The 57,671-nt window shown below is 62.3% G+C and carries 47 protein-coding genes and 1 riboswitch (2 of these 48 running past the window's edge); of the genes, 15 read left to right on the plus strand and 32 right to left on the minus strand.

Annotated features, from left to right (window positions below):
* A protein-coding gene (locus G6N78_RS19815; protein WP_206531678.1) for an efflux RND transporter permease subunit crosses the window boundary here: on the plus strand, positions 1–1,713 show its 3' portion. 1,359 nt of this gene lie to the left of the window's left edge; only the last 1,713 of its 3,072 coding nucleotides appear in the window; the start codon falls outside the window, past its left edge; it ends in the stop codon at positions 1,711–1,713.
* A gap of 112 nt (positions 1,714–1,825) precedes the next feature.
* Here the strand turns inward: G6N78_RS19815 and G6N78_RS19820 are convergent, their stop codons facing one another.
* Both G6N78_RS19820 and G6N78_RS19825 read right to left on the minus strand, forming a co-directional pair.
* On the minus strand, positions 1,826–3,082 hold the full coding sequence (locus G6N78_RS19820) for a glycerate kinase type-2 family protein (protein WP_165222910.1): 1,257 nt from the start codon (positions 3,080–3,082) through the stop codon (positions 1,826–1,828).
* A gap of 122 nt (positions 3,083–3,204) precedes the next feature.
* On the minus strand, positions 3,205–4,281 hold the full coding sequence (locus tag G6N78_RS19825; protein WP_165222912.1) for a tartrate dehydrogenase: 1,077 nt from the start codon (positions 4,279–4,281) through the stop codon (positions 3,205–3,207).
* A gap of 127 nt (positions 4,282–4,408) precedes the next feature.
* On the opposite strand from G6N78_RS19825, the gene G6N78_RS19830 reads away from it, so the two are divergent.
* Positions 4,409–5,152 (plus strand): GntR family transcriptional regulator, encoded by a 744-nt coding sequence (locus G6N78_RS19830; protein ID WP_165222915.1) that lies wholly within the window; start codon positions 4,409–4,411, stop codon positions 5,150–5,152.
* Here the strand turns inward: G6N78_RS19830 and G6N78_RS19835 are convergent.
* The 6 genes from G6N78_RS19835 to G6N78_RS19860 form a co-directional block, all read right to left on the minus strand.
* Complete coding sequence (locus G6N78_RS19835) at positions 5,133–6,374, minus strand: ROK family transcriptional regulator (RefSeq protein WP_165222918.1); 1,242 nt, start codon at positions 6,372–6,374, stop codon at positions 5,133–5,135. The two genes, G6N78_RS19830 and G6N78_RS19835, sit on opposite strands and share 20 nt — an antisense overlap.
* Positions 6,375–6,426: 52 nt before the next feature.
* Complete coding sequence (locus G6N78_RS19840; protein WP_165222921.1) at positions 6,427–7,416, minus strand: ROK family protein; 990 nt, start codon at positions 7,414–7,416, stop codon at positions 6,427–6,429.
* A gap of 399 nt (positions 7,417–7,815) precedes the next feature.
* Positions 7,816–8,982, minus strand: a complete 1,167-nt coding sequence (locus G6N78_RS19845; protein WP_165222924.1) for a GNAT family N-acetyltransferase — start codon at positions 8,980–8,982, stop codon at positions 7,816–7,818.
* A 31-nt stretch (positions 8,983–9,013) separates the two neighbouring features.
* Positions 9,014–10,510 (minus strand): glucosamine inositolphosphorylceramide transferase family protein, encoded by a 1,497-nt coding sequence (locus tag G6N78_RS19850; protein ID WP_165222927.1) that lies wholly within the window; start codon positions 10,508–10,510, stop codon positions 9,014–9,016.
* A gap of 54 nt (positions 10,511–10,564) precedes the next feature.
* The gene (locus tag G6N78_RS19855) at positions 10,565–11,824 is read right to left on the minus strand and encodes a polysaccharide biosynthesis protein (RefSeq protein ID WP_165222930.1); all 1,260 of its coding nucleotides are present in this window, start codon (positions 11,822–11,824) and stop codon (positions 10,565–10,567) included.
* A complete protein-coding gene (locus G6N78_RS19860; protein ID WP_165222933.1) occupies positions 11,821–12,987 on the minus strand; it encodes a glycosyltransferase family 4 protein in 1,167 nt (388 codons plus the stop codon). The genes G6N78_RS19855 and G6N78_RS19860 overlap by 4 nt, the downstream gene beginning before the upstream one ends.
* Positions 12,988–13,131: 144 nt before the next feature.
* On the opposite strand from G6N78_RS19860, the gene G6N78_RS19865 reads away from it, so the two are divergent.
* A complete protein-coding gene (locus tag G6N78_RS19865) occupies positions 13,132–14,298 on the plus strand; it encodes a DUF1972 domain-containing protein (RefSeq protein WP_165222936.1) in 1,167 nt (388 codons plus the stop codon).
* A gap of 3 nt (positions 14,299–14,301) precedes the next feature.
* Complete coding sequence (locus G6N78_RS19870) at positions 14,302–15,543, plus strand: glycoside hydrolase family 5 protein (protein WP_165222938.1); 1,242 nt, start codon at positions 14,302–14,304, stop codon at positions 15,541–15,543.
* 3 nt (positions 15,544–15,546) lie between these two features.
* Here G6N78_RS19870 and G6N78_RS19875 read toward each other — a convergent pair whose 3' ends face one another.
* Positions 15,547–16,836, minus strand: coding sequence for a VpsF family polysaccharide biosynthesis protein (locus G6N78_RS19875; protein WP_165222941.1), 1,290 nt, complete (start codon positions 16,834–16,836; stop codon positions 15,547–15,549).
* 8 nt (positions 16,837–16,844) lie between these two features.
* Positions 16,845–18,983 (minus strand): GumC family protein, encoded by a 2,139-nt coding sequence (locus tag G6N78_RS19880; RefSeq protein ID WP_165222944.1) that lies wholly within the window; start codon positions 18,981–18,983, stop codon positions 16,845–16,847.
* A 238-nt stretch (positions 18,984–19,221) separates the two neighbouring features.
* Here G6N78_RS19880 and G6N78_RS19885 point away from each other — a divergent pair, with 238 nt between their 5' ends.
* The gene (locus G6N78_RS19885; protein WP_165222947.1) at positions 19,222–19,977 is read left to right on the plus strand and encodes an SDR family oxidoreductase; all 756 of its coding nucleotides are present in this window, start codon (positions 19,222–19,224) and stop codon (positions 19,975–19,977) included.
* A gap of 46 nt (positions 19,978–20,023) precedes the next feature.
* Here G6N78_RS19885 and G6N78_RS19890 read toward each other — a convergent pair whose 3' ends face one another.
* The 8 genes from G6N78_RS19890 to G6N78_RS19925 all read right to left on the minus strand — a co-directional run bounded on the left by G6N78_RS19890 (position 20,024) and on the right by G6N78_RS19925 (position 31,970).
* Positions 20,024–21,667: a Na/Pi cotransporter family protein gene (locus tag G6N78_RS19890; RefSeq protein WP_165222950.1), complete on the minus strand. Its 1,644-nt coding sequence runs from the start codon at positions 21,665–21,667 to the stop codon at positions 20,024–20,026.
* A 306-nt stretch (positions 21,668–21,973) separates the two neighbouring features.
* Complete coding sequence (gene recQ, locus G6N78_RS19895; protein WP_165222953.1) at positions 21,974–23,833, minus strand: DNA helicase RecQ; 1,860 nt, start codon at positions 23,831–23,833, stop codon at positions 21,974–21,976.
* Positions 23,834–24,108: 275 nt separating this feature from the next.
* Positions 24,109–25,497 (minus strand): acyltransferase family protein, encoded by a 1,389-nt coding sequence (locus G6N78_RS19900; RefSeq protein ID WP_165222956.1) that lies wholly within the window; start codon positions 25,495–25,497, stop codon positions 24,109–24,111.
* A 115-nt stretch (positions 25,498–25,612) separates the two neighbouring features.
* A complete protein-coding gene (locus G6N78_RS19905) occupies positions 25,613–26,416 on the minus strand; it encodes an inositol monophosphatase family protein (protein ID WP_165222959.1) in 804 nt (267 codons plus the stop codon).
* Between the two features lie 31 nt (positions 26,417–26,447).
* Positions 26,448–27,506, minus strand: a complete 1,059-nt coding sequence (locus G6N78_RS19910; RefSeq protein WP_165222962.1) for an ABC transporter ATP-binding protein — start codon at positions 27,504–27,506, stop codon at positions 26,448–26,450.
* Positions 27,503–29,734, minus strand: a complete 2,232-nt coding sequence (locus tag G6N78_RS19915) for an ABC transporter permease (RefSeq protein ID WP_165222965.1) — start codon at positions 29,732–29,734, stop codon at positions 27,503–27,505. The genes G6N78_RS19910 and G6N78_RS19915 overlap by 4 nt, the downstream gene beginning before the upstream one ends.
* A 78-nt stretch (positions 29,735–29,812) precedes the next feature.
* Complete coding sequence (locus G6N78_RS19920; protein ID WP_165222967.1) at positions 29,813–30,838, minus strand: ABC transporter substrate-binding protein; 1,026 nt, start codon at positions 30,836–30,838, stop codon at positions 29,813–29,815.
* Positions 30,839–30,947: 109 nt separating this feature from the next.
* Positions 30,948–31,970, minus strand: a complete 1,023-nt coding sequence (locus G6N78_RS19925; RefSeq protein WP_370691540.1) for an ABC transporter substrate-binding protein — start codon at positions 31,968–31,970, stop codon at positions 30,948–30,950.
* Positions 31,971–32,186: 216 nt separating this feature from the next.
* On the opposite strand from G6N78_RS19925, the gene G6N78_RS19930 reads away from it, so the two are divergent.
* From G6N78_RS19930 to G6N78_RS19945, 4 genes are all read left to right on the plus strand, one after another.
* Positions 32,187–32,927 (plus strand): response regulator transcription factor, encoded by a 741-nt coding sequence (locus G6N78_RS19930; RefSeq protein ID WP_165222970.1) that lies wholly within the window; start codon positions 32,187–32,189, stop codon positions 32,925–32,927.
* Positions 32,924–35,029: a sensor histidine kinase gene (locus G6N78_RS19935; RefSeq protein WP_165222973.1), complete on the plus strand. Its 2,106-nt coding sequence runs from the start codon at positions 32,924–32,926 to the stop codon at positions 35,027–35,029. Before G6N78_RS19930 ends, G6N78_RS19935 begins: the two co-directional genes overlap by 4 nt.
* A gap of 194 nt (positions 35,030–35,223) precedes the next feature.
* Complete coding sequence (locus G6N78_RS19940; protein ID WP_165222976.1) at positions 35,224–36,291, plus strand: LLM class flavin-dependent oxidoreductase; 1,068 nt, start codon at positions 35,224–35,226, stop codon at positions 36,289–36,291.
* Between the two features lie 98 nt (positions 36,292–36,389).
* A complete protein-coding gene (locus G6N78_RS19945) occupies positions 36,390–36,953 on the plus strand; it encodes a gluconokinase (RefSeq protein ID WP_234906054.1) in 564 nt (187 codons plus the stop codon).
* Here the strand turns inward: G6N78_RS19945 and G6N78_RS19950 are convergent.
* A complete protein-coding gene (locus G6N78_RS19950) occupies positions 36,937–37,917 on the minus strand; it encodes a DctP family TRAP transporter solute-binding subunit (protein ID WP_165225269.1) in 981 nt (326 codons plus the stop codon). The genes G6N78_RS19945 and G6N78_RS19950 overlap by 17 nt on opposite strands.
* Before the next feature lie 103 nt (positions 37,918–38,020).
* Positions 38,021–39,472, minus strand: a complete 1,452-nt coding sequence (locus G6N78_RS19955) for an aminotransferase class V-fold PLP-dependent enzyme (protein WP_165222978.1) — start codon at positions 39,470–39,472, stop codon at positions 38,021–38,023.
* A 101-nt stretch (positions 39,473–39,573) separates the two neighbouring features.
* Here G6N78_RS19955 and G6N78_RS19960 point away from each other — a divergent pair, with 101 nt between their 5' ends.
* Both G6N78_RS19960 and G6N78_RS19965 read left to right on the plus strand, forming a co-directional pair.
* Positions 39,574–40,053 carry an Lrp/AsnC family transcriptional regulator gene (locus G6N78_RS19960; RefSeq protein WP_165222980.1) on the plus strand — a complete coding sequence of 160 codons (480 nt, stop codon included), beginning with the start codon at positions 39,574–39,576 and terminating at the stop codon, positions 40,051–40,053.
* A 97-nt stretch (positions 40,054–40,150) separates the two neighbouring features.
* Positions 40,151–40,537 carry an acyl-CoA thioesterase gene (locus G6N78_RS19965; RefSeq protein ID WP_165222982.1) on the plus strand — a complete coding sequence of 129 codons (387 nt, stop codon included), beginning with the start codon at positions 40,151–40,153 and terminating at the stop codon, positions 40,535–40,537.
* Between the two features lie 27 nt (positions 40,538–40,564).
* On the opposite strand, the gene atzF is transcribed toward G6N78_RS19965, so the two are convergent.
* From atzF to G6N78_RS20000, 7 genes are read right to left on the minus strand one after another with little or no spacing between them, the layout of a single operon-like run.
* Entirely contained in the window at positions 40,565–42,364 is a 1,800-nt protein-coding gene (gene atzF / locus G6N78_RS19970; RefSeq protein WP_165222984.1) for an allophanate hydrolase, read from the minus strand.
* Positions 42,365–46,123: a 5-oxoprolinase/urea amidolyase family protein gene (locus G6N78_RS19975; RefSeq protein ID WP_165222986.1), complete on the minus strand. Its 3,759-nt coding sequence runs from the start codon at positions 46,121–46,123 to the stop codon at positions 42,365–42,367. It lies immediately after the preceding gene.
* Positions 46,123–46,776: an urea amidolyase associated protein UAAP2 gene (locus G6N78_RS19980; RefSeq protein ID WP_165222988.1), complete on the minus strand. Its 654-nt coding sequence runs from the start codon at positions 46,774–46,776 to the stop codon at positions 46,123–46,125. The genes G6N78_RS19975 and G6N78_RS19980 overlap by 1 nt, the downstream gene beginning before the upstream one ends.
* A 14-nt stretch (positions 46,777–46,790) precedes the next feature.
* On the minus strand, positions 46,791–47,621 hold the full coding sequence (locus tag G6N78_RS19985) for an urea amidolyase associated protein UAAP1 (protein WP_165225270.1): 831 nt from the start codon (positions 47,619–47,621) through the stop codon (positions 46,791–46,793).
* Positions 47,622–47,656: 35 nt separating this feature from the next.
* Positions 47,657–48,445: an ABC transporter ATP-binding protein gene (locus G6N78_RS19990; RefSeq protein ID WP_165222990.1), complete on the minus strand. Its 789-nt coding sequence runs from the start codon at positions 48,443–48,445 to the stop codon at positions 47,657–47,659.
* Entirely contained in the window at positions 48,442–49,260 is an 819-nt protein-coding gene (locus G6N78_RS19995; RefSeq protein WP_165222992.1) for an ABC transporter permease, read from the minus strand. The genes G6N78_RS19990 and G6N78_RS19995 overlap by 4 nt, the downstream gene beginning before the upstream one ends.
* 60 nt (positions 49,261–49,320) lie before the next feature.
* On the minus strand, positions 49,321–50,391 hold the full coding sequence (locus G6N78_RS20000) for a putative urea ABC transporter substrate-binding protein (RefSeq protein ID WP_165222994.1): 1,071 nt from the start codon (positions 50,389–50,391) through the stop codon (positions 49,321–49,323).
* A 77-nt stretch (positions 50,392–50,468) separates the two neighbouring features.
* Positions 50,469–50,575: riboswitch (guanidine-I (ykkC/yxkD leader) on the minus strand.
* Positions 50,576–50,856: 281 nt separating this feature from the next.
* On the opposite strand from G6N78_RS20000, the gene G6N78_RS20005 reads away from it, so the two are divergent.
* Positions 50,857–51,630 (plus strand): DUF1194 domain-containing protein, encoded by a 774-nt coding sequence (locus tag G6N78_RS20005; RefSeq protein ID WP_165222996.1) that lies wholly within the window; start codon positions 50,857–50,859, stop codon positions 51,628–51,630.
* A gap of 5 nt (positions 51,631–51,635) precedes the next feature.
* Here G6N78_RS20005 and G6N78_RS20010 read toward each other — a convergent pair whose 3' ends face one another.
* The 5 genes from G6N78_RS20010 to G6N78_RS20030 all read right to left on the minus strand — a co-directional run bounded on the left by G6N78_RS20010 (position 51,636) and on the right by G6N78_RS20030 (position 54,066).
* On the minus strand, positions 51,636–52,415 hold the full coding sequence (locus G6N78_RS20010) for an SDR family oxidoreductase (RefSeq protein ID WP_165222998.1): 780 nt from the start codon (positions 52,413–52,415) through the stop codon (positions 51,636–51,638).
* Between the two features lie 262 nt (positions 52,416–52,677).
* Entirely contained in the window at positions 52,678–53,178 is a 501-nt protein-coding gene (locus tag G6N78_RS20015) for an RES family NAD+ phosphorylase (RefSeq protein ID WP_165223000.1), read from the minus strand.
* Positions 53,171–53,542, minus strand: coding sequence for an antitoxin Xre/MbcA/ParS toxin-binding domain-containing protein (locus tag G6N78_RS20020; RefSeq protein ID WP_165223002.1), 372 nt, complete (start codon positions 53,540–53,542; stop codon positions 53,171–53,173). Before G6N78_RS20020 ends, G6N78_RS20015 begins: the two co-directional genes overlap by 8 nt.
* Before the next feature lie 115 nt (positions 53,543–53,657).
* Positions 53,658–53,870 (minus strand): hypothetical protein, encoded by a 213-nt coding sequence (locus tag G6N78_RS20025; protein ID WP_165223004.1) that lies wholly within the window; start codon positions 53,868–53,870, stop codon positions 53,658–53,660.
* A gap of 10 nt (positions 53,871–53,880) precedes the next feature.
* Positions 53,881–54,066: a hypothetical protein gene (locus G6N78_RS20030; RefSeq protein ID WP_165223006.1), complete on the minus strand. Its 186-nt coding sequence runs from the start codon at positions 54,064–54,066 to the stop codon at positions 53,881–53,883.
* Positions 54,067–54,179: 113 nt separating this feature from the next.
* On the opposite strand from G6N78_RS20030, the gene G6N78_RS20035 reads away from it, so the two are divergent.
* The 3 genes from G6N78_RS20035 to G6N78_RS20045 form a co-directional block, all read left to right on the plus strand.
* Positions 54,180–55,853: an alpha-glucosidase gene (locus G6N78_RS20035; RefSeq protein ID WP_272955644.1), complete on the plus strand. Its 1,674-nt coding sequence runs from the start codon at positions 54,180–54,182 to the stop codon at positions 55,851–55,853.
* A gap of 236 nt (positions 55,854–56,089) precedes the next feature.
* Positions 56,090–57,196: a BMP family ABC transporter substrate-binding protein gene (locus G6N78_RS20040; RefSeq protein WP_165223007.1), complete on the plus strand. Its 1,107-nt coding sequence runs from the start codon at positions 56,090–56,092 to the stop codon at positions 57,194–57,196.
* Between the two features lie 112 nt (positions 57,197–57,308).
* On the plus strand, positions 57,309–57,671 hold the beginning of the coding sequence (locus tag G6N78_RS20045; RefSeq protein ID WP_165223009.1) for an ABC transporter permease. Its footprint extends 753 nt past the window's final position; 363 of the gene's 1,116 nt are visible here — the first part of the coding sequence; it begins with the start codon at positions 57,309–57,311; the stop codon falls past the right edge of the window.

Genomic DNA, 57,671 nt, shown 5'->3' on the forward strand with positions numbered 1-57,671 from the left:
CTGAACAACAGTGCAGCCGGTGAATTCACCTTCACCCTCTTCGTGGTCATCGCGATCTCGTTGATCACCTCCTGGATCGTCGCCGTGCTGTTTGCGCCGCTGCTCGGAGTGCTCATCCTTCCCAAGAGCATGAAGAAGCATCACGAAGACAAGAGCCTGCTGGCCCGTGTCTTCGGCAGCATTCTCTCGGTGTGCATGCACTGGCCGAAGATGACGATCCTCGCGACGCTCGCATTGTTTGCCACATCCCTCTACGGCATGGGCTTCGTGCAACAGCAGTTCTTCCCCGCTTCGGACCGTCCGGAACTGATCGTCGATTGGACGGCGCGACAGAACTATACGATCGCCCAGACCAAGGCGGACATGGACACGTTCGAGGCTAAGCATGTGGCCAACAATCCGGATGTCGATCACTGGACATCCTATGTCGGCCAGGGCGCCAAACGCTTCGTTCTCTCCTTCGACGTCCCGGCCTCGACCAACAACTTTGGCCAGATGATTATCGTTGCCAAGGACGTCGAGGCGCGCGACCGGCTGATGAAGCAGCTTTCCAAGGCCGCCGAGGACGAGTTTCCGGGTACGGACGTCTTCGTCAAGCAGATGGAACTCGGCCCACCGGTCGGGCGGCCGATACAGTACCGCGTCAAGGGTCCGGACCCGCAGAAGGTGCGCACCTACGCCCAGGATGTGGCCGGCATCATGGGCCAGGATATCCGGCTTGGCCGCGTGGTCTACGACTGGAACGAACCAGCACGTGTCGTGAAGGTCGATATCATGCAGGACAAGGCACGCCAGCTCGGCGTCAGTTCCTCGGACGTTGCAACGGCGCTCAACGGGATCACGGGCGGATCGACGATCACCCAGATCCGCGACAGCATCTACCTGATCAACGTCGTGGGGCGTGCCACCAAAAGCGAACGGGAATCGATCGAGACGCTGCGTGACCTGCAATTGCCGAGCAGCAATGGACAGTCGGTCCCGTTGGCCTCCATCGCGACCTTCCGTTACGAACTGGAACAGCCAATCATCTGGCGCCGAGATCGCAGCCCGACCATCACCGTTGAGGCCGCCATTCGCGATGCGACCCAGCCCGCCACCATCGATGCGGCCCTGCAACCCGCCATCGCAGCCTTCAACGACAAGCTTCCCGCCGGCTATTCCGTCGAAGCAGGCGGTACCGCCGAAAGCAGCGCCAAGAGCCAGGCACCGATTGCGGCCGTCGTTCCGCTGATGTTGCTCGTCATGACGACCATCCTGATGTTCCAGCTGCAAAGCTTCCAGCGCCTGTTCATGGTGGTCATCGTCGCGCCGCTCGGTCTCATCGGCGTGGTTGCGGCCCTGCTCCCCAGCGGCGCGCCGCTCGGCTTCGTCGCCATCCTCGGGGTGCTGGCTCTCATCGGCATCCTGATCCGCAACTCGGTCATTCTCGTCGTCGAGATCGACACGTTGCGCAACGCCGGCAAGGAAGCCTGGGATGCGGTCAAGGAAGCGGCTGAGCACCGCATGCGGCCGATCATGCTGACGGCCGCCGCGGCCAGTCTCGCGCTGATCCCGATTGCCCGCGAGATCTTCTGGGGTCCGATGGCCTATGCGATGATGGGCGGCATCATTGTCGGCACGGTGCTGACGCTGCTGTTCCTGCCGGCCCTCTACATTGTCTGGTTCCGTGTGAAGAAACCCGCCCCTGGCACGGCGCGTGAAGCAACCGCGTAGGCGGTACTACGAAAAAGTGTCTGGCCACCGGGCCAGGCACCTTTTGCTCTATTTCGACATGGCGGATCCGGCAGAACGCAAAGCAACGTGGTCCCGACGGATCAGTTCAACCTTATCGCACCAGCACAGCGCGGAAATCGTTGACATTGGTTCCGGTCGGCCCCGGCTTGAACAGATCGCCGACGGCCTCGAAGGCGGCATAGCTGTTGTTTGCGGCGAGGAAACTTCTCCCGTCCATCCCCAGCGCCCGAAGACGGCGTGCCGTCGTGCCATCGGCAAAGGCGCCGGCATGATCGCCGAGCCCGTCGATCCCGTCCGTATCGGCAGCAATAGCCGTGACCGGAAGCCCGTCAATGGCAAGCCCGAGCGCCAGCCCGAACTCGCTGTTTCGCCCTCCCTTGCCACCTGACCGGCGAATGGTCACCGTCGTTTCCCCTCCCGACAGCAGAACACACGGGCGGGCGAACGGGCGCCCACGCTCGGCGATCTCCCGGGCCAGCGCCGCATGGACCAGCGCCACCTCCCGCGCCTCTCCCTCGATCGCATCCGATAGAATATGCGCCGAGACGCCGTGACGGCGGGCGACCTCCGCGGCCGCTTCCAGCGACACGCCGGCAGAGGCGATCACATGATGGCTGTTGCGCGCAAATGCCGGATCGTCAGGGCGCGGTGCATCCGCAGCCGGTGAGTTGAGGTGCGCGAGCATGGCCGCAGGAAGCGCCAAGCCATATTGCTCGACAACGGACAGCGCATCAAAGCGCGTGGTGGCATCCGGTACGGTCGGGCCCGAAGCGACGAAGGCCGGATTGTCACCCGGGATATCGGAGACGATGAGGCTCACCACCCGCGCTTTCGTGGCAGCCGCCAACCGTCCGCCCTTGATGGTGGACAGATGCTTGCGCACCACATTCATCGCAGAGATCGGCGCCCCGGACGCCAAAAGGATCTCGTTCAGCCTGATTTCGTCTTCGAGGGACAACCCGACCGGCGGCGCGGGCAGCAGGGCGGAGCCGCCGCCACAGATCAGTGCGATCACAAGGTCCCCGGCTTCCAGACCGGAAACGAGATCGACCAGCCTGCGCGCCGCATGGAGGCCTGCCTCGTCGGGAACCGGATGGGCCGCCTCGACGACGCTGATGGAGCGGGTTTCACATCCATATCCGTATCGCGTGACGATGAGGCCCTCCAAGGGTTCGGGCCAGAGCGTTTCCAGGGCTGCGGCCATCTGGGCGGCGCCCTTGCCAGCACCGATGACGACGGTCCGGCCCTTCGACGGCGGTGATGGCAGATGGTTTCGGATGCCAATCAGCGGGTCTGCCGCGGCGACCGCAGCATCAAACATGGCGCGAAGAAGATCTCGGTCCTGCATGCTTCTACTCAAACTCCTCAACAAGTCGGCAGGTTAGCACTGCCGGCCTTCAAAAGGCCAGATCTGCCGCGGGCGAAGGGACTAGTCTTCTAACGTCGCGCGCCAAGCGGCCAGAGTCCTCGTCACAGGATGTTGGCTCCCTTGATCGCTTGGCACACGGCGGCCGTCACGTCTTCCGTCGTTGCCGTTCCGCCGACATCAGGCGTCAGAATACCGGCACCCGACACGCGTTCGACGGCCTGCATCAGATGCTTGGCGGCCTCGGGCTCGCCGAGATGCTCCAGCATCTGCGCTGCCGTCCAGAAGGTGGCAACCGGATTGGCAATCCCCTTGCCCGCAATGTCGAAAGCCGAACCATGGATCGGCTCGAACATTGACGGATACCGCCGCTCCGGATCGATGTTGGCGGTGGGGGCGACACCGAGACTGCCAGCCAGCGCCCCGGCAAGATCCGACAGAATGTCGGCGTGCAGGTTGGTGGCAACGATCGTGTCGAGGCTTTTGGGGTGGAGCGTCATGCGCACCGTCATGGCATCCACCAGCATCTTATCCCAAGTGACATCGGCGAATTCCCTGGCCACTTCGGCTGCGATTTCGTCCCACATCACCATGCCGTGGCGCTGTGCATTGGATTTGGTGACGACGGTGAGCAGCTTGCGCGGACGCGACTGCGCCAGCCTGAAGGCATACCGCATGATGCGGGTCACGCCGACGCGGGTAAAGATCGCCACTTCCGTTCCCACCTCTTCCGGCAGGCCCCTATGAGCGCGTCCCCCATGGCCGGAATATTCGCCTTCGGAATTTTCCCGCACGATCACCCAGTCGAGATCGCCCGGGCCGCAATTGCGCAAGGGCGGCGTGATGCCCGGCAGGATCTTCGTCGGGCGCACATTGGCGTACTGGTCAAAGCCCTGACAGATCGGCAACCTCAATCCCCAGAGCGTGATGTGGTCGGGCACGTCGGGTGCACCGACGGCACCGAAAAATATCGCATCGAAGCTTTTCAGTTGCTCCAGCCCATCAGACGGCATCATCTCGCCGTGCTTCTTGTAGTAGTCGGACCCCCAGTCGAACATCGTCGCCGAGATCGCGAAGTTGCCGCAGCGTTCGGCAAGCACCTCCAGAACCTGCAAGCCGGCGGCGATGACTTCCGGTCCGATCCCATCGGCCGGGATTGCCGCAATTCTGTATTCACGCATGAACCACTCCTGATCGAATTCTGCTGCATCTCCCCACGCCTTGCATGCAAGGATAAATTCATTAGATCGGGTCCGTTTGTCAATCGCCGCGCGGACCCATATAAGGGATCGAAGGAAGCAGGTGCCGATGATCACACCGAAGGCCAATCTCGCGATGATGGAGCGCCCAGGCACGCCGGAGCACACGGACTCTGTTGCCGTTTCAGGCACGGTTGGACGGGTCGGCGCCGCCTATCAGGCCATCAAGGAGGCCATCCGCAACAATGTCTTTCCGCCTGGATACCAGGCGGCGGAAGTGGAGATCGCACGGCAACTGGGCATGAGCCGGACGCCGGTGCATGAGGCCATGGCGCGGCTACAGGAAGACGGCCTTGTGCGTATTCTGCCGAAGAAGGGGATCCTCATCTGCGCATTGTCGCCCATCGACATCGAGGAGATCTACGAAGTGATCATCGCGATGGAGGGAGCGGCAGCAGCACGCATTGCCCGCCTGCCGGCCGATCAGCGCCGTTCCATCGCCGATGACCTACAAACGGCAACGGACGCCATGCACGACGCCCTTAGCAACGACAATCTTGCCGCTTGGGCTGTGGCGGACGAGCGGTTTCACGAGACACTCGTCGCTCGATGCGGCAATCGCCGTCTGATGCGAATGGCCGGCACGGTGGCCGATCAGCTTCATCGGGCGCGCATGTTCACGCTGAATCTGCGCCCTCTCCCCACCGCATCCGCCCTGGATCATCAAACGATCATCGACCAGATCGCCAAGGGGCACGCGGAGGCCGCGAGCCACGCGGCACGCGTCCACCGTCAACAGGCGCGCGATCTGATGCTGCCGTTGATCGCCAAGCTCAACCTGCGCAATCTTTGACAGTTTTTTTCGCAGCAGGTTCCGCGCGGCTCGCTCCCGGGAGCCGGATCTCGCCTGGCCAGTCCTGCGGCGAAAACAGCGTATTGTGCATCTGGTTCAGCGCAATCGCGATCGCTCCGACGAGAGTGGCGCGGGAGCCGAGTTGACTTGGCTGCAGGTCAATCCTGTGGCGGGTGATGCGCAGAAGTTCCTGCCGCACAAGGTCGAGTACAAGAGGGTGGCGTCCGACATTGCCGCCGAGCACGATCGTCTGCGGATCGATCATCGCATTGACGGAGAGGATGAGGAAAGCGGCGAAACGCGCAGTCTCCCGGATGACGGCGCGCGCGGGTTCTTGACCCGCCTCTGCCTCCTGCAGAAGGCCCGGCATGGTGGACTGATGTCCGCCCCCGGCCCGGTAGCGGGCGAGAATGGTGGGCACACCGATGGCGCTTTCCAGCGCTCCACGCTCCAGGCTCTCCTCGCTGTAGGGATCGCCGCCAAACGGTAGATAGGCGATTTCACCGGCCGCGCCGCGTGCACCCCTCATCAGCCTGCCGTTGACGAGCATGCCAAGCCCGACGCCGGTTCCGAGCGAGATGAAGGCGGAGGCTTCCAGGCCGGCGCTGCATCCCTTCCAGGATTCGCCCAGCGCTGCCGCGTTCACATCGTTTTCGATCACCACTGGGCAACCCAAGGCTTCGCTGAGGCGACGCACCACATCGAGACGACCGGTTTCCGCCATATCGGGTGCGAGCGCCAGATGGCCCGATTGAGGATCGACAACACCGGGTGTGGCAACAGCGCCGAGCAAAACCTTATCGAAGGGAATTCCGGCATGGTGCAGCAATTTTTCCGCCAGATCCTGCACATAGGCAATCAGCGCCTCGCCTGCCCTGCCCTCCGTGGGGTGCTCGATTTCATGCACGATGCGACCGGAGATCGAGACCACCGCGATTCGGATCGTCGTGACGCCGAGATCGACACCGATGCCATAGGCGCTCTCCTCCGCCACCGCATAGGTCACGGCGCTGCGCCCCACTTTGCCGCTGACAATGCCATTGACCTGCACCCAACCGGCGTCTTCCAAAGCCCGGATCACTTCCGACATGGTCTGCTTCGAAAGGCCTGTTCTTTTGGCGAGCGTCGCCCGCGACGTGGGCCCTTCCTGCAGCAGGACATCCATGACAGCCCGCACGGACAACTGGCGCAGGACGGGCGGCTGGTTCTGGCGGAGGTTCATAAGGCACTCGGGCGGGCTGAGGGTTCAAGGATGCAGACCAGAGCGCTCCGTGTCAGGGAGCGTTCGGGACGCCGGCGGTCTCTCGCCTTATCCCTGCGAGCCGGGCCGCGAACGCGAGCGCACCGACGAGACCGGCTCGGGCGCCAAAACGGCTCGGCTCTACGGGGCAGGCAAAGGGAAGCAGCGGCGCCAGATGGTGGGTCAAACGCTCGAGAAACAGGGGCTGCGACCCGATCCCTCCGCCGATGACGATCCGCGATGGATCGATCAACGCCTGAACCGCGGCGATCCCGATGGACGCTTCGCGCGCCACGTCGTCGATTGCGGCCAAGGATGGACCATCACCGGCCTTGGCGCGGGCAAACAAATCGACGACGGTGCCAGCGCCGAGGTCGAAGCGCTTGCGGATGGCGCGGGTCCCCACCATGTCCTCGAACAGGCCGTTCTCGGAGGACGGTGCCAGACCGTGCGGACGCCCCCCGATCGGCAGATAGGCGATTTCGCCGGCACGCCCAAACGCGCCGCGGACGATCTCCCCGTTGATCACCAGCCCCATGCCGACACCGGTTCCGAACGAGACGAGGACAAGCGAACGCGGACCGGCCGCATCATCAGCAATGGCTTCGCCATAGGCAGCCAGGTTGACATCATTTTCAACGGCAACCGGACAGGCAAGCAGACGCCCCACGAGCGTGGAGAGCGGCTGATCGGCAGGCAGAGAGAGGTTCGGTGACAGGGATGCCAGCCCCGTCTGCGGGGAAACCGCACTCGGCACGCCGATCACCAATTGCGCCACATCCGCCAGCTCGAAGCCGCTGTCCTTCGTCAACCGGAGCGCCAGCTCGGCGATCTGGGCAAGCACGGGCGCGCCCTCCCCGTGCCGCGTTGGCTCTTCGTGGACAGCCAGCAGTTTGCCGTCGGGCATTGCCAATCCGGCCAGGGTCTTCGTTCCGCCGAGATCGACGCCGATCAGGGGCCTCGAGCGCTTATCACCATGCGATGCTGTGGAGGTGGTCACGTCACGAGGGACGGAGCCAGACACGCGTTCTTCGGACACCGGACCACCTTATTTTGATTGTTCGGAAAGCTGACGAATTAATACAAATCCGCAGTGCCGAGTGTCAAGCGACAGTGTTATCGGTTTTGCTGCAAGAACGACCGTTCGAGAGGCTAAGTCCCGATAGCCCAGGGGCATGCGCACTCCGCGGCAATGGAGCGATCAATAACCGAAGAGTTCGGACGGATCCCAGACCGCCAACACGCCGACGAAACTGAAGATCACAGAAACGACCACCAGCACCATCAGGCCACCAAACACCATCTTCCTCAGCATCGTTCGCCTTCCTGCCTTCTGTTCGTCTTTCCCGTAAGCACGGGTTCGGTGACGGATTTAGACCGGAGACGGTTCAAAAGCCAGCAGTCTGGACCATATGCCGCGGGATCAGCGTCGTCGGCCTGCGAGACGGCGGAATTGCTGGACGGCGCGCCGTGTTGCGTCGAAGAGGTGCGGATGCGTCTTGATCCAGGCCTTTGACCGACCAAGCAGGGACAGCCCCGCAAGAACAACCCGACCCTTCAGCGTCAGCGCGGACTGAAAATCGAACATCATCTGCGGCTTTCCGCCAAAGCCCGTCTTGTGATAGCCCTCGCCGACCGAGTAATCGATGAGGCTGATGCCATTCTCCCGGCACCAGACAAGCAGGCGCGAGACCAGCACCAGGGCCGGCGAACATTTTTCCCAAGGGCCGCCCTGCATTGTCAGAACGAGGCAATGCAATGTCTTTGCATGCACGAGGCCAAGGCAGGTGGCAACCGGCTCCCCATCCACCAGCAGCGCCCAAAGCCGGGCCGTCCCGGTGCCGTCGAGATATTGGCGGGCGACAAGCCGATAGAAGTCCCGCACCTCCGTCTGGGCGAGAAAGTCAAAGCGCCCAAGTTCCTGGAATCGCTCCTGCCTCTGGCGGAACATCGCCGCAAGCAGCATCTCCAGATCCTGCTCGGTCTCCGCTGCCATAAACTGGATATCGCCTTGCTCGGCTAACCGGCGTTCGGACCTTTTCAGGTTCTGACGCATCTTGGTGCTTGCCATCGCATCGATCACCTGAGCGGCATCTGCGACAACGGGAGCCTCGTAGCGCAACTGCGCGCCAGTCACGATGCCGGGAAGCAGTGCCAACGGGTTTCTGCGACCTCGATAGTGAGGCGGTATTTGCGGGATGTTCACCAGATCCGCGCGCGGCAGGACGTCAAGAACCGCCTGCCAGAGGGCCCGTGCATCAGCCGCGTCTGCCACGGCATCATCACTTGCCATCACCGGCATCGCCAGATCACACACGCCCAGCGAGACAAATTCAATGGTTGCAAAACCGTGTTGGGACCAGAGACAGAAGGGCAGCAACATCAGCGTTTTTCGCGATGAGCGCTCGCGCAGTTCAACGACGAAGAAGCGTGCGCCCCTCTTCGTGCCCAGCGTCGCCTTCACGGCTTCGATCCACGAACGCATCTGAAAGGCCGTTGCGAAGCCTTCGGCCTCGAAACCGCCCCAGAGAGAGGAAATGGCATCCAGATCATCGTGACGTATGGCGTCGAAAGGTTCGTTTGACGTCATCCACGAACCTCCCCGGCTTCTCGCCGACCGATCAAGGAAAAAGTCCTTTCCATTTGGGTGCGGTCGCCGAGCCGTCGATGAATTCGAAACCACCGGCGCTATTCAGAGAATGCAGCCGTCGCCCGGGCCACTCTGGACCGGGCCCGATCATCGCTTCCACCACCTGCGCAAACCCCTCGTGATCCAGTTTCGTCACGCGGGCAATGGCGAGAGCTGCGCCATATCCGCGCCGGCAATCCTGCACCGGCCGCAAGAGGCGACCGTCCCGAACGACCATCCGCCCAGCCGGTCTCGCCGTCGCGATATCGATCAGGACAGGGTTGGCGGCATGCGGCGTCCAGGGGCCGCGGAAATCCGGCGCGGACCAGAGATGCAGCGCATCGGAGAAGGCACCGCCACCGTCGCGCACGGTCGCAAACATCCACCAGAGATTGCCGTGGCGGACCAGCGTTGCATCGCTGCAGGTCAGGCCCGTCACCAGGTCCGCCTCCTTCACCCAGCCACCCGGATAAGCCGTCGCGCGAAACAGTTCGATCGTGCCATTCCCGGAGGTCTCGGGCACCATCCAGATCTGCCCCTCCTCCTCGAAGATGAAAGGATAGGACAGGTGACAATTGTGTTCCAGGACCGGAATCGGCTTGCCGGCCGGGCGGCCATCGACGAAATCAACGGCCGAAATAATACCCTTGCCGAGCTTGTGGATGAAATCCTCGACAAAAAGCGTGAGCTTGCCCTGATGGACGAAGGGAAAGGGATCGGCATAAAAGCGGCGCCCGTCATCCGGCAGGTCCGTCCAGCCGGTCTTGGGGTGAGCACCGAGGTCGAAGAGGTCCGGACCGTTCAGCTTGCGCCAGCCCACCCGCCAATGCGGTGAATTATAACACAGCCGGTAGATCTGCTGCACGATCCGCCGCGCGACCTTCTTGGCGGCTGCCTTGCCGAGACGGCTGATCGACGGAATGGCCGGAGACGACCCGGCCTCTTCCTGTCGCAACGCCTGCAACCTCGTCTGGCAGCCACCGGCGACCGACGCGGTGATGAGGGTGACAGACCGCGCCAGCATCTCGTCAAAACTTGCCAGGGCGATCCCGCCATATTCGGTGCCGAGCCGGGCTTCCGCAATGACATTCTGGCCGTCGAGAAGGCGCGCCGTCGGGGTCGAGCCAGACAGAATGGCAGCAATCAGCCCGTCTTCTCCGGTAAAACCGTCATAGGTGAGTTGCCAGCGCGCAACCGTTGCCGGCGCCTTGCTGCCACACAGGTCGAGAACCAGATCCGCAGGCGCTTCCCCGGCATCCGACAGTGCCAAAAGATCGGCAGCAGGAACCCGTTCGGCCTGCCCATGCCCGGCGAGGCCGTGGATCGCGGCTTCCAACTGAAACAGCGCTTCCAGCCCCGCGGGAAGGTCCGGCAGTCCTTCGACCAGGGCAACGGTGACGGACTTGCCCGGCATCGACTTGAGACGCCGGACAAGCGTCAGGTGCCAGCGGCGCACCACCCCTGCATTGCATTCCACTCTTATGTGCATGCTCTTCCCCCGATGAACGAGCATTGGCGCGACGTGCCCCCACGTCACGCCAATCTATTTAGCCTGACCGGCCGTTGAAAGGCCAGCACCTCCCTTGAGGCGCCGGTAGACTGCGGCCCAGCACAGGCTGAAAAAGGTCACTTCGGCGAGAGCCGCTCCGGCCAGCGCCCAGGCCGGCGTCGAGATGGCGAGCAGGATCGCGATCGACACCAATCCGACAAGGGCGGCAAGACCGCTGAACAAGGCGAGTGTGGAAAAGGAACCCGCCGTCTCCAGGATGATCCGTGGCATCGAATAGACGATCAGCAGAGTTGATATGACCATGGCCGACGCGCCGATGACATGGATCGACGCATCAGCAAAGGTTTCCGACTTGATGTAAGGGACAATCAGAAACACCAGCGCTCCGTAGACCAGACATCCGAGACCGAGAATGCCGGACCACAGCAGCGCTTGCTTCCACACCCGCGCATAATCATGACGCCCCATGGCCGCCGACATCTCCGGCTGCATCATGTTGTCGAAAGCCGTTGCGATAATGCGCAGCGGAGCAAACAGCGTCATGACGGCCGCGATCGGCGCATAGGCCGCAGGACCTGCCACACTGGTCACCAGGATCGCAATCGTCTGCCCCTGCAGAAGTGCGGTACTGACATAGAAAACCGTCCAGCGCAGTTGCGGCCACAAGCGCATATACCGGCGACGCACCTCACGGCGAAAGCTGATGCGGATATGGGTGCGCGGCAAGAAGAGAAGCAGCAGAATTCCAAGGCCATTCGCTACCGCCAATCCCTGAAAGATGCCGACAAGGACATCGCGCCCCTGATAAACGATGAAAGCGGTGACGGCACAGCCGATAAAGGTAAAGGTCAGATCGCTGCAACTGACGATCCACTGCCGATGACGGGCGAAGGATGCGGTGCGCAGGTGGCTGCGCAGCGCCCAGAGCCCGATGAACAGTCCGCCGATGACAGGGCCATGCGACTCCCAGAGCCAGAGGAGCGCCATCGCAAGGAGCGCAAGCGTCGTGCTGAGGAGAAGGGCGCCAGAGCCGAAGGTGATGTCATAGGCATCTGCTTCACGGCGCGTTCGACTACGCGAGATCCAGACGCTGGCCGGCACGGCAGTCAACGAACGGGTATAGGCAATCGCCACCCCGCCCATCACCATGCTGATGGCGAATATGCCGTAATCTGCGGCGGAGAGAATGTGCAGCAGATAGAGGTTCAGCGCGAAATGGAATCCGCTCTGCAATGCTTCACCGCTGACCATCAGGATCAGGCGACGGATCAGGAAAAGGGTGCGCGGGTTCATTCGGCGGCTCCCCGCTCGGTCGTCGAACCCAAACCAGCGGCGATGCCGCGCCGCGCAAGTTTCTGCGTGACGATCCTGCCGATCGTGGCGGACACGGCATCCCGGCTGAAGAGCTTTTCGTAACGCAAACGTCCCGTAGCAGCGAAGGGAGCCAAGACCGCGGGATCATCCAGGATGGCGAGCAATGTCGCCTTCAATGCTGAGGGATCTCCGGGCGGAAGCGTCCAGCCGGTCCGGCCATGATCGACAACCTCGGTCAAACCGCCGATCGAGGATGCGATTACCGGCCTGCCCCAGGCCATGGCCTCAATTGCCACGCGTCCCAGCGATTCCGGCCGTTTGGAGGGAACCGTTACCACATCGGCCCAGCTGTAATGTTGCGAGGGATCGGGTATGAAGGGCAAAAGCGTCACGTGGTCGCCGAGGCCCAAGCGGTCGATCCGCTCCCGCAGATCACGCTCCGGTTCGTCGCTTTCGAAGGCGCTTCCGACGATACGAACCTCAAGCCTCTGACGCACGGAAGACGGCAGGGCCGCGACCGCGTCCAGCAGGACGTCCTGCCCCTTGATCCGGTTGATGCGACCGAGAAGCAGGACACGCAAGGGACGTGTGCCGTCATAGGTCACCGGCAAAGGTGCCGCCGGTCCCTCGACGCCGTTATAGACGACGTGCGTCATAACGGTCTTCGGATCGCCGAATGCCTGTCGTGTGGCGTTCGAATTAAAGATGAGTTCGCTGCCGCTGAAGCGGATCAGTCCCCCTAAGATCTTCAGCGCGAGCCCCTCGGGAATCTCATGAATGTGCAGGATTGTCCTGTCGCGGGAAAAGCGGGCAGCCAGCGCATAATCCACAATCACCGACGTATTGACGTAAACGAGATCGAAGGACCGGAGGCGCCGCAGCGCGCGCAGGACGGCGATGGGAAGCCGCGGCGCGTCGATCGTTGCCAGTCTCAGCAGCGACTTGCGCCTCAAAATCCAAAGCGGCTCGAACAGGATGCGGGTCGCATGTGGCTGAAGAATCTCAACAATTGGCCCGGGTCGCGGCAGAACGACCTCGATTTCCGCGTCGGGATGGGTCTCCCGCAGGGCGGCGACACTTTCGGCAAAGCTGCGGTCGGAACCGTACAACTCCCAGCCCTGGTGGATACACGCGATACGCATTTAAGTTCTCACTTTAAGACAACGGCAAGCATGGTTCGCATTGGTCCCGCAAATTTCGTGCCTGGCCCGTTCCTTGCAAGTTTCTCAACCAGCCGTGGCTAATGTGCCAATAGTGAACGTGTATGTGAGAAAGTTGAATCAGCTATGAACCAGGCTCGCCCATCGCTCCTCATTCTCGGCACGAGAGGCATTCCCGCATCTCACGGCGGATTTGAAACCTTTGCCGAAAAGCTGGCGTTGTTTCTCGCCAAACATGGCTGGCATGTTGGCGTCTACTGCCAGGAAGAAGTCGCACACGTGACGGAGGAAGTGCGATCGTCCACTTGGCAAGGCGTCGAACTCCTTCACGTGCAGGTTGCTTCCACCGGCCCGCGGGCGACGCTGGAATTCGATTGGAAATGCGTCAAGCACGCAGCAACCCGCCCGTCGGTTTGCCTGGTTCTCGGCTACAACGGCGCGATCTTCCTGCCCTACCTCAAGGCGAAGGGGCGGAAGATCATGACGAATATGGACGGCATCGAGTGGAAGCGGGCGAAGTGGAGCCTGCCGATCAAGGCCTGGTTCTGGCTGAACGAATGGATCGCCGCCTGGTCCTCCGACCGTCTGGTGGCCGACCATCCCGCGATTGCCGATCATCTGGCGACCCGACGTCCGAGAAAATCAACGGTCATGATCCCCTATGGCGGCGTTCCCGTGCGCTCGGCGCCGACGGCACCCGTAGAGGCTCTCGGTCTTCAGCCCGACCAATATTTCATTTCGATTGCCCGCATCGAGCCGGACAACAGTATTCTCACGCTGGTCAAAGCGTTCTCGCGCAAGAAGCGCAACGCCAGGCTCGTGGTTCTCGGGACCTTCGTCGAGGGCAATGCCTACCATCAGGAAATTCTGCGTTCGGCGGGCGATGAGGTCGTCTTTCCGGGCGCGATTTATGACGAGAAGGCTGTTCAGGCGCTTCGTTTCCATGCCCGCGCCTATGTGCATGGGCACACGGTCGGCGGGACCAACCCATCGCTGGTGGAATCGCTTGCGGCGGGCAACAGCGTGATCGCCCACGACAACAAGTATAACCGCTGGACTGCTGGCGATGCCGCCGTCTTCTTTACGGACGAGGCAAGTTGCGAGGCGGCCTATGAGCGACTGCTGCACGATGACGTCGTCGTTCGGCGTGGCCAGGCGGCCGCGCGCCGACGAGCAGACGCTGAATTTACCTGGGACAAGGTGCTCTCGACATACGAGGAGGAACTGCTTGTTCTGGGCGGCTTCGACCGCAAGGCACCGAATGCTCCACCCAAGGCTCTGGCGGGAGAATAAGGGATGCGGCGGCGCGATCTGCTCCTCGGAACGTCCGCGACACTTGCGGTTGGCGCAGTACCACGCGTGACGCAGGCACAGCCGCTGTCCTGGCATATCCAGCGCGGCGTCAACCTGTGGCCATGGTTCTCGCTGACCCGCGAGTTTCCGGCGCCGCGGCGGGATTACGACTGGCCGCCGTTCCAGACGCAAAGACCGGTCCCGACAAAGCAGGATCTCCAGAGGCTCAAGGCTGTCGGCTTCGATTTCGTTCGCCTTCCGATCGATCCCGGTCCTTTTGTGGCGTTTACCGGCGAGAGACGGAGGCAACTGATCGCTACCTTGAGTGCGGCCGTATCTGACATCCTCTCGGCGGGCCTCACGCTCGTCTTGAACGTGCAGACAAACGAAGCGACGCACTACTGGAATTCTCGCGTCCTGACCGCCAGCCGGTCCGCCGCCGAGTTTCCCGCCTATTTGAAACTGATCGGTGATGTCGCAGAAATGCTTGCCGCATTTCCATCGGACCGGGTAGCGCTTGAGCCCGTCAATGAACCGCCACAGGCCTGTGGCGCGCCGGAATGGGTGGCGGTTCAGCGGGCTCTCCTGACGACGGCGCGGACACGCGCGCCAAACCTGACGCTGGTCGCGACCGGCAGTTGCGGCAGCATGGTGTCCGGTTTGACGGCGCTCGATCCACGCCCGTTCGAAGTGCTGGCTCCGATCATCTACACCTTCCATTTCTACGAACCCTACCTGTTTTCTCATCAGGGGGCGCCGTGGATGGGCGAGCCGGTTTACCGCGCCCTGAACGACGTGCCCTGGCCGGGCGATGCCGGTTCGCTGGAGAAGACGCTGGCGGCCGTCCGCAAACGGATGCGCTCCGATGACCGCCCGCAGGACATCAAGGCCGCCGCCTATGCCGAAACGGAAAAAGTGCTGAAGGTCTATTTCGATGCGGCGCCTGCCCGTCCCTTCGTCGATTCCTACCTGCAGCAGGTCGCGGACTGGGGCAGCCATTACGGCATTGCCCCTTCCCGCATCCTGATGGGCGAGTTCGGAGCCCTCCGCAGCGATCATCGTTACGTGGCTTCCGGCGCAAGAGATCGTGCGCGATACATTGAGGATGTGCGCAAAAGTGCCGAATCCTTCGGTTTCCCCTGGGCCTTCTGGAACCTGTTCGACGGCATGGGCATCGTGACAGATGATGTCAGCCGTCGTTTCGATACGCCGATCCTGCAGGCCTTGGGGGTTCAAGCCCCCTGATGCTCACCGCCGCCGGAGGGTCGCGGGATGATAGAAGCACAGGATCATCACGCAGAACTTGGTCATCATCGTCGTTTTGGACGCAATGCTCTCCGCCGTGTTGATCAGGAGGATCCAGACGATCATGGGAAGCCAGACGCCGACAATCGACACCTTGGCCACTTCGTGCATGAAGAGCCCAAAGCCGACGGCCAAGAGCAGGGTCACGAACGCCCCCTGGTAGAGCGTCATGCGGACGATCGGGTTTTCGATCCCCCATTCAAGACCATAGATGCGCCGCCAGCTGTCCAGCACCTCAAGGTCCGGGCCGATGATGATCTGGCTCAGCGAAAAATGATCGAAGAGCTCGAACATCACGATGCGCGCATTGGCACTCCCACCATCCGACACGAAGCGGCTCGCCATCGCGTCGAAGAACCCCTGTGAAATCAAGATCGCCAACGCTACGGGTGCGAGACCCGCAAAAAGAATTGCGATCGCTGCAGCCAGCAGGCTCACCTTGCCCCGGCGGAGATAGAGAAAGGTCGTGCGCACGCCGTAGATGCCGCCTAAGAGCAGCGTCAGCACAAAGGCCGTCCGGCCACCGAAGGCGACGAGGGCAGCCAGTTGCAGCCCCAACATGGCTATGCGACGGGCTTGCGGCAGATCCTTCGCGCCGCTCATCAATGACAGGACATAGGTTGAGGTGACGGCGGCGTTGATCAGCGGGTGCCCCTGAAATGCCGAGGGCCGGAGGTCCGTTTCGAACGCCTGACCGTCGAAACGGAAGGGAAACAGAAGGTTCTTGGTGGCAAACTCGTAGAGGCACAGCAGCGCGTTGGCGGCCATGATCACATGCATCAGCACGCGCAGACGCGCCATCAGCCGTTCATCGGCGTCCGACAGGATCAGTACCAGACAGCAGCAGCCGACATAGGTATCGATCAGACCCGCCATGTTCGGGCGCCCGCGCAGGACGACGGAGAGAAACACCAGGACCGTGATTGCGAGCAATAGCATGGTCGCCGGACGCTGCGCGTTCAGGTGGGCGAGATAACTCAAGGGATTGCCGGTTGCGACGCACCGCCAGCCAAACACCAGCAGGGTCAGATAGGTCGCCGGATGGATTTTGGTGACGGAACTGCCCGACAATCCATCGTAATTGTATCCCAGCACCCACAGGATGCCGCCGGACAGCAGAAACAGTGCCAGGAAGATCAGGACGACACCGAAGCGGCTGAGGCCATCCAGGCTGAAACGTCCGGCGCGTTCGCGATAAGAGAATGCCGACGAGGAGGAGACGCTGACGGCCATGGTGGAATTCAGTTCCTCATGGATCGGTCGACCAGAAGCACGCCGGAAAGCCTCTGGCCCATGAGTTCCGCCGCCTGCCGAACGTCTGCAACATCCCTGAGCGATGTCTGGTTCTTTTCGGCGACCAGGATGACGTGATCGACGGATGCCACAAGCGGCGCCGTGCGCAGGTTCTCCGACAGGATGCCGCCATCGATGATGATGAGATCGAACATCCGGTGCGCCTGGGCGAGCATGGCCACCGCGTGTTCGCGACCCTGCGCCTCGCGCAGCACTTTCCGGCTTCGGCCACGCCGCATGTAGGCGATGTTCTGGCCGAACTGGAAATGCATGGCATCGGTGAAGGAGCATTCGCCGGCAAGTACATCGAGCAGGCCGCGGTCGCTCGATGCTTTCTGATCCATGTTCGCGTCGATGACCAGCACACGTTCGCCACGACCCGTTGCATGGACGCTGAGAAGGCTGACGATGCGCAGCCGCTCGCTCGTATCCCGCTCACAGGAGGTGATGATCAGGCTGGCAGTGGAATTCTTGCCGACGGATGAATGGTCGTTTTCCAGGATGCGGCGGAGCGCCAGGCCGATGGCGCCATCCAGGCGCGGGCTGATCAGGGGCTCGCCCTCGTCCTCCTCGGATGCCGAAGCAGGGCGGCGAAATGGGAAACGACCAAGCCAGCTGTGGCTGCGTCTTTCCCCGGGGATGATGCCGACCACGGGTGCCTTCAGGACCGATTGGGCCTGTGACGGGGAAAGGAGTGTCGGGGCCAGCAGTTCCGCGATCAGCGCCAGGCCTGCTCCGAGACCAAGCCCTCCGAACACGGCGCCGGCGAGGAGCAACGGCACGGGAGGCCAGCTCTTCTTCTGCGGCGGCAGGGCTTCGGTAATGATGCGCGCATTGGCATTGTTGATCGTCACCTGCTCGCGGGTTTCCTGCGCACGGGTCAGGAAGGCCTCGTAGACGGTGCGGACCGAATCGAGATCACGTTGCAGTTCGCTGAGACGGACGGAGGCCTGCGATTTCGAGTTCAACTCGCCCTCGAGCCCCGCCACCTTCGTTGCCAGCGCCTGTTCGTTGGCGAACGCGCGCTGGTATTCGGTATTGACCGAGGCGGCAATGCGGTCGAGTTCGCGGGTGATCAGTTGCTGGATATTGGCAAGCTGCGACTGGATCGTGATCATCTGGGGATGCGAGGGACCAAGCTGCGCACGAAGGCTTGTGGCGCGTTCCTCGAGAACGGCCTCCTGATTGCGCAACTGCGTGATGACGGCCGACTGGATCGCTTCAGAGGTCGCACCGCTCTGCAGGCCAGTCTGCCGCTGCGCACGGATCTGATCCACCTGGGATTTCAGCGCTGCCGTGCGTCCGCGAGCGGTCGTCAGCTGATTGTTGAGATCCGTCATCTCCTGTTCGCTGACAAGGCGCCCCGACGCCATCGTCAGATTGTTCTGGCGCCTGTATTCCTCGACGGCGTTCGCCGCGGACTGAACCTGGCCGCGCAGTTCTTCCAACCGCGCGGTCAGTGCACCGGATGTATTCTCCGCCGTCTGGGAACGCGCCATGGCCTGATCGTCGAGGTAGGCCTGGGCGACGGCATTCGCGAGACGCGCCGATTTCGTTGCGCTCGTCGAAGTCATCGTCACGCTGATGACCAGAACCTTGTCGGCCCGCTTGACGGACAGACGCTTGCGCAGCGCGTCGATGGTGCGGACGAGCGCGGTCTCCTCGCTATTGGCTGAATCGCCACCCAAAAGACGGGTGAGAAGCCCCTGGCGGTTGAATTCCGGGTCCTTCGTCAGTTCGGTCGCCTGGACAGCGCGGGTGAGGACCCCTGTCGACTGGACGACGCTGACCTGGCTTTCCACCTGGGTAATGCCGCCATCGGCCGCGACCGAGTTGGGATAAAGATCGTTGGTCACCACCTGCAGATCACGTGGATCGATCAGGATTTCTGCGGTTGCGGAATAGAGCGGCGAAGTGAGCAGGCTGTAGATCAGGGCCAAAAGCGTGAGAACGGCGGCGGTTCCCACAACCAGTCGGCGCCGATGGAGCAGGATCTCCTTCAGGTCGCTCAGTTCCACGAGGCCGTTGCCATCGCGGTTTTCCTGCGCCTGGGGAGTGCCCGGTGCGATCTGGAATGTGTTTGCCATCTACCCATCTACCGTGCACATCGTCGGGTCGTTACCTACTTATCGATGAAATTTCTGAACAAATCATTGTCCTTGCATTGTTGATGTCCTGAAGCAGGACGGTATCGGCCACCAGGAGACCGCGGACGCAAGTCGACCCGTTGTGTTCTATTCCGGACGAGCGCTTGACATCGGCCGGCAACCAACCCCGTATCCATGGCTGCGCACATTGCGGCAGGACTGCATACGGGAGGAAAGCATGGCATTCACTCATTTCAATCTGGCGGGACGCCGGGCACTGATCACGGGTTCGTCCCAGGGGATCGGCTTTTCGCTTGCCAAGGGACTGGCCGAGGCCGGGGCATCCGTCGTCCTCAACGGGCGTGACGCGGCGAAGCTGAAGGCAGCGGCCGAGGCCATCCCGGGCGCGGAGGTCCTCGCCTTCGACGCGACTGATCACGAGGCGGTGCGAACCGCGGTCGATGGTTTCGAAGCATCCGGCAAGGCGATCGACATTCTCGTCAACAATGCCGGCATGCAGCATCGCGGACCGCTGGAGGACTTTCCGGCAGATGCTTTCGAACGCCTGCTGCAGACCAATGTCGCCAGCGTCTTCCACGTCGGCCAGGCGGTTGCCCGCCATATGATCGGCCGGGGCCGTGGCAAGATCATCAACATCGCCAGCGTCCAGACGGCGCTTGCCCGCCCCTCCATCGCACCCTACACGGCAACCAAGGGCGCCGTCGGCAATCTGACGAAGGGCATGGCGACGGACTGGGCGAAATACGGGCTAAACTGCAACGCCATTGCCCCCGGCTATTTCGAAACGCCACTGAATGCCGCCCTGATGGCGGATCCGGCGTTTAACGGATGGCTGGAAAAGCGCACGCCAGCGGGGCGCTGGGGCAAAGTGGAGGAGTTGCAGGGCGCCTGTATTTTTCTCGCCTCAGATGCCGCAAGCTTCGTCAACGGCCATATCCTGTACGTGGACGGCGGGATCACCGCATCGCTGTAACATGGCATGCGCGCCCGGACGTTTTCTGTTCGGGCGCGCTGATCCGTCACGCAGAGGAGCGAAGCCTGCTTTCCACCAGAAGGCCGCTTTCGTCCAGGATGGGATGGGCAACGGAGATGACGTGGGCGTTGATGCGCTTCAGGTCGCGCAGCAGATCGAGATGCAGCGAACTGGTCTGCAGGCTCTCCAGCAAACCCTCCTGGAGACGTCTCAGATGCCGTTCGGAGGATTCCTTTTCCATCCGCCGCACCTCCACCTTCACCTCCATCATCTGACGGGCCAGGCCCTGATCACGCGTGACGAAGATCGTCTGGGCAACCCTTAGATTGTCGACCGTCAGGTCCATCAACCGCGTCAGTTCCGCATAGCCTTCCTCCGAAAAGGTCAGGCCGAGCGAGATCTTCTTGGTCAGTTGCGGCACGAGCCCCTTTTCGATGATGTCGCCGATATGTTCGAGGTTGATCGCGTAGTCGATGATGTGGATCGAGCGCCGGCTCTCGTCTTCGCCCAGGCCAATGCGGGCAAGCCGCGAGAGATAGACCTTCACCTCCTGCTGCAACATATCGACCCGCCGTTCCAGCTGGGCGATTTCGGCCAGCGGTGTCAACTCGTTGGTGCGGAAGGCTTCCGATGTTCGGGCAAGCATCCGTTCGATCAGGTCGCCAACGCCCAAAACCTCACGCGTGGCATTGGTCAGCGCCATCAGCGGTGACGACAGTTCGTCACGATCGAGATATTTCGGGGCGAATTCGGCCTTCGTCGCCGTCGGGATGAGGCGCGCCATGGAGGTGGAGAGGAGCGATGACAGCGGCCAGGCGACGACGGAAAGGCCGATGTTGAACGCGAGATGCACATCGACAGGCAGCATGTGGCCAGGCGTCGGGATCATCGCCAGATATTCACCGAGATAGGCGGCGAAGGGAAGCACCAGCAGGCAGCCAGCGCCACGGACAATCAGGTTGCCCAGTGTCACGCGCCGCGCGGAGGCATCCGCTCCCAGCGAGGCGATGAACGGCGGGATCGCGCCGCCCAGGTTTGCTCCCAGCACCAGAACCACGGTCAGGTCATTCGGTATGGCACCGCTTGCCGCAATCGACAGGATGAGGATAACGGCCGCAAGGCTGGAGGACGACAGAAACGCGATGGCGGCCGTGAGAGCGAAGGCGACAGGCCAGGCATTCTGCAGCAGACCGATGAAAGCCAGTAGTGCGCTCGACTGGCGCAGCGGTTCGGTGGCCGCCGTCATCAGATGCAGGGAGAGGAGCATGATGCCGATGCCGAGCAATGCCAGGCCCAGCCCCTGCCGGTTCGAGGACTTGCTGCGGTGAAACAGGATGCCGATCAGGATAAGGACCGGGGAAAGCCAGCTGATGCCGGAGCCGACGATCCAAGCGGTGACAGCTGTTCCGACATTGGCGCCCAGAAGCACGATCTGCGCCATGCGCGGCTTAATGAAATCCCGCTCGACAAAGGATGCCGTCATCAAGGCGGTCGCCGTGGAACTCTGCAGCGCGATGGTGGCAAGGAAGCCGGATACGAAGGAACGAGGCCCTGACCGTGTCCCGGTGGAGAGGCCGGTTCTCAACCGGGCGCCGAACGCGCGCGACACACCGTCCTTGACCTGCGCCAGGCCGAACAGCAGCAAGGCCACAGCGCCAAAGAGATTGATCATCACGGCAGTCGAATTCATAAAGCAGGGATCTCCCAAGGGTTCGTGACGCGGTCAAGGGAGCAGCGCCATTGCTCGACTTCATCCGCCGGTCAGGAGTGGTCGTGGCGCCGCAACCGGCGTCCGTCGTCCCCAAAACACCGGGCTTAGCCACAGAGTTGCACATCGACCGGAAGGAACGGGATCCTCAAGCTCGGAAAACGGCGCATCATGCCTGGAGATTACACCACGAAGACCGGCTTGCACAGCTGTTCAAAAGCGACACGCGCTGATCTCGACGGGATGCAACATCGGTGGTCAAGGGCTGCGCGTCCCTCGGAGCAAATCCTACCGGGAATGAGAGAGGATGACATCCAAGAAGGCTTCGCCGAAACGTTCAAGTTTCGACGGGCCGATGCCTGGAATATCCAGCATCTCGTCATTGTCGGTCGGTCTTTCGGTTGCCAGCGCCACGAGCGTCGTATCGGCGAAGACGACATAGGGCGGCACGCCGAGCTCCTTGGCAATCTCTGTGCGCACGCCGCGCAAGGCCTGGAAAAGCTCAAGATCGGCGCCTTCCAGTCCCGCCTTGGCGCTGCCCGCCGCTGGTGAGGTGCGACGCGATGCCTTGCCGGTGGTGGGCCTGTCCTTGCGGAAGCGCACCTCCCGTTCCCGCTTGAAGACTGCCCTTGCCTCCGGCTCGATCTTCAGGGCGCCGTAGGCTGCGTGATCGACCGACACCAGCCCCGCCGCCAGCATCTGGCGGTAGACAGATTGCCATGTCTTTGCGGGCAGATCTTTTCCCGCGCCGAAGACCGGCATGCCGACATGGCCGGCGCGCTCCGTCTTTTCGTTCTCATTGCCCAGCAGCACATCCACCAGGTGACCCGTGCCAAAGCGTTCTCCCGTACGGTAGACCGCCGCCAGCGCCTTAATGGCTGCCTCGGTCCCGTCCCAGGTCTCCACCGGCTTGAGGCAGGTGTCGCAATTGCCGCAGGCGCCGCCATGGGCTTCGCCGAAATGCTTGAGAATGGCCTGCCGGCGGCAGCCTGCGGTTTCGCAGATCGCCAATAGCGCGTTCAGCTTGGCCCGTTCGACCCGTTTGATGTCGGGCGTCGCATTGCCCTCGTCGATCATCCGCCCGCGCTGGATGACATCGGCCATGCCATACGCCATCCATACTTCGGAGGGCAGGCCGTCGCGCCCGGCGCGGCCGGTCTCCTGGTAATAGGCCTCCACCGAACCCGGCAGATCGAGATGCGCCACATAGCGCACGTTCGGCTTGTCGATCCCCATGCCGAAGGCGACGGTCGCGACAAGGCAAAGCTCGTCTTCCTTGAGGAACGCATCCTGATGCCGGTCGCGGATCTCCCGCTCCATACCGGCGTGATAGGCGAGTGCGCGAATACCTTGCGCGTTCAACCATTCGGCCGTGTCCTCTACCTTGGCGCGCGACAGGCAGTAGACGATGCCGCTCGAACCCTTGTGGCGGGCAAGAAAACGCAGCAATTGCTGGCGCGGCTGGTCTCTCTCGACGATTTCATACCCGATGTTCGGCCGGTCGAAGGAGGTGGTAAAGACTGCAGCCGCCTGCAGCCTCAGCTTGTCGATGATGTCTTCGCGGGTGTGTGGATCGGCGGTCGCCGTCAGGGCCAGGCGCGGCACGCCGGGATAATCTTCCGCAAGACGCCCGAGTTCGTGGTATTCGGGGCGGAAATCATGGCCCCACTGGGATACGCAGTGGGCTTCATCGATGGCAAACAGCGCAATGCGGGCGCTGCCGATCAGGTCCCGGAATGCCGGGGTTACGATTCGCTCCGGCGTGACATAGAGCAGATCCAGTTCCCCCTGCTGCACGGCCCGGCGAACCTCGACAAACTCGTCCCGCGACAGGGACGAATTGAGGGCGGCGGCGCGCACGCCAAGCTGTTTCAGTGCCTCCACCTGATCGCGCATCAAGGCAATGAGCGGCGAGACGACAATGCCGATGCCCTCCCGGCACAGCGCCGGGATCTGGAAACAAAGCGATTTTCCGGCCCCTGTTGGAAACAGCACGACGGCATCGCCACCCTTTATCACCTGATCGACGACCTCCTCCTGCCGTCCGCGGAAAGCGGAATAGCCATAGATTTGCTTCAGCACGGAACGCGGGCTTCGGAGTGCTGCATCGGCAAACAGCGCTTCGGTCGGAGATGTCATCTGCGGCATGGATTCGGCTCGAAAGGATCAAAAGTCTTCTATGGCACGGATCAGCCCGCCATTGCGAGAGCAGCGCCGCATCGAGCATGGCTTCCCAGCCGCTAGCAGGACCATCGTCCTTCGGCGGCATCGCCACATCTGACGTTTCTGGCCCCGATCCGTTCGAACAGATCGGACAACGTGATGCCAACAGACAGCCGGCAGATCATCCATGGAACGGGGACCGTGACCTTGCAAAGCCGCGCTCACCCGTTGATCTGACCCGCAAGACATCCGCCGACATGCTAAAGCCGATCATGCCGTTTCGTTTCGAATGCCCACGGCATGGCACGCCGCAAGCCCAAACTGCCCGAAGAGATCCTTTCCGCCGGTGGCAAACCAGGGATCGGCTCAACACCGGCTGCATTTTTGCCACGCAGCGTCTTCGATCTGGAAAAGACGCGATTCAGCCTCTTCACCCACGCCTCGTCCAGTCGGCTGACCGGACGCATAAGAAGCGCGAGAAGACCTGTGGACACGACAAATGCCGCGGCGATGCCCAGCACATTGTTGCCCAGGAGAAGGATCACCAGGCTCGCGACAGAGCCCTGCAGCGGCACGTGCAGAATATACATTGCAAACGAATGGCGGGCCAGAAACCGCGATGGAGCGGATTGATAGACGCTGGAGAGACCCATGGCGCGCGTGCCCATGAGCAAGAGCATCGCGCCGAGGCCATGGATGAACCAGTCAGCCCGTAGGATCTGCCGCGCGGCCCATTCATCCGCCAGCCAGGCTTGCGGGAAGGATTGGTTGGTCGAACCCAGAACGAGGCCGACCAGGATGAGAGCCAGGCCCCCGGATTTGCCGAGGCGGTGGAGGAGAGGAAACCCGTATTTGGTCAGATAAACGGTTGCAACGCAGATGGCGCAGAGCGGATGAACTTTGAGAGCCGCATAGGCAAGCAGTGCGGCGATGGCACCATCCAAGAGGGCTCTCGGCCTGCTGCCAAGCAGCGCGGCGGTGATCAGAGCAAGGATGCTCCCCAAAAGCTCGTACTTCATGGTCCAAAGGACCGAGTTATATTGACTGATACCCCGGACGAAGAGCGACAGCACGTCCAGCGCAGCGCCCGGCAGGGTGGGATAAGGCCACGGTTCCCACAGCTTCACGCCGCCGCTACGCTCCAGCCAGGACGAGCCTGTGAGGCCCGCCGCTTCGCTGTTGAACATCCACCCGCAGAAAAACAGAGCCGCAGGCAGCGCCGTCCCAATGATCGTCAGGGGCAGAAGCCTCGGAAACCGCTTGATAACGCCGATAGCAGCCCGGCGAGGATCGGATTGGCGGACAAGATTCGAGGTCAAGACGAAACTCGACAACACGAAAAAGACCGAAACCAGAAAAGGTCCGTTGAAAGCGGCCAGCAGCACGGGACGATCGACCGAGACGAGGGAGGCTCCGAAGCCGCCGGACGGTGCTGCGGGAAGGAAACCATACAGGAAGTGGTAAACGACCACGCCGGCGGCGGCGACGCCACGCAGGAAATCCGCATCCTCGAAACGCTGTTTGCCATCCGTTTTCAAAGGCCGCTCCGCTTGCTGCTGCAGATACCTGCATCCGTTCGCTTGGGGGTGCCCCTTTGGACGAGCCATGTGGCGAGAGTTTGAATCGTCCGTGAGAAAACTTGGCTTCACACGAGCCGTTGTCCCGGAAAAACGAGCTGCCGACGCCCCGGCAGCACATCACATCCCTCCCCGTGCTAGCGCCGCTGTCGAACGCCGAACCTCCTTCGGCAGCGGCGCAAAGGCCTCAGACGTGCTTCATGTGAATGGCGAGCAATTCTTCGAATGAGGACCGGTTTGCCGCCAGCACCGGATGCCCCTCGAGCAAAGCGGGGCCTGTGGCGGGGAACGGTTGCGTGACGCCGCCGGCCTCGCGCACCAGGCAGAAACCGGCCATGCAGTCCCAGGCTCGCATATAGGGCTCGTAGTAGCCAACCAGCCGGCCGGCCGCGACGTAGGCAAGCATCAGCGCGCCTGATCCGTTGCGGATGAAGTTGCCGCCGCGCTGCATGAGATCGGTGATGATCGCGCCGAAGCGCTCGGGCGTAACATAACTGTTGCAGCCAACCCCCGTTAAAGCGTTCTGCAGATTGCGGGCAGGATCGAGACGCAGCGGCTTGTCGTTGAGCGTTGCCCCCAGTCCGTGCGCCGAGGCATAAAGCTCATCGGAGCACGGGACGTGAATGACGCCGACGACCGGCTCGCCATCGCGCACGATCGCCACCGATACACACCAGGTCGGCATGCCGTTGACGAATGGTGCGGTCCCGTCGATCGGATCGACGACCCAGGTGAAGCCCGAGGAACCTTCGTCATGGCCGAACTCCTCTCCGAGGAAGCCATCGGTGGCATAGATTTCGGCGACCCGCTCCTTGAGGAAGGTTTCGACATTGCGATCGGCGATGGAGACGACGTCCTGCAGATCGCGCTTCGTCTCGATCACCAGCGTCTCGCGCCGATTGAAATAGTCGAGCGCCATGGCCCCCGCTTCGGCCGCCAGCGTCTTGGCCAGTGCAAACCGGTTGGCGAGTGCCGTATCATTCACTGTCATATTCCTTTTCCTTTAAATCGTACTGGGATTTTCAGCCGCGGATCAACGCAATGCCGCGGTTCTTGAACGCAAGCGTGACGTCATCAGCAGCGGCATGCGCGTGATCGACGTCATGATCAATGACAAAAAGCGTGCCCACATCCGTCTCCACCTCGTATTCGACATGGCCTCCGAGATAGGCGGAGTGCAGGACGCGCCCCTTCAAGCCCTCCATGCCGGCAGCACTGATCTTGATTGCTCCTGGTCTGACCGCGAGCTTGGCCGGCCCAGGCCCAACCTTCGAACGCAGGCGATGCTGCAGATTGCTCACCTGGACCAGAACTTCGTCGTCATCAGCGTGCATGACTTCGCATGGCAGCACATTCGCCTCGCCCATGAAATCGGCGATGAAGGACGAGGCCGGCGCTTCGTAGAGTTCGCGCGGCGCACCCGACTGGGCGATCGCGCCATCCTTCATCACGATGATGCGGTCGGAAACGGCCAGCGCCTCATCCTGGTCATGGGTTACATACACAGCGGTGAATCCAAGGCGTTGCTGCAGGTCCCGGATCTCCGTTCGCACCCGACGCCTCAGTCTGGCATCAAGGTTGGAGAGCGGCTCGTCGAGCAGAAGCACTTGCGGCTCCAGAACCAGGGCCCGCGCGACGGCGACGCGCTGCTGTTGTCCGCCGGAGAGTTCTGCCGGAAGGCGGTGGCCCATGCCGGCAAGACCGACCAGCTTCAGCCCCTCCTCCGCCTTTTCGCGCGCTTCCTTCTTGCCAAGACCCGAGGATTGCAGGCCGTAGGCAACGTTTTCGAGCGAGGTCATGTGCGGAAAGAGGGCATAGGACTGGAAGACCATCGAGACATCGCGCTCATTGGCGGGAAGCATGGTCACGTCCTTGCCCCCGAGCAGGATGCGCCCGGATGTCGGATGCTCGAGCCCGGCCAGCATGCGCAATGTCGTCGTCTTGCCGCAGCCGGAGGGACCGAGCAGGGTCACCAATGTACCGGGCTCGATTGTCAGTGAAAGATCGGCAATGGCTGTAAAGGCACCGAAGGTCTTGCGGACATTCTGAAAGGTGACGGACCCGGCTTTGACGGTGATCATGCAGTTTTCTCCTGACCGAGAGGAACGGGACGGGTGTTGCCGAGACCGGCGACACGGTTTTCGCGGCGCAGCTTGCGTTCGCCGACGAGGAGCTGGAAGCCGCCGATGACGCTGATCATTACGACGATCAGCATCGAGGAGTAGGCGATGGCCACGCCGTATTCGCCATTTTCCACGAGACCGACGATGTAGGAGGTCGCCATGTTGTACTGCGCGCTGACGAGGAAGATGACCGCGCTGATCGAGGTGATGGCACGAACGAAGGAATAGACGAGCGCCGCGGTGATTGCCGGCCGCAACAGCGGCAGGATGATCTTGCGCACGGTGCGGAAGCTGTTCGCCCTCAGCGTCAGCGAGGCCTCATCCAGGCTCTTGTCGAGCTGGCTCATCGCGGCGATCCCGCCCCGCACACCGACCGGCATGTTGCGGAAGACGAAGCAAGCGATCAGGATCAGAGCCGTGCCGGTCATTTCGAGCGGCGGCAGGTTGAAGGCCATGATGTAGCTGACGCCGATGACCGTGCCCGGAATGGCGAAACTCATCATCAGCGCGAATTCGAACAGGTTGCGACCCGCAAACTTCTGCCGCACGATGATGTATGCGGTCAGCAGGCCGACGGCTGCCGTGAGGGGCGCGGAAATGAGCGCGATCTCCATGGTCGTCCAGAAGGAGTTCCACGCGACACCCGTCCAGGCGATCGAACCGTTCTGGATGCTGACCGAAAAGGCACGGGCGTAGTGATCGAGCGTCAGCGTGTTGTCGAGGCCCCAGGTGGTGACGAAACCGCCGAACAGGATCATGCCATAGACGACGACGGTAAAGATCATCCACGGGATGACGATGGCATGCACGCCGATCGACAGCCCGCGCGGCAGGGCGATGTGGGCACCGCTGTCTCCCTTGCCGGTGACCGTCGCAAAGTTCTTGCCCGAGAGCCAGACGCGTTGTGCCAGGAAGGCCGACAGCGTGAAGACGAGCAGAACGAGTGCCAGAACGGCGGCACGTGATGGATCATTCTGGGAGCCGACCACGGCAAAGAAGATTTCGGTCGAGAGCACGCCATTGCTGCCGCCAAGCACCAGCGGATTGCCGAAATCGGCCATGCTCTCGATGAAACCGATCAGGAAGGCATTGGCGAGGCCCGGCTTCATCAGAGGCAGCGAGACCCGCCAGAAGGTGCGCCAGCGGTCCGCCCGCAGCGTCTGTGATGCCTCTTCCATCGACGGGCTGACCCCCTCGACGACGCCAATCAGGACCAAAAACGAGATCGGCGTGAAGGAGAGGACCTGCGCAATCCAGATGCCGGTCAGGCCGTAGAGCCAGCGGCCGGGTTCGATGCCAAACAGGCTGGACAGGCTTTCGGTGACCACGCCGGCGCGACCGAAGAGCAGCACGAGCGCAAGGCCGATGACGAAGGGCGGCGTGATGATCGGCAGGACGGTCAGGACACGCAGGCCCTTCTTGAAGGGAAAGCGGGTGCGCGTCGCCACCAGTGCGAAGGCCAGCCCCAGCAGGGTGGAGGCGCTGGCCGTCATCATCGCCAGGGTGAAGGTGCGCCAGGCAACGCCGCAGCGCCCGTCACCGATCACGCAGCTCAGGCTCCAGATGCCGGGATCCTGCAGGTTGCGGATGAACCCATCGGGTTTGAACGAACCGTCAAAATCCTGGACCGCAGCGACAAGCATGCTGCCGATTGGATAGAAAACGAAGACGAAGACCAGAAACACCAGGATCGAGATGGAACCGACGACGAAAGCATCGCCTTTCATTACGCCGCGCTCAACGAGTCCGAAGGCAAACATCAGCACGAAGAAGATGGCGGTCGACACCGCACCGGCGCCCATGGAGGGCTGCCCGTCGGCAAGCGAGCCAAAGAGGTTCTCGCTGATCGCCCAGGTCCAGCCGGTAAAGCCGATCGCAAGTCCCTGCAGGCAGAGGTAGACAAGGCCCGCTGCACCGGCTGCGGCAAAGAGAGCGCCACGCCGCATCGGATCGGCCATGAAGCGTGCCGCAAGACCAAGTCCGAAGAAGAGGACGACGCCGATCAGCCAGATGCGCCCGTGCATGGCAAGCTGCAGCACGCCGGGCGCCGTCTCCGCGGTGAAGGGAAAACCGTTCAGCCAGGTCAGGCTGAAGAAGCCGGCTTCCAGCCTGTACCAGGGTAAAAGGAGGAAGGACGCGACGGCCAGAGCCAGCAACAGGTCCAGTCTGCGGTTGCCATGTCTCATGGTCGACCTCATTCATAGATGTCCGTTCGAAAGGGAGGGGCCGGCAACCCTCAGGCTGCCGACCGGTCGCGGCAAAGATCACCGGGCGATGGCGCCGATCTCACGATCCCAGCGTTCCAGCAGTGCCTTGCGCTTGGCAGGGTCGCCGAAGGTCTTGAAGTCGTAGTCGATCAGCTTGATGTCTTCGAACCGCGGCGCTTCCTTCGGAATTTCCGCGCTCTTGTTCGACGGCAGCTGGAAGGACTTGGCGTCCTTCATGCGAGACTGGACTTCCGGCTTCAGTGACCAGTCGTACCAGGCCTTGGCATTCTCCATGTTGCGGGCACCCTTGACGATCGACATGGAGCCGATCTCGTAGCCGGTCCCTTCGCACGGTGCGATCGACTTGACCGGGAAGCCTTCGGCCGTCTGGGCGACCGCATCATGCATGAAGACGATACCCAGCCCGGTCTCGCCGCGTGCGGCCGCCTTGACCGGCGCCGAGCCGGACTTGGTGTACTGCGACACGTTGACGTTGAGCGCCTTCAGATAGTCGAAGGCCTTGTCTTCGCCCATGATCTGAACAAGCGAGGCAAGGGCGGTATAGGCGGTGCCGGACGAGTTCGGGTTGGCGATCTGGATCTCGCCCTTCAGCTCCGGCGCGAGGAGATCAGCCCAGCAGGCCGGCTCCTTGTAGCCCTTCTGCTTGAAGATATCCGTGTTGTATCCCCAGCCAAGGGCACCGGCGTAGACGCCGACGGTCTTGAAGCCCGAGCTCTCGGCCTGGCTCTTGGCCCAGTTTTGAAGCTGGTCGAGCATCGGCGACTTGTATTCAGCCGTCAGCCCCTCGGAAGCGGCCTGCAGATGGGGATCGCCTGTGCCGGCCCACCAGAGGTCGGTCTTCGGATTGCGGGCTTCGGCGCGGATCTTGGCATAGGCCTCGCCGGAAGACATCCGCACCATGTTGACCTTGATGTCATGGGATTTCTCGAAATCGCCCTTCATCTGCTCGCAGATCACCACGTCTGCCGCGCAAATGAGGTTGAGTTCGCCGGCGGCAAGTGCCGAGCCTGCGCTCAAGCTGGTTCCGGCAAAAAGAAGCGTGGAAAGCACTGTCAGTCGCATGGGTATCCTCCTGTTTTTTGCGTCTGATGGTCATCGAAGAAAATGGACAAACCTTCGGCGGCGGTGCCAAAAGGGCACCGGGTCGGTGGGTCGTCCGGTCGTGGCAAAGTCAGTGTGTCGGGTTGATGTCCGTGTCGAAGCGGCTCAGCAGCCGACTTCGTTGTTCCGGTGAGCCGAATGTCGCGAAGTCATAATCGACCATCTTGATCATCGAGATATCGGGGGCGGCGAGCGGCAGTACGGCCTTGGCGTTGGACGGCACCTGGTTCTGGCCGGCAGCCGCACCCGTCGCCTGGCCTTCGGGGCTCAGGGCAAAATCGACGAAGCGGCGCGCTTCTTCCAGATTGCGGGCACCCTTGACGATACTGACCGCACCGATCTCGTAGCCGGTGCCCTCACAAGGCGCGACGATGACAAGCGGCGCGCCTGCCTCTTTCTGAGTGACGGCGTCATGCAGGAAGGAGATGCCGACCGTGATTTCCCCCCTGCCTGCCGCCTTGACCGGTTCGGCACCAGCCTTGGTGTATTCGACGATGTTCCGGCCAAGCTCCGCCATATAGGCAAAGGCCTCGTCCTCGCCCAGCAACTGCACCAATGTGACGAGCGTGGTAAAGGCGGTTCCGGAGGAGTGCGGATTGCCAGACAGGATATGGCCCCGATAGATCGGCTTGGAGAGATCCTTCCAGCAGTTCGGCGCCGGCAATCCCGCCGCAGAGAGGAGGTTTCTATTGTAGGCAAACCCGAGGGCGCCGGCGTAAAGGCCAATGGATGTGCCGCCGGACAGGGAAAAGAAATTGCGCGCCCAGGGCAGGAGATTGGCTTCCTGTTTCGGGCGATACGGCTCCAGCAACCCTTCGTAAGCCGCCTGCAGATGCGTGATCCCGGTTCCGCCCCACCAGACATCAACGGTCGGGGCGTCCTTGTCGGCCCGGACCCGGTCGAGGATCTCGCCGGTGCTCATGCGCGGCATGTTGACCTCAAGCCCGGTCTTGGCTTCGTAGGTCTTTTCCATCACCGCACACCAGACCTCGTCGACGCCGCACAAAACGTTCAGCGTGTTGGAAGCGTGGCACGTCGTGATCGCGGCGAAAGTTCCGAGAACCCCCGCGCCGATGGCAGTCAGCAACCTCACAATCGTCCTCCCTTGGAACCTCCCCGTTCCAATGTTCGAACCATGTCGATAACGGCGTCGGCTCGCAATCAAAGAATGGTTACCGATCTTTCAACAGGCTTGCACGCGCTGTTTCAGAGATTGCAAATGTTACAATTGTGACGATCGCCGCTGTTACGAAGTAGTCTTTGGCGTTTTTCTCCGGTCCGGCTATGATGTCGGTGGGAGGACTGCAACGTGTTGAACCAGAAGGTGAAAATTCTGATCGTCGAGGACGATCCGGATATGGCGGAGCTTATCTGTGATCTTGTGGAGGCGGAAGGGTGGACCCCGGTGACGGCACCCTCAGCCGAAGCCGCGCAGACACGGCTGCAGCATGAAACCGTGCAACTGGTGCTCGTCGATCATAATCTGCCGGGCCTCTCCGGTCGCGCCTTTGCCCAGCGGCTGAGAGCGCAGATGGATGTCGGCATCGTCATGGTGACGGCGGCGGGCAGCGCCACGGATCGGGTTCTGGGACTTGAAACGGCCGCGGACGATTATGTCGTCAAACCGTTCGAACCGGTCGAACTCACGGCAAGGATCAAGGCCGTGCTGCGCCGTACCCATCCCCAGCTGCGCCAGGAGCGGGAGATGGAGCGGGACCAGCCGTCGGCTTCGCTGAGGCTCGGCGAATGGGCGATCGATCTCGGTGGACGCCGCGCCCTGTGTCTGGCGGATCCGACAAAAACGCTGACGGCAGCCGAATTCGCCTTGCTGGAAATTCTGGCTGAAACCCCCAACATCCCCGTCAGCCGGGCGCAGATCCTCGATCGCATGGGCGCCGAGACGGACCGTTTCGTCGATAGGAACGTCGATGTGCTGGTTCTACGCCTCAGGCGCAAGATCGAACGCAACCCCGATCTGCCGCGCCATATCCAGACGCGGCGCGGCAAGGGCTATGTGCTGCACACGGATGAGGCCGGACCTTCACCTTGATCAATCGTGCCTACGTTTCGTCGATCGCCTTTCGATTGCCCTTTGCGATCACCTTCATCTGCGTATCCGTCCTGCTGCTGTCAGCCGTTGCCATATATGGTCTGCAAAAAGCCCGCAGCGAGATGTCGGCCTATACCGTGCAGGCGTTTTCCAGCCTCGCAAAGGCATCCCTCGTCTCCCGGCAGGTCTCCGACCTCGTCTCCAGCGCACCCTTCCTGATGAACGCCACCTCCCCTTACCGGGTGTCGAGCGAAAGCCGGGCTGTGGTTGCGCAGGTGGAGGCACTCCTCCAAACCATGTCACCGGATCAGTCTGGAACCGCAGTTCAGGCAGATGGTGCTCGCCGCATCATCGCCTTGCTCAAAAGCATCGAGGCCCAGACGCTTGCACTTGCCGGTAATGCGGATGCCGCGCAGGCGCACAAGGCAGAAGCGGCCGTCGCGCTCGGAGAGATTGCCACCGCCCGGACGATCCGCGATCAGGACCTGCGCCAGCGCTTGAATGGCATTGCCCAATCGGCATCGACCTCGGACAGTCTCTTCCAGCTGGGGGAACTCCAGCGCCGCTTCGTGGCCGAAACCTCAACACCCTTGCTGGCGGCCAGTGCCGATCCGGATGCGAGGGCCGACCAACTCGACCCCTATCGGCGGATTTTCGAGGCGCAGACACGTTACCTCCTGGAAATGTTCACGATACGGGCCTCGGTCTCGCGCCTGCATACGGTGTCGCGCGATCTCTCGCACGCAACGGAAACCCAGAGCGAGCTGGTCGCCCGCGCGCTGAACCAGAACCTTGAATCGACATCGAGTGCGCTGCGCCAACTGCTCGTCATGATCGTGCTCGCCTCCTTCGCGGTGGTCATCCTGGCGATCCTCTCGATCCGCTCGGTCATGCGCGTGTCGCACGGGATCGGCGATCTCTCGCGCGGCATGAATGCGCTGGCGCGCGGTGAGGAGAATGTCGGACCACCCGTGTATGCCGGGACGGAAACGGAGCTGATCCGGTTGCTGGATGCCTTTCGAGCGTTCAAGGAAAGCGTGGACCGCGTCTCCCGGCTGAGGCGCACCGCGGAAGCGGCTGCCCGCACGATCCGCTCGACGTTCCGCACGATGAACGAAGGCATTGCCCTCTTCGATGCTGCGGGCCACCCGATCACGATGAACCGCCGCATCATCGAATTGCTGCGACAGACGGGATCTTCCCGAAAAATGCCGCTGCGGCGCTTCGTCGGAACGATCCCCGAAATCGATCCGATGCTGATGCCGACGGACAGCGAAACCGGCGCGCTCGTCCAGCGACGGGTTCTCCGGCATCGCTTTCCCGACGAACAGGTGGTGGAGATCTCGGCGTCGCGGCAGCCCGACGGAGGTGTCGTGCTGCTTGCCCGTGACGTCACCGCGATGGATCGGCAGGAAATGGAAGCCGCCCGCGCTCAGCGGCTCGATGTGGTCATGCGCATGACGCACCAGGTGAGCCATGAAGTGGGCAACATGATCGGCATCATCACCGGCAGTCTTGGGCTTCTCGAGCGCGAGCCGGGCTTCACCGAGCGGCAAAAGCGCCATCTGGGGCGCATCCGAAAGGCCGCCGAACGGGGACGGGCACTCGCCGCAAGCATGCTGTCGGTCGGCAGCCAGCAGCAGATCCGACCGGCCCCGATCGATATCGCCGGCATTCTGAACGGAATGGCGGATGTTCTCGAAATGGCGATCGGGACGCGCAACCGGCTGGAACTCGATCTTGCCGCAGACCTGCCGACCGTCAGTCTCGATCCCGCTCTTCTGGAACAATCCATCCTGAATTTGTGTCTGAATGCCTCCGCCGCCATGCCGGGTGGCGGGCTGATCCGGCTGGAGGCTCAGGCAGACATGGGGATGCTGGTCATCGCTGTCATCGACGAGGGCGTCGGGATGTCGCCAGAGGTGCTCGACCAGGCGTTGGAGCCCTACTTCACCACCCGCTCAAAAACCGGCGGCTCCGGCCTGGGGCTGGCAATGGTCTACGGTTTCGTGCGCCAGTCCGGGGGCGATGTCCGGATTGTGTCACGCCTTGGAGAGGGCACACGTGTCGCCTTGCATTTTCCGCTCCTCGACAGTCTCTAGGCACCGGCAAACCCGATGGATGCCGATCGCCTCAAGCTATCCGCTCGCCTTGAGCGACCAGTCCACCTCGCTGCAGGTTAGCAACCGGACGAAAAAACCATCTCCCATCGCGCCACCCGCCGCACATCCGTTTCTTCCGCAGCTCTTGTCAGGCTGTTAGCAACTTCGCATAAAGACGTTGGAGGAGACACCTGATGACATTGCCCTGCGAAGTGGCGTGGTTTTCCGCGCTCTGTGATGACGACTACGAGTTTCTCGGCGTTCCGGACGCAAAGCTGCTTTCCAGCTTCGAGCATTGCCGCGATATCGTCCTGCAGGCGGAAAGCAGCGGCTTTGACAACATCCTGCTGCCCTCCGGTTATGCACTTGGCATCGACACGACCGCGTTTGCCTCAGCAATTGCGGCCATGACACGCCGCATCCGGCTGCTGATGGCTCTTCGGATGGGCGAGGCCTGGCCGCCGCAACTGGCGCGGCAGATTGCAACGATCGACCAGATGTCGGGCGGTCGCCTCGCCGTCAACATCATCTCCAGCGACCTGCCGGGAGAGAGCCTTGCCAGCAAGCCGCGCTATCAGCGCACCATCGAAGCCATGGCGATCCTCAGGGCCTTGTTGAACGGCGAGAGCGTCGATCACCAGGGTACGTTCTGGACGTTCAAGGTGGACCCTCCGCGCATCAGAACCGTCAGCGGCCGTTGCCCACCTTTCTATTTCGGCGGCCTGTCGGAGGATGCCCGGGACGCCGCCGCCGAAGGGGCGGACGTTTACCTCATGTGGCCGGACACCCTGCCGGCGGTTCGTGACATCATGGCGGACCTTACGGCACGCGCAGCAAAACGTGGCCGCTCGCTGCGGTTCGGGTACCGCGTGCACGTGGTGGTGCGCGATACGGAAGCGGAGGCGCGGGAGGCAGCCGACCGGCTTCTGTCCAAGCTCGACGATGCCGCCGGGGCAGCAATCCGGGCCAAATCGCTCGACAGCCAGTCCGTGGGCGTGCGCCGCCAGGCGGAACTGCGCGAATCGGCGGGGAATGAAGGCTATATCGAGGACAATCTGTGGACGGGGATCGGCCGCGCCCGCTCCGGCTGCGGGGCCGCCATCGTCGGCGATCCGGATCAGGTGCTGGCCAAACTGAACGCCTACCGTGCCGAAGGGATCGAGGCCTTCATCCTGTCCGGCTACCCGCATGCCCGCGAGGCCGATCTGTTTTCCCGATACGTACTGCCGAAGCTCGACCACGGCTTGCTGACCGGTTTCTGAGACGGTGCGGGATCTTTGATGGTCAGACCCGCAGTTGACCCTGTGGTCGCGTACCGCATATTGCAGGAACAGATCGCAGCAGGGAGAAGATCGCGCGCATGACATCTCACGACAGAAGGGCCGACAGTTCAGATTTGCCGCGGCGCATCGTCCTGATGGGCGTTGCCGGCTCCGGCAAATCGACGGTGGGCGAAGCATTGGCCAGCCAGACGGGCACGACCTACCGCGATGGCGACGACCTGCACCCTGAAGCCAACATCGCCAAGATGAGCAGGGGCGAACCTTTGACGGACGAGGATCGCTGGCCGTGGCTCACCCTGGTCGGCGAGGCACTGGCGAACGCGGAGACACCGCTCACCATCGGCTGCTCGGCGCTCAAACGCAGCTACCGCGATCACATCCGCGCAAAAGCCCGCGGGCCGGTTGTCTTTGTCCACCTTGCCGGGTCACGTGCTGTGATCGAAGGCCGCATGGGCGCGCGCACCGGGCATTTCATGCCGACCTCGCTGCTCGATAGCCAGTTCGCTACCCTGGAGCCGCCCGCTGCGGACGAGCACGCGGTGACCGTCGATATCGATCAACCCCTCGACACGCTGGTGGCGGAGATCATCGAGAAGTTGGGAGAACCGGCGCTCCGGGCCGACCTTACTGGGACGCGTTGAGGATCTGGTGAACCAGATCAGCGCCGCCGCTTGTCTTCAGAAAGCTGTCCCACACCGGACGCACCGCCTTCTGGAACGCGGCGACATCTACGTCGCGATTGATGACCATGCCCTTCTGCGCCAACAATGACAGGCCCTCCTCCTCCTGTGCCTTGCTCATCTGGCGCTGCCGATCGATCGCGGCGTGGGCGACCGCTTCCAGCATTTTTTGGTCCTCCGGCTTCAGCGCATCAAAGCTCTTGCGGCTCATCACGAGTGCGAGCGGTGAGTAGGCGTGCTGTGTCAAGGACAGATATTTCTGCACCTCGTTGAAGCGGTAGGAGAGAACGATGCCGAGCGGATGGTCCTGTGCATCGACCAGCCCCGCCTCCAGCGCCGCGTAAAGCTCGGTCACCGGGATCTGCTGCGTATGGGTGCCGAACAGGGTGAACATCTGGTTCAGCGGCACGGCGTTGTTGACACGCATTTGCAGTCCCTTGAGATCCTCCGGTCTCCGGATGGGCCCGCGATTGTTGGTGATGTTGCGATATCCATTTTCCGGATAACCAAGCACCTTGAGGCCGAAGGGCGCGAACTTCTCCGCGAGACTGTCGCCAATCGCACCATCCAGCACTCTGTAGGCGGCCTCCCGGTTAGGAAAGATGAAGGGGAGCTCGAACGCAGCCGCCTCCGGCACGAGCCGTGTGAAATTGTTCAGGCCGGAGATGATGATATCGATCACGCCGGTCTCTGCGCCTTCGATCATCTGCCCGTCATTGCCCAGCTGCCCCTGGGGGAAGATGTAGACGGAAATCTCCCCTTTCGATCTCGCCTCCACCTCCTGCTGGATGAAGAGGGAGAGGGTCTGCTGCAGGTCGCTCTCCGGCGCCGCATGCGCCAACTTCAGCTGGACCTGCGCCCTCGCGGGCGCCCAACCTGTTGCCAGCCCCAGGACCAGCAACACGACCACCTGCCACAGTCTCATCACGGACACCCCTCCCGGTCGGACAGACACAGAGGGAAGGATATCACAAAAGAAGAAACAGTCCTGCCTCACAATCGAAACAAGTTTGCGTATGGGCCTCTCCTCACGCGGCCTGCGGGAAGAAGATCGCCCGTGACGCATCGACGCCGTAGTGGCCGACATATTGAGGCGCATCCTGCGAGAGCTGGCTGACGCTTTCCAGGATGAACGCGACCTTTTCCGCCGAGAGAAGAACCGAGAGGTTGAGGCGGGTGAAGCCGGGCTTTTCCATCTCCTCACCGGCGAGGATCGCGGCGCGCAATCGTGCCGATTCCGCGTCGCTGATGCCGAGAAGCCGATGAACGTAAGGACCGGCGCAGGCGCAGCCGCCGCGCGCCTGGATGCCGAAACGGTCCGACAACATGCGGGTGACCAGTTGCTGATGGATGTAACCGCCTGCGCCGTCTCGCACCCGGAAGGAAAAGATGGGCAGCCGTGGCGCGGCGAGCGATCCCAGGAGTTCGAGGCGGGGGTGATGGCGCCACGCCTCAAAGGCCTGCCGCGTCAGCATCTGATTGCGTTCCGTCATCACCACGTCACCAATCGCCTCCTTCACCAGAAAGGCGAGCGCAGCGCGCACATCGCCCACCACGTTCGGCGTGCCGGCCTCTTCGCGCGCTTCGAGGCTTTCGGCATAGTCATGGCCCTGGGACGAGACATACCGGACCGTTCCGCCACCACTCCAGGTGGGAGTCTGTCGCGCCACGGCATCGCGCCGCACGATGAGCACGCCGGAGGCGCCGGGGCCACCGATGAACTTGTGCGGCGACACCACGATGGCGTCGATCCCGGCTCCGTCTCCCGGCAGCATGGTCATCGGCAGGTAAGGCCCGCCGCCGGCATAATCCCAGATCATCGTCGCACCGGCCTCCTTGACCAGCCGCGTCAGGGTTTTGACGTCAGACACGATACCCGTGACGTTGGAGGCTGCGGAGAAGGTGCAGATGATGTTGCGAAAACTCTTCGACTGAGCCAGAACCTCCGCCAGCTGCGCCTGATCCGGACCGCCATCCGCATCCTCGCGCAGTTCGATGATGTCTGCGCCACTCTCGCGCCAGGGCAGGATGTTCGAATGGTGCTCGTATGGCCCGATGATGACGCGGGTTCCGGGCGTGTTTGCCTCGAACAGGCTGACCAGACGGTTGATTCCGGCAGTGGCACCGGAGCCGCAGAAGATCACCGCATGCCGTTCATCCGCGCCACAGCAGCGGGCGATCGTGGCACGGGCTTCGCGGCGCAGGCGGGTCATCATGCCGCCGCAGAAGGACGCTTCCGTATGGCTGTTGGCATAATAGGGCAGAACCTTCTGCAGGATGAAGGTTTCCACCGGCGTCAACGCGCGACCGGAGGCCACATAATCGGCATAGACCAGCGGCTTTTCGCCAAACGGCCCATCGATCACGGCATCCTTGCCGATCAGACCCTCGGCGAGACTCTCCAGAACGTTGCTTCTCTTCAGACCGGCAGAAAATTCCGCCAGAAGCTGCGTCGTTGAACCGGTTGCCGTGCCTGCCATGGTCTTTGCCCCTCGTTTTTGATGGCTGGCGCAAGCATAGACATTGCCACGCAGTGATTTCATCGCCTATCTTTGCGAAATATCGGCAATTGGTGTGTCAAATGAACGATGAAATGGTTTCGGTTGACGCAATTGATAGACGCATCCTGACATTCCTCCAGCAGGACGGTTCGCTGTCGCAGCGCGAACTGGCCGACAAGGTGGGACTGTCGCAGAATGCCTGCTGGCGAAGGCTGCAGCGGCTGCAGGAAACAGGTGTGCTTGGGCATCTGCAGGCCAATGTCGATCTGGCGGCACTCGGGCTTGATCTCACTGTCTTCGTGATGATCCGCACCCGCCACCACTCCAAGGAGTGGGCCGAAAGCTTTCGCGCCCACGTGGAGAAAATCCCGGAAGTGGTGGATTTCTACCGGATCGGCGGCGACTGGGATTATCTGCTGAAGGTGGTGACGCGCGGCATGCGGGGGTATGACGCCTTTTACCAGAAACTCATCACCGGCTTCGACTTCTCCACCGTCACCGGCTTTTTTTCCATGGAGGCCCTGTTGCAGAACCGACCGACCGATCTGACGAGGTTATAGACCTGCGCAATGCGGCCATGCGGGATTGTTGCTTGCCGGCAAGCAAAAGGGGCGACATTTCATTGTGCAGCGCACCGTGAAGAAGGAAACGAATGGTATGAGCGAACACCTGGACGAACCGCAGGGCGATCTGACCCTTCGCACCCTGGCGATGCCGGCCGATGCCAACCCCGCCGGCGACATTTTTGGCGGCTGGGTCATGGCGCAGATGGACATTGCCGCCGGCATTGCCTCCTCCGAACGCGCGCGTGGGCGCACGGTCACCGCGGCGATGAAGGAGATGATCTTCCGACATCCGGTCAAGGTTGGCGATACGCTCTGCATCTACACGACCGTCACAAAAGTCGGCCGGACCTCGATGACGCTCTCCGTCGAGTGCTGGGTCCGCCGGCAGTTCTCCCAGGCCCGCCAGAAAGTGACGGAAGCCATTTTCGTGATGGTGGCGCTGGATGCCGACGGCAAACCGCGTGCGGTGGATGGCTGAGGCTGGCGACAGGGCCAGCGGCCCCCTTCATTTGCGCGTAGCGATATAGGCGCGCCAGCCGCCGAGCTCCGTAATCTCCTGCGCGCCCTGAAGCGCGTATGGCTCGCAGAGGAAGCCGGAGACCTCGGCACCGTCGTCCAGCGTCACCTTGCCGATGCCGAGCGGTGCCGGGATGTTCTGCACGAAACGGCCGAAGGCGGCGGGCGTCACCGTCCACACCTCGACCTCCAGTCCCTGGCCGTTAAAGCCCGGCTCGCGGATCAGGCCGGGCTTCGGCGGCGTGGTGTTGGGCAGGACGTAAAGCCGGTAATCGCCCGCCGTGCGGCAGGTCTTCACCAGTTTGCCGCCGGGGCCTGTCAGTTCGTGGTTCAGCGGCATGCCGGTGAGATGCGCGCCGACGACCATGATGGTGACGAGGCCGTCATCGGGTTCGGTCACTTTCGAGGCTTCCGGCAAGGCGGCGGCCCTGTCCTTGCCCATGCCGGAGGCGCAAGCGCGGTGCATCGCATCGGCAAACGGTGCCAGCGCATCGTCGGAGAAGGAGGGACCGAAGAAGGTCACGCCATTCGGAAAGCCATCGGAACCGAAGCCGCCGGGCACGGCAATCGCGGCGTAACCGAACAGGTTGGCGAAGTTGGTATAACGGCCGAAATGGCTGTTCTTGACGATCGGGTCCGCCAGCATCGCCTCCACCGTATAGGTGGTCGGCGACGTCGGCAGCATCAGCACGTCGAGGTTTTGCCACTCCGCGAGTGCCTTCTGGCGCAGATGGCCCAGTCGGTATTGCCCCTCGAAGGCGGCCACCGCATCATAGGCCTTTGCGCCTTCAATGATGGTGCGCACGGTCGGATCGAAGTCTTCAGCATTGGTTGCGATGAAATCCTTCACCGCCGCCAGACGCTCCGCCACCCAGGGACCGTTGTAGAGCAGTTCCGCCGCCTGCCGGAACGGCGCGTAATCAAACGGCACGATGGTGGCGCCCAGCGATTTCGCCCGTTCGATGGCGGCATCATAAAGCGCTTCGACCTCGGAATTGCCGAAGAACTTGCGTTCCGCTCCGTCCAGCACACCGATGCGCAGGCCCGTGCCCGGCAGGCGAACGGGCTCTGCCTTGCGGGAGTAGGGATCGGCGGCATCATACCCGTCCATGACCTTGCGGATCGTGACACCATCGCCGACGGTGGCGGCAAACACCGTCACCACATCCACGCTGCGGCAGGCGGGCACGACGCCGACATTCGGCACCAGGCCGGGTGTCGGCTTGATGCCGACGAGATTGTTGAAGGCCGCCGGAACGCGACCCGAGCCGGCGGTATCCGTGCCGAGTGCAAAACTGGCAAGGCCGGCCCCTACCGCGACGGCGGAACCGGAGGAGGAGCCACCCGAGACATGGTCCCTGTTGAACACGGAGCGCGGCGCGCCATAGGGCGAGCGCGTGCCATTGAGGCCGGTGGCGAACTGGTCGAGGTTCGTCTTGCCGATGACGATGGCACCCGCAGCCTTCAGCCGCGCGACGACGGTTGCGTCTTTCTCCGGTTGATAGGCAAAGGCCGGGCAGGCGGCTGTCGTCGGCAGGCCCGCCACGTCGATATTGTCCTTGACCGCGAAGGGAACGCCCCAGAGCGGCAGACTGTTCGGCTCCGGCGCGCGCTGCATCAAGGCCGCGGCTGCCGCACGCAGATCATCGTCCGGCGTCTGCGTGATGAAGATGGCCGGATCGTCCGAGGCCTTGCGACGGGTGATCACCTCGTCCACCAGATCGAGCGGGGTGAGGCCGCCCGCATAGGCTGCCTTGAGCGAGGCAAGATCAAGGATAACAGGCAGCATTCACACATCCTCCAGAACGACCAGAACATCGCCGGCCTTGACATTACGACCCGGCCCCGCCCGCAGGGCCCGGACACGTCCGGGTGAATGGGCGGTGACGGTGATTTCCATTTTCATCGATTCGATGATGGCGAGCGTGTCACCAGCATCGACGCGTTGACCCTCTTCGACCAGCAGTTTCCAGACATTGCCGGGCACGGCGCTTTCCACGCCGAAGCATCCTTGGGGGATGTCGCCGGCAAGACCGGGTCCAGTGCCCTCATCCACCTGGAAACTGTCGAGACCCTGCTCCTTCCAGCGCTGGCGCTCCGCCTCGAAGGCTGCCTGCTGGCCCTGCTTGAAGGCCGAGATGCTGGCGGCATTTTGCGTCATCTCGGCCTCGTAATCCGCATAGGAGAAGGTCCCCTCCTCAATGCGGACAGGGTAGCCGCCATGCGGGAAGGCGGCGCGTGCCTCTGTCAGTTCCTCGTGGCTCACGGGGAAGAAACGAATCTGGTCGAAGAAGTCGAGCAGCCAGGGCTTCCCCTTCCCGAACACCGGCGTCTGCCGCCAGGTATTCCACACCTGGATGGTGCGGCCGAAGAGCTGGTAACCGCCCGGCCCTTCCATGCCGTAGATGCACATATAGGCGCCGCCGATGCCGACGGCGTTTTCCGGCGTCCAGGTGCGGGCCGGATTGTACTTGGTCGTCACCAGACGATGGCGCGGATCAAGCGGCGTGGCGACCGGCGCGCCGAGATAGACATCGCCGAGCCCCATGACAAGATAGGAGGCATCGAAGATCGTGTCCTTTACGGCCTGTTCATCCTTAAGACCATTGATGCGACGGATGAACTCGATATTCGACGGGCACCAAGGGGCGTTCGGTCGTACCAGTTCCTGGTACTTGCGCATGGCAAGCTCGGCCTGCGGATCGTTCCACGACAACGGCAGCCAGACGGTGCGGCTCGGCACCTTCACCTCGGAGACCGGCGGCAGGCTGTTTTCGATCTCGGCCAACAGCCCCAGCAGCGTGGTCAGTGACAGCGCCGTGCTGTCGTAATGGATCTGCAGCGAGCGGATACCCGGTGTCAGGTCGATCAGCCCCGGCAGTTTCGCCGCCTTCACCGCCTGCATCAGCAGGTGAACCCGCATGCGGATGCCGATGTCGAGCTGCATCGGGCCGTATTCGATGAGCAGATTGTCATCGCCTTGGCGACGATAGACCACGGGGATGGGGCCGGTGTCGTTGACGGTGAGGATGGGGGAACCGAAGGCGGAGAGCTGAGTCACACCCCCCTCTGTCCTGCCGGACATCTCCCCCACAAGGGGGGAGATAGGCAGAGCGGCACCCTCAGCACCCCCACGGGAGGTCTGCGAGTAGCCTTCATGCTCGGCAGAAGATTGGGGCGAGACGGCAGCATCCCCGATCTCCCCCCTCGTGGGGGAGATGTCCGGCAGGACAGAGGGGGGCGCCAAGCGTGCTGCGCTTTCCCCTGAGGGTGCCACAGGCACCACACCGGCGGCCAAACCCTCATCCTCCTCGCGCCCTACCGGAAAAAACCGAATTTTATCGCCCGGCTTGAATTGGCCCATCTTCCACTGCTCATCGCGCGCGATGACCGCCGGGCAGACGAATCCGCCGAGGCTCGGACCGTCAGGCCCGAGAATGATCGGCATGTCGCCGGTGAAATCGATCGCGCCGATCGCATAGGCATTGTCATGCAGGTTGGAGGGGTGCAGCCCCGCCTCGCCGCCATCGGCACGCGCCCATTTCGGCGCAGGGCCGATCAGGCGGACACCGGTGCGCGCGGAGTTGAAATGCACCTCGTATTCGGTGGAAAACAGCGTCTCAATATCCTCCGGCAGGAAGAAATCCGGCGCACCGTGTGGACCATAGAGCACACCGACCGACCATTCCCGCGTCAGCTCTGCCGGCGCGTCGGCTGGTTTTACATCCACCTGGTTTCTGCGGGCCAGCCGCAGCACGTGCCCGGCGCGAAGCGTGCCGGTGGCATTGCCGCCGAACTGGCCGAGGCCAAAGGTGGCGCGGGACCCCATCACCACCGGCGCATCAAAGCCACCGGAGACGGCGAGGTAGGCCCGCTGTCCGAAGCCGGTGATCGCGCCGATGGTAAGCGTCTGGCCCGCCTTGACCTCAACCGCCTGATCGTGGGGCAGATCGACACCGTCGAGCTTCATCGGCATCACCGCCCCGGCCAGCGCGACCGTGACATCGGAAAAGAATTTCAGCACCGGACCCGACACCGTCAATTCCAGCGCTGCCGTATGATCGTGATTGCCGACGAGGCGATTGGCGTGGGCAAAGGAGCGTTCGTCCATCGGCCCCGATGGCGGCACGCCGACATGCCAGAGACCGAGGCGACCCGGAAGTTCCTGCAGGCTGGATTGCGCACCGGGCGCAATAACGTCCACCACATCGGGCATGAACTCGAAGTCCTTCAGCGCCGTGGTCGCCACGTCACCGCTTTGGAAGAGATCGGAGGCGGCAATGGCCTTCAGATAGTCGAGATTGGTCTCAATGCCGCAAAGCGAGGTTTTGTCGAGCGCGGTCGACAGGGCCGCAATGGCACTCGCACGATCCGGCCCGGCAACGATCACCTTGGCCAGCATGGGATCATAGAAGGGCGTGACCTCCGTGCCCGTTTCCACCCAGCCATCAATGCGGGCATCTTCCGGAAACACCACTTCCGTCAAAAGGCCGGCACTGGGGCGAAAACCGGCATGCGGCATTTCCGCATAGACGCGCGCCTCGATCGCAGCCCCCTTCGGCACAAGGTTTTCCTTGCCCGTCAGCACGTCTTCGCCGGCGGCTTGGGCGATCATCCATTCGACCAGATCGACACCGAAGACGGCTTCCGTAACGGGATGCTCCACCTGCAGCCGGGTATTCACCTCCAGGAAGTAGAATTCCTCCCGCGCCGGATCATAGATGAATTCGACGGTTCCGGCCGAGGCATAGGACACCTGCCGCCCAAGTGACACGGCCGCGGCGTGCAGGCGCTGGCGAACGGCATCGGACAAACCGGGCGCCGGCGTTTCCTCGATCACCTTCTGGTTCCGACGCTGCAGCGAGCAGTCGCGTTCGCCAAGCGCGATGACCCGGCCCTTGCCATCGCCGAAAATCTGCACTTCCACGTGACGCGCCTTGGAGACGAAGCGCTCCAGATAGACGCGGGCATCGCCAAAACTGGATTTTGCCGTGCGCTGCACGCTGTCGAAAGCGGCGGCGAGCGCGTCCGGTGTATCGCAAAGCTGCATGCCGATCCCACCGCCGCCGGCGGTGGATTTCAGCATCACAGGGTAGCCGATTTCTTCGGCTGCAGTGAGCGCATCCTCGCGGCTGTCGAGCAGGCCGGAGCCGGGCAGCAGCGGCACACCGCTCGCCTTCGCCAGTTCGCGGGCGGTATGCTTGAGACCGAAGGCGGAAATATCGTCCGGCGTCGGGCCGATGAAGGTGATGCCTTCCGCCTTCAGCCGTTCGGCAAAGCCGATGTTTTCCGACAGGAAACCGTAACCCGGATGCACGGCGTCCGCGCCCGTCTGCCGGCAGGCGGCAATCACCGCGTCGACGTTCAGGTAGCTTTTGCTGGCGGGTGCGGGTCCGAGGCGGACGGCCTCGTCCGCCATCAGCACCGCCTTCGAAAACCGGTCGGCATCGGAATAGACCGCGACGCTCGCGATCCCCATCTTCTGGAGCGTCTTGATGACGCGCACGGCGATTTCGCCGCGATTGGCAATCAGGACTTTGTTGAACATCAGGCGGCCTCGCCATCCCAGACCAGCACGCGAATGGGCGTGGGATCGAAGCCGTTGCAGGGATTGTTGATCTGCGGGCAATTGGAGATGACGAGCAGCACGTCCATCTCCGCTGTCAGTTCCACATAATCGCCGGGCGCGGAAATGCCATCGACGATGGTCATCTCGCCGGAGGGTTCGATCGGCACGTTCATGAAGAAGTTGATGTTCGGCACCACATCGCGCTTGCTCATACCGTGCTTGGAAACCTCGATGACAAAATTGTCGCGGCAGGCATGCAGGTATTTCGTGTAGTGGCCGAAGCGGACGGTGTTGCTCTCGCAGGAGCAGGCACCCGCGGAGGTATCGTGCCGCCCGCAGCTGTCGGCCGTCACCGTCAACATTACGCGGCCTTCATTGGAGATGACCTTGGTGCCGGTGGAGATGTAGGCCGCGCCCTGCTCGCGCATCGTATCCTGGCTGGAATAACGTTCGGAGAAATCATCCGCATTGTAGAACAGCGTATCGACCGCCTGCTGGCCATAGCTGTCCTCAATGCGCACGACCTGCCCCTTCTTGATGACGGTCGAGAACGGCGCTTCCGCTGCGATATGGTGATCCCGCACGGCATTGGAGAGCGTGCGGGCGGGAGAGGTCTGGATAAAACTGGTCATGGTCGCCTCTCCTCTCACTGGGCCGCAAATGCGTTGTTTTCGAAGCCGCGAACGGCTTCGGCGGTTGCGGTTCGGCACAGATCATCGACCGCCGGTTCCGCCGCTGCGATGCGGGTGATGATGACTGGATTGGGTGCGTAGACCGGGTTCGGGTCGAGCGGATGCGGGCAATTGGAGAAGCCGACGATCATGTCCATCTCGGCGCGCAGGTCCACATAGTCGCCATCGCTCACAAGCTCCGGCTTCCACTGGAATTTGCCCTCGGCATCGACGCGCACGGGCGCAAACAGGGCGAGTGCCGCCGGAATGTCGCGCTTGTCGAGACCGGCCTTCGTCGCGACCAGGACGAGATTGTCGCGGGTGTTGCGGAGGGCCGGACCGTTGGCTCCGGCATATTTTCTGGCGTTGGAGGACGCCGTCGAGCCGCCCATCAGCACGTCATGCGCGCCGCAACTGTCCTCGCTGATCGAGAACATCACCTTGCCCATGTCGGAAAAGATCACCCGGCCTTTGCCGAGACCGGTGGTCCACTGCACCTTCACCGTATCCGGCAGGTTCATGCGCTCGCTCGGGTCTGCCGCATTCCAGGCGACGACCGAGACGGTGGAAAAGCCTTCGTCGAGCGCAATGCGCAACACCTCGTTCGCCTTCACCCGCGTCCACCAGTACCAGCCGCCCGGCAGCTTTTCCTGATGCACGATCTGTTCGGCGGCAAGGGCAGGCGCAGGCTTGCCGCTTTTGCCCGGCAGCGCCTTCGGCGCAAAATCCAGCCCCTTTTTCTGATGCTCCTCGTAGCGCGCGCGGTTGGCGGCGATCTCTTCCGGTGAACGTCGAATATGCATGATGATCTCCAGTGGTTCCGTATGCCGGGCCGTCCCGGCTATTGACCCTTTGAAGAGACCGGGCCGTCCCGGTCGGGGCGAAAAATGGAGGGCACGCCCGCCTGCCGCGGCGGCCAGATGGCGATATCCCGGGTAATGGTCGCGCCGTAGCGCAGCTTCTCTTCGGGTCGGTCGCGCGGCCGCTCAAACGCAACGACGCGTGTGCCAAGCGTGAAGGCCTCGCGCATGTCATGCGTGACCATGACCACGGTCATCGGCGCCTCGTGCCAGAGCTTTTTCATCAGCACATGGATTTCGCCGCGGATGCCGGGATCGAGCGCCCCGAAGGGTTCATCGAGCAGCAGCACCTTCGGGCGCATGATCAAGGCCTGGGCGAGCGCCAGACGCTGCTGCATGCCGCCGGAAAGCTGCGCCGGGTATTTGTTTTCCGAGCCCATCAGCCCGACGGCGGCGATCATCGCGCGCGCCTCTTCTTCCAGCGCGCGACGTGCAGAGCCGAACAGGCGGGCGGCGAGGCGCGAGGCCTGCAACTCCTTGCCGAACATCACATTGCCGAGCACCGTCAGATGCGGAAAGACGGAGTAACGCTGGAAGACGACGCCGCGCTCCGGCCCCGGCTCCTTCGGCAAAGGTTCACCATCCAGCAGGATCTCGCCCTTCGTCTGGATCTCCTGCCCGAGAAGCATGCGCAGGAAGGTGGACTTGCCGCAACCAGAGGGGCCGACAAGGGCGACGAAGGCTCGGGATTCGATCTCGATCGAGACGTTTTCCAGCACGATCTGCTCGCCATATTCCTTCCAGAGGTTTTTGATCGACAGCGCGCTCATTTGCCCTTCTCCAGTTCGGACCAGGGGAAGACGGCGATGCGCAGGCGATCGAGCAGGATATCGGTGACGACGGCGAGCAGCGTGATCCACAGCACGTACGGAAAGATCACGTCCATCGAGAGGTAGCGGCGGACGAGGAAGATGCGGTAGCCAAGCCCGCTATCCGAAGAGATGGCTTCGGCAGCAATGAGGAACAGCCAGGCCGGACCGAGTTGCAGGCGCAGCGTGGTGATGAGCCGCGGCAGGACCTGCGGCAGCACCACCCTGAGCGCGATCTGCCAGGAGGAGGCAGACAGGGTTTCCGCCTTCACGATCATTTCGCGCGGCAGCGAAATGGCGGTGAGCGCCAGATCGCGGATCATGATCGGCGTCACCCCGATGACGATCAACGCGATCTTCGAGGCCTCGCCCAAGCCCATGACGATGAACAGGATCGGCAGGAGGGCGAGCGGCGGGACCATGGAAATCGCCGCAACGAAGGGTGATAGAAACGCCCGGGCAAAGGGAAGGATACCGATGACGAGGCCGAGTAGCAGGGCAATGGCCGTGGCGATGCCCAGCCCCGCCGCCAGCCGCTGCAGGCTGGCCAGCGTATCGGACCAGAGGAGATACTCACCGGTGCGGACATCCGCGACGAAAGCCATGCGGCTGATGGCTTCGCCCAGCGCGCCAAGCCCCGGCAAAAGCTTGTCATTCGGATTGTCCGCCAGCCGTTCGGCAGAGCCGATCATGTAGGCGACGACCAGGAGAATGAAGGGAAGCAGAGCCAGAGCCAGCCGCGAGCCGTTTCCCGGATGTGAGTTGATCCAGCGCATGGGCGTCTTCTTGATCCTAAAGGGTGAAGGGGGCGGGCAGAACCTGCCCCGGACAGGTGATCAGAGAGCGCCGTCTGCGGCCGCCTTCATGTAGGTCGGCGAGAAGCGCAGCTTGATATTGCCCTTGTCGCCCAGCACCATTCCGTCCGGCATTTCGATGCCGATGACGTCGGCGGACGGCGCACCGCTGCCCAGCAGACCCTTGGCGAACAGGAAGCTTCGGACACTGTCCATCGTCTTTGCAAGGTTCGGCGAGGTGGTGAAGGCCAGTGCATCCGCTGGCTTGTCGAACAGCTTGGTCGCCGCCATCTGCGCCTCGAAACCGGCAAGATCGGTTCCGGATGCCGCCCCCATCGCCGTGCGGGCGGCCTTGCCTTCGGGCGTGTCGGCGGTCATCACCTTCATCGTGTCATACCAGATGCCGGCCAGCGCCTTGCCGAAATCCGGATTGTCCTTCAGCACATCGGTATTGGCGACCATCAGGTCGATGATCTCGCCGGGAATCTGCGAACTGTCGAAAACCTTCTTGGCCGTCTTGTCTTCCAGAATTGTGGAAACCAGCGGATTCCAAGTGACGACAGCGGTCACGTCCGGCGTCTTGTAGGCGGCGACCATGTCTGCGTCGGAGGTATTGACCACCTTCACGTCACGCTCGGAGGAGCCGATGCTTTCCAGCGCACGGGCGAGGAGGTAATGCGAGACGGAGAATTCGACGAGGTTGACGTTCTGACCCTTGATGTCGGCAAGCTTGTCCTTGTCCTTCAGGATGACCGCGTCATTGCCGTTGGAAAAATCGCCGACGATCACGGCAGTGGTATCGACGCCGCCGGCGGCCGGGATCGACAGGCCGTCCATGTTGGTGAGCGTCACCGCATCGAAGGCGCCTGCCGTGTACTGGTTCATCGATTCCACGTAATCGTTGAACTGGGTGACCTCGATATTGAGACCGTACTTGTCCGCCCACTTCTTCACGATGCCCGTATCCTTGGCATAACCCCACGGCATCCAGCCCACATAGATGGACCAGGCCACCTTGAAGTCCTTCTTCGGCGCAGCGTCAGCCGTCATCGGTGCCGACAAGGCCAGCGCCGCGACGGAGAGGGTGGCGAAGAGTTTGGATATGGTCTGCATTGGAACTTCCCCTTCTTGAGCGTCTTCAGAAAGGGATCGGCATGGACCATCGTGCCGCCAATCCCTTGGCTTACGAGGTCTCCCGGGCTTTTATCCCGCCGTGCACCCGACAGGATGTCTCCCTGCCGGTAGCCGCTCTCGGACCAGTCACGCGTGCCGCGCCGGAACCCTAGCTGCTAACTCTGCAAAAGGTGATGCAAGGCGTATGCCAGACGCAACGAGCGGAAAAACGGCGGCATCCAGCAGAGCGAACGTTAATCTGTTGCACACAATAGGCGCCAATCTGCCTATTTATTTTGCAAATCGGAGAGTGTCCGTTTACGCGGCTGAACCAGGGCGACTTGCGCCCTCGGGTCCGTGCATCAGCCTTCACTAAAACGTGAAACGGGGCGCAGAACAAGCAATCGCTCTCCTGCGAAGCTGTGTTACAGTTTTCTAACGAAGACTGCTTGTGACGGGAATGCCATGCTTGCCACACTTGCAATGCTCGCAGGATTTGCCACGGGATCGGTGATCGCAGCCCTGCCCGACAATCAGGTTGACGTCGAACTCGTGCTCGCCGTCGATACGTCCCGCTCCATGGATTACGAGGAAGTGCGCATTCAGCGCGAAGGCTATGTGCAGGCCCTGCAACATGCCGATTTCCTCAATGCCGTTCGCGGCGGTTTGGTCGGCAAGATCGCCATCACCTATTTCGAATGGGCGGGAGAGGTGGATCCCACCTCCGTGCTCGACTGGCAGATCATCGAAACGGCAGACGATGCCCGCGCCTTTGCCGAAAAACTCGCAGCACGGCCGATCATGACGCAGCGGCGCACCTCGATTTCCGCCGCCATTGCCTACGGCACCGAAACCATCGTCGCCAATCGCTTTGATGGCATGCGCCGGGTAATCGACGTATCCGGCGACGGGCCGAACAATATCGGCCAGCCGGTCGAGCCGGTACGGGATGCAGCGCTGTCGGCGGGTATCATCATCAATGGTCTTGCCCTGATGCTGCGCCCGTCGGGCACCACGACGGGGCTAGACCGTTATTATGGCGATTGCGTCATCGGCGGCCCCGGCAGCTTCGTGCTCCCCGTCCACAACATTGAAGATTTCGCCACGGCCATTCGCCGCAAGCTGGTGCTGGAGGTGAGCGGGATCGAACCCGACGCCAAGGTGCGCCGTATTGCCGGCGCGCCGAAGGTGGATTGCATGATGGGCGAAATGCAGTGGCGGGAATTTCTCGACCGCTGAAGGCTCTACCGCAACAGGCCCTGTCCGCCATCGATATAGACGGGCGTTCCCGTGATATGCCGGGCGCGATCCGACGCCAGAAACAGCACCAGTTCCGCCACATCGGCTGCCTTGCCCGGCTTTCCATCACTGACCGGGATCTGCCCCTCAGGAAATTCGACCGGGATCTTCGTCTCCTCGACATGGCGGCGGTTGGTGTTGTCGCCGATCTGCGTTTCGATTTCTCCCGGGCAGACGGCATTCACCCGCACGTGGTGGCGCCCCAGTTCCAGCGCCAGTTGTTGCGTGATCGCCACCTGCGCCGCCTTGGTGGCGGAATAGGCGGTGGCGCCCGGTGAGGTGAAGGTGCGATTGCCGTTGATCGAAGATACGATGACGATCGCTCCGCCCTGCCTCTTCAGATACGGAACAGTCAAATGGAGCGTCAGATAGGTCCCGCGCAGATTGACCGCGATCGTCTTGTCGAATTCCTCGGGCTTCAGATCATCGATCGGCGCCCAGACGCCGTTGATGCCGGCATTGGCGACGACCACATCAAGACGCCCGAACTGTTCCAGCAACTGCTGCACGGCCCGGCGCATCGCGCTTTCGTCAGACACATCGGCGGTCAAGGCCACCGCCTCTCCGCCGGCGCTTCGGATCTCGTGCGCGGCCTCCTCGATTTCGTCAGCCGTGTGGCTGAGAAGCGCTACGCGCGCGCCTGCCTGTGCAAGGGCAACAGCGGCGGCCCGACCGATACCGGACCCTGCCCCGGTGACCAGCGCAACCTTGCCTTCGAACTCCATCCTCGTCTCCCGTGTCTTCGAACTGCCCCCGACGAACGGGAAAGGCCGGTGAATGTTCCGAGCTCTCGGCCTCTTCGGCCCCAAAGGATACGCAGCCCCTCCTCATGGCAATGGGACGAGCTTGCGGAATCTTCGCTTGCGGGGGACAGTTCGAACACCAGCGATACGCCGCTCCTTCGACGACGAGATCAATCCCTCTCGACATCATGACGGACATAGGAGCCTGTTCCGGCTTTGGCAGATCCAACCCCTCTGGGCGGCATCACGTCCAGGAAGTGGCATTGCGTGGCAAACGCCCTTCTGGATCGCTGACGGTCAGGCTGGGACCATCTTCGCCATTCCACTTCCACAGCGCCACGCAGGAGCCACCGCGCGACATGAAGGACGGATAAATCAGTCCGTGATAGTCCGCAGCCTGCAGCAAGGCCTGAAGGCGATGGGTCTCCGGCACCCGACCGGCCTCCATATCGGCGCGCCATGCGCAATCATGAATGGAAGCATCAGCACCGAAGCCCGCAAGAAACGCAGTGTCTGTCAGGTCTGCCAGATGTGCATTGGCCAGATGCAGTTGCGCAATCAGGGCAGGATGCTGAACGAAACCCTGGTTGTATTCCGCCCAGGCTGTCGAAAGCTCGCGCGCGGCATAGATGGTAGGCAGACCAACCGGGTTCCAACGCCCTCCGAAGCGGGCAGCCCCCTCTCCCGACAACGGCCGGTGTGACCAGCGTGGGACATAGGCCCGCCAAAGTATCAGGTCAGGCATAAACGCCCGACCGGACAGCTTCCAGATACGACAGAACCTGATCTGACTTCCCCTCGCCCACCAGATCATACGCGGTCTTGCCGGCCCAGCCGGGGATCGGCTGGTGCTTGAACCAGAGCGCGGCGCGTTGTTCATCTCCCGCCATGTCGGTGACCATGGCTAGAACGCGCACCAACGGACCTAGCGCCTGGTCCACCTTGCGCAGGCTTGCCGGTGCATTCAATGTATTGCGCGCAACGCCGATCAGCCGCGCAAGCTCCGTTTGTGTAAGACCAAGGAGCTCCGAAACACGGCGAGGCGACAGATGTGCCGTCTGCGGCTCACGGAAAGCCATCACGCTCATATCCAAGCCGGTCGATCCCATAGACCATATCCTGCGCAATATTTGACTTTATCTCGCTCAATATAAGCGCAAATTCCGTCAAAACAAAGCGGACGCAGCGCTGTTTCAAAGCGCCGCGTCCTGCTCATTGTCTTTGTCAATGCGCCGGATGCGATCCGCCGCCCTTGCGGGAGGGATCATGATCGTGATGCCGGTCCTGTTCTCCGCCACCACCGGAGACCTGCGATCGGCTTCGGCTATCGGAGTTTGCCTCGCCTTTGCGCAGATCAAGCGGCGCCTTGGCATTCTGATCGGACGAACCGGGACCTCCCTGCCGGATGCTGGCGGGCGTCTTCTGCGATGTCGACATCAGCTCCTCCTTATCGGTCCTGCTGGTAACCTTGGTTGGTCGTATTCACGTGGATATTGCCCTGGCGGCCCTGCTGGCTGAAGTTCTTCTCGGAGGGATCGACCGCACGCCCCTTTTCGAGAGGTGTATCGCCTTTCTCGCCGGTGCCCTTGTGGCTCAGATTGTCGTCGGGAACGGGTGGAAGTCGGCTGTTCATCACAAGCCTCCCTTCAATCTCGGTTGAACACAGGATTCCAACCGCAAACGGGGGGTGATGTTCCCCGCCGGCACCCTATGTCCTCGAAGAGAATGCGAAATCCAGGAGGATCGATGACCGAGCACGCCCGCCTCAATCCCGCCGTTACCATCACCCGCCAATGGTGGCATTCCTCCACGGTCTACCAGATCTATCCCCGCAGCTTTGCCGACAGCAATGGCGACGGGATCGGCGATATTCCCGGCATCATCTCCAAGCTCGACTACCTCGAAAAGCTCGGCATCGACCTGATCTGGCTATCGCCGATCTACGCCTCGCCGATGGATGATAACGGCTACGACATTTCCAACTACCAGGATATCGCCCCCGAATTCGGCACGCTCGACGATTTCTGGGAATTGCTTGCCAAGGCCAAGGAGCGCGGGATCGGTATCGTGCTCGATCTCGTCGTCAACCACACGTCTGACGAACACGACTGGTTTCTCCAGGCAAGAAAGGGTCGCAACAACCAGTTTCGAGACTTCTACATCTGGCGTGATCCGGGTCCGGACGGTGGCCCGCCGAACGACCTGCAATCCATTTTCGGGGGATCGGCCTGGGAACTCGATCCGTCGAGCGGGCAATACTACCTGCATCTCTTTTCGAGGCGCCAGCCGGACCTGAACTGGGAGAATGAAGGCGTCCGCCGCGCCGTCTACGACATGATGAACTGGTGGCTGGACCGCGGCATTGCCGGCTTTCGCATGGACGTGATCGACCTCATCGGCAAGCAACCGGACAAGCAGATCACCGCCGACGGGCCGCACCTGCACGACTACATCCAGGAAATGCACCGGGAAACGCTTCGCCATCGCGACGCGCTGACGGTCGGCGAGACGTGGAGTGTCACCCCGGATTCCGCGCTTCTCTATTCCGGTCGCGAGCGCCACGAACTGTCGATGGTCTTCCAGTTCGAACACGTGACGCAGCGCTGGGACGAGGTGTTTGGCAAATGGCGCTCGAAACCCTTCGATCTCGTGGCGCTGAAGGCCGTCTTCTCCAAGTGGCAGCAGGCGCTCGCCGAGGATGGGTGGAACTCGCTGTTCTGGGGCAATCACGACCTGCCCCGCGCCGTGTCCCGTTACGGCGAAGACGGGGAATTCCGCGTCCCCTCGGCCAAGACGCTGGCCACCGTGCTGCACATGATGCGGGGCACTCCCTATGTGTATCAGGGTGAGGAAATCGGCATGACGAATGCGTCCTTCACGTCGATTGAGCAGTACAAGGACATCGAGACGCTCAACATGCACCGCCTGCACCTCGCGGCGGGCCTTTCCCCGCAGGACTTTATTGCCGGCGCCCATATGAACAGCCGCGACAATGCCCGCACGCCCATGCCATGGACCGATGCGCCGCATGGCGGTTTTACCACCGGCACGCCGTGGATCGAGGCAAACGGCAATGTGGGCAGCATCAATGCCGCGGCAGCCGTGGACGACGATCAGTCTGTCTTCCATCACTACCGGAAACTTATCACGCTGAGAAAGACCCATGACGTCATCGTCTACGGCCGTTACCAATCCTATCTGGACCAGCATCCGGAGGTCTTTCTCTACACCCGCACGCTGGGCGGGGACCGTGTGACGGTGCTTGCGAACCTCTCCAAGGCTCCGGTCGTGGTGGAACTTCCCGGCGAGATAGTGACGGGAGGAGAAGCGCTGGTCTGGACGCACCAGCCCATCAGTAGCCTAGAGCAGACCGTTTCGCTGCGTCCCTGGGAATCCTTCTGCATACTCACGCGGACCTGACGGCGGAGGCCCAGAGGATGTCAGCGTGTATTGTATGCAATGGATGTTCCGATGCATAATTTTTAAACAAGAAAATGCAAATGCATAATTAGAAGGCTTATCGAGATCCTATACTCACGCTCTGGCCCCGGAAAACCTGCTGCTGCGCAGCGCTTTCTGGGAAAATGGGCGTGGCACGCCCTTTGCATTCTCTTCTGGCAAAGACCCATGAGGGGTCGAGAAAGAGGGGAGTGCCAATGTCCAAATTCGATCTGTCCCGCCGCTCGCTGCTGAAAGCCGGCCTTGCCGGCGTCGCTGCCAGCGCCCTGCCATACCATATCGCCCGCGCTCAAGGCGCCGTCACCGTCGGCATCGTCTATGTCGGCCCGCGCGACGATTTCGGCTGGAACCAGGCCCATGCGGTTGCCGCCAAGGCGCTGAAGGAAGTGTCCGGCGTCACTGTGATTGAAGAAGAGAACGTGCCGGAAACGGATGCCGTCGCCAAGTCGATGGAGTCCATGATCAACCTCGACGGCGCCAATCTCATCCTTGCCACCTCCTTCGGTTACTACAATCCCTTCGTCGTCGACATGGCGAAGAAGTATCCCAAGGTCGAATTCCGTCATGCGGCGCCGCTCTGGAGCAAGGACAAGGACCCAGCGAATGCCGGCTCCTATTTCCCGTATCTCAACCAGGCGCATTACGTGAACGGTGTCGCCGCCGGCCTCTCCTCCGCCTCCGGCAAGATCGGATTTGTGGCCGCAAAGCCCATTCCGTCCGTGCTCTCCAACATCAACTCCGTGTTGCTCGGCGCCCGTTCGGTGAAGCCGGATGCAACGGTGCGCGTCATCTTCACCGGCGACTGGTCGCTGCCGGTGCGCGAAGCCGAAGCCACCAACGCGCTGGTTGATGCCGGCTGCGATGTCATCACCTGCCATGTCGATAGCCCGAAGGTCGTCATCGAGACGGCGGAAGCCCGTGGCGTCAAAAGTCTTGGCCACAACGCCTCCCAGGCGCCGCTTGCGCCGAAGGGCTTCATTACCGGCGCGGAATACAAGTGGGAGACGATCTACAAGTCGTTTGCCGCCGATATTGCCGGCGCCAAGACGCTGCCGAACTTCCTCGTCGGCGGCTTCGACAAGGACATGCTGCGGTCAACCCCTTATGGCGCCGGTGCGACAGAGGAGGCCAAGAAGGCGGCGGATGCCGCACGCGCAGCGCTCGTCAAGGGCGAAGCCATCTACAAGGGCACGCTGAAGGACAACCAGGGCAAGGTCGTGGTCGACAAGACCTACGACAATTACGACCCCTATCTCGACGGCATGAACTGGCTGCTGGAGGGCGTGCAGGGCTCGATCACCTGATCCTTGAGAACCGGACGCGACCGCCGCACAGGGCAGCGCGTCCGGCCCCGAAATGTCGAACGGCGGTGCGATCGCGGACCGTCGATGGGACAACGGATGGTAGGAAACGGTCATGACCCTCAGCATTGATGCAGCGCCCGGCCGCCAGGCCCGCTGGAGCCCTTCGGTCGGCACACTGAAATTCGCCGAATCCATCTTCATACCGGTTGCGGCCCTGCTGGTGTCGGCGGCGCTGTTTTCCGTGTTCCTGCTGTTTCTCGGCAAATCGCCGCTGATGTTCTTTCAGCTGCTCTGGGTGGGCGGCTTCGGCTCCGGCTTCTCGCTGCAGAATACATTACAGCGCGCAGCTCCCCTTATCCTGACGGGACTTGCCTTTGCGGTTCCTGCACGCATCGGGCTGACCATGATCGGTGGCGAAGGAGCGCTGGTACTGGGCGGACTGTCGGCCGCGGCGATGGCCATTCCCCTCGTCACG

This window comes from Allorhizobium pseudoryzae, assembly GCF_011046245.1.
Classification (GTDB): Bacteria; Pseudomonadota; Alphaproteobacteria; order Rhizobiales; family Rhizobiaceae; genus Neorhizobium; species Neorhizobium pseudoryzae.

Coding starts and splice junctions, on each gene's coding strand:
- G6N78_RS19820 (WP_165222910.1), bottom strand. CDS start 3,082: ATGCAGGACCGAGATCTTCTTCGCGCCATGTTTGATGCTGCGGTCGCC.
- G6N78_RS19825 (WP_165222912.1), bottom strand. CDS start 4,281: ATGCGTGAATACAGAATTGCGGCAATCCCGGCCGATGGGATCGGACCG.
- G6N78_RS19830 (WP_165222915.1), top strand. CDS start 4,409: ATGATCACACCGAAGGCCAATCTCGCGATGATGGAGCGCCCAGGCACG.
- G6N78_RS19835 (WP_165222918.1), bottom strand. CDS start 6,374: ATGAACCTCCGCCAGAACCAGCCGCCCGTCCTGCGCCAGTTGTCCGTG.
- G6N78_RS19845 (WP_165222924.1), bottom strand. CDS start 8,982: ATGACGTCAAACGAACCTTTCGACGCCATACGTCACGATGATCTGGAT.
- G6N78_RS19850 (WP_165222927.1), bottom strand. CDS start 10,510: ATGCACATAAGAGTGGAATGCAATGCAGGGGTGGTGCGCCGCTGGCAC.
- G6N78_RS19855 (WP_165222930.1), bottom strand. CDS start 11,824: ATGAACCCGCGCACCCTTTTCCTGATCCGTCGCCTGATCCTGATGGTC.
- G6N78_RS19860 (WP_165222933.1), bottom strand. CDS start 12,987: ATGCGTATCGCGTGTATCCACCAGGGCTGGGAGTTGTACGGTTCCGAC.
- G6N78_RS19865 (WP_165222936.1), top strand. CDS start 13,132: ATGAACCAGGCTCGCCCATCGCTCCTCATTCTCGGCACGAGAGGCATT.
- G6N78_RS19870 (WP_165222938.1), top strand. CDS start 14,302: ATGCGGCGGCGCGATCTGCTCCTCGGAACGTCCGCGACACTTGCGGTT.
- G6N78_RS19875 (WP_165222941.1), bottom strand. CDS start 16,836: ATGGCCGTCAGCGTCTCCTCCTCGTCGGCATTCTCTTATCGCGAACGC.
- G6N78_RS19880 (WP_165222944.1), bottom strand. CDS start 18,983: ATGGCAAACACATTCCAGATCGCACCGGGCACTCCCCAGGCGCAGGAA.
- G6N78_RS19885 (WP_165222947.1), top strand. CDS start 19,222: ATGGCATTCACTCATTTCAATCTGGCGGGACGCCGGGCACTGATCACG.
- G6N78_RS19890 (WP_165222950.1), bottom strand. CDS start 21,667: ATGAATTCGACTGCCGTGATGATCAATCTCTTTGGCGCTGTGGCCTTG.
- recQ (WP_165222953.1), bottom strand. CDS start 23,833: ATGCCGCAGATGACATCTCCGACCGAAGCGCTGTTTGCCGATGCAGCA.
- G6N78_RS19905 (WP_165222959.1), bottom strand. CDS start 26,416: ATGACAGTGAATGATACGGCACTCGCCAACCGGTTTGCACTGGCCAAG.
- G6N78_RS19910 (WP_165222962.1), bottom strand. CDS start 27,506: ATGATCACCGTCAAAGCCGGGTCCGTCACCTTTCAGAATGTCCGCAAG.
- G6N78_RS19915 (WP_165222965.1), bottom strand. CDS start 29,734: ATGAGACATGGCAACCGCAGACTGGACCTGTTGCTGGCTCTGGCCGTC.
- G6N78_RS19920 (WP_165222967.1), bottom strand. CDS start 30,838: ATGCGACTGACAGTGCTTTCCACGCTTCTTTTTGCCGGAACCAGCTTG.
- G6N78_RS19940 (WP_165222976.1), top strand. CDS start 35,224: ATGACATTGCCCTGCGAAGTGGCGTGGTTTTCCGCGCTCTGTGATGAC.
- G6N78_RS19945 (WP_234906054.1), top strand. CDS start 36,390: ATGACATCTCACGACAGAAGGGCCGACAGTTCAGATTTGCCGCGGCGC.
- G6N78_RS19950 (WP_165225269.1), bottom strand. CDS start 37,917: ATGAGACTGTGGCAGGTGGTCGTGTTGCTGGTCCTGGGGCTGGCAACA.
- G6N78_RS19955 (WP_165222978.1), bottom strand. CDS start 39,472: ATGGCAGGCACGGCAACCGGTTCAACGACGCAGCTTCTGGCGGAATTT.
- G6N78_RS19960 (WP_165222980.1), top strand. CDS start 39,574: ATGAACGATGAAATGGTTTCGGTTGACGCAATTGATAGACGCATCCTG.
- G6N78_RS19965 (WP_165222982.1), top strand. CDS start 40,151: ATGAGCGAACACCTGGACGAACCGCAGGGCGATCTGACCCTTCGCACC.
- atzF (WP_165222984.1), bottom strand. CDS start 42,364: ATGCTGCCTGTTATCCTTGATCTTGCCTCGCTCAAGGCAGCCTATGCG.
- G6N78_RS19975 (WP_165222986.1), bottom strand. CDS start 46,123: ATGTTCAACAAAGTCCTGATTGCCAATCGCGGCGAAATCGCCGTGCGC.
- G6N78_RS19980 (WP_165222988.1), bottom strand. CDS start 46,776: ATGACCAGTTTTATCCAGACCTCTCCCGCCCGCACGCTCTCCAATGCC.
- G6N78_RS19990 (WP_165222990.1), bottom strand. CDS start 48,445: ATGAGCGCGCTGTCGATCAAAAACCTCTGGAAGGAATATGGCGAGCAG.
- G6N78_RS19995 (WP_165222992.1), bottom strand. CDS start 49,260: ATGCGCTGGATCAACTCACATCCGGGAAACGGCTCGCGGCTGGCTCTG.
- G6N78_RS20000 (WP_165222994.1), bottom strand. CDS start 50,391: ATGCAGACCATATCCAAACTCTTCGCCACCCTCTCCGTCGCGGCGCTG.
- G6N78_RS20005 (WP_165222996.1), top strand. CDS start 50,857: ATGCTTGCCACACTTGCAATGCTCGCAGGATTTGCCACGGGATCGGTG.
- G6N78_RS20010 (WP_165222998.1), bottom strand. CDS start 52,415: ATGGAGTTCGAAGGCAAGGTTGCGCTGGTCACCGGGGCAGGGTCCGGT.
- G6N78_RS20015 (WP_165223000.1), bottom strand. CDS start 53,178: ATGCCTGACCTGATACTTTGGCGGGCCTATGTCCCACGCTGGTCACAC.
- G6N78_RS20020 (WP_165223002.1), bottom strand. CDS start 53,542: ATGGGATCGACCGGCTTGGATATGAGCGTGATGGCTTTCCGTGAGCCG.
- G6N78_RS20025 (WP_165223004.1), bottom strand. CDS start 53,870: ATGTCGACATCGCAGAAGACGCCCGCCAGCATCCGGCAGGGAGGTCCC.
- G6N78_RS20030 (WP_165223006.1), bottom strand. CDS start 54,066: ATGAACAGCCGACTTCCACCCGTTCCCGACGACAATCTGAGCCACAAG.
- G6N78_RS20035 (WP_272955644.1), top strand. CDS start 54,180: ATGACCGAGCACGCCCGCCTCAATCCCGCCGTTACCATCACCCGCCAA.
- G6N78_RS20040 (WP_165223007.1), top strand. CDS start 56,090: ATGTCCAAATTCGATCTGTCCCGCCGCTCGCTGCTGAAAGCCGGCCTT.